General features: G+C 48.7%; 49 protein-coding genes. 7 read left to right on the top strand and 42 right to left on the bottom strand.

Annotated features, from left to right (window positions below; genetic code table 11):
* Positions 1-270: 270 nt before the first annotated feature.
* The 5 genes from AMS66_RS30455 to AMS66_RS30435 form a co-directional block, all read right to left on the bottom strand.
* Positions 271-1,488 carry an MFS transporter gene (locus AMS66_RS30455; RefSeq protein ID WP_053784332.1) on the bottom strand — a complete coding sequence of 406 codons (1,218 nt, stop codon included), beginning with the start codon at positions 1,486-1,488 and terminating at the stop codon, positions 271-273.
* A gap of 114 nt (positions 1,489-1,602) precedes the next feature.
* Positions 1,603-2,418 carry a carbohydrate ABC transporter permease gene (locus tag AMS66_RS30450; RefSeq protein ID WP_053784331.1) on the bottom strand — a complete coding sequence of 272 codons (816 nt, stop codon included), beginning with the start codon at positions 2,416-2,418 and terminating at the stop codon, positions 1,603-1,605.
* Positions 2,419-2,508: 90 nt separating this feature from the next.
* Positions 2,509-3,381, bottom strand: a complete 873-nt coding sequence (locus AMS66_RS30445) for a carbohydrate ABC transporter permease (RefSeq protein ID WP_181014184.1) — start codon at positions 3,379-3,381, stop codon at positions 2,509-2,511.
* Between the two features lie 3 nt (positions 3,382-3,384).
* The gene (locus tag AMS66_RS30440) at positions 3,385-4,659 is read right to left on the bottom strand and encodes an ABC transporter substrate-binding protein (RefSeq protein ID WP_053784330.1); all 1,275 of its coding nucleotides are present in this window, start codon (positions 4,657-4,659) and stop codon (positions 3,385-3,387) included.
* A 76-nt stretch (positions 4,660-4,735) separates the two neighbouring features.
* Positions 4,736-5,944, bottom strand: a complete 1,209-nt coding sequence (locus tag AMS66_RS30435) for an LLM class flavin-dependent oxidoreductase (RefSeq protein ID WP_053784329.1) — start codon at positions 5,942-5,944, stop codon at positions 4,736-4,738.
* A gap of 524 nt (positions 5,945-6,468) precedes the next feature.
* Between AMS66_RS30435 and AMS66_RS30430 the strand changes: the two genes are divergently transcribed.
* On the top strand, positions 6,469-7,341 hold the full coding sequence (locus AMS66_RS30430) for a helix-turn-helix transcriptional regulator (protein WP_053784328.1): 873 nt from the start codon (positions 6,469-6,471) through the stop codon (positions 7,339-7,341).
* A 121-nt stretch (positions 7,342-7,462) separates the two neighbouring features.
* Here AMS66_RS30430 and AMS66_RS30425 read toward each other — a convergent pair whose 3' ends face one another.
* The 6 genes from AMS66_RS30425 to AMS66_RS30400 all read right to left on the bottom strand — a co-directional run bounded on the left by AMS66_RS30425 (position 7,463) and on the right by AMS66_RS30400 (position 15,652).
* A complete protein-coding gene (locus AMS66_RS30425) occupies positions 7,463-8,197 on the bottom strand; it encodes a hypothetical protein (protein ID WP_236703693.1) in 735 nt (244 codons plus the stop codon).
* A 197-nt stretch (positions 8,198-8,394) separates the two neighbouring features.
* Positions 8,395-9,762: a nucleotide sugar dehydrogenase gene (locus tag AMS66_RS30420; protein WP_053784326.1), complete on the bottom strand. Its 1,368-nt coding sequence runs from the start codon at positions 9,760-9,762 to the stop codon at positions 8,395-8,397.
* Positions 9,763-9,896: 134 nt separating this feature from the next.
* Positions 9,897-10,700 (bottom strand): response regulator, encoded by an 804-nt coding sequence (locus AMS66_RS30415; protein ID WP_053784325.1) that lies wholly within the window; start codon positions 10,698-10,700, stop codon positions 9,897-9,899.
* Positions 10,701-10,768: 68 nt separating this feature from the next.
* Positions 10,769-12,166, bottom strand: a complete 1,398-nt coding sequence (locus AMS66_RS30410; protein ID WP_181014183.1) for a glycosyltransferase family 2 protein — start codon at positions 12,164-12,166, stop codon at positions 10,769-10,771.
* 22 nt (positions 12,167-12,188) lie between these two features.
* Entirely contained in the window at positions 12,189-13,400 is a 1,212-nt protein-coding gene (locus tag AMS66_RS30405) for a HEAT repeat domain-containing protein (protein WP_053784324.1), read from the bottom strand.
* Between the two features lie 26 nt (positions 13,401-13,426).
* A complete protein-coding gene (locus AMS66_RS30400; RefSeq protein WP_053784323.1) occupies positions 13,427-15,652 on the bottom strand; it encodes a hypothetical protein in 2,226 nt (741 codons plus the stop codon).
* Positions 15,653-16,510: 858 nt separating this feature from the next.
* Here AMS66_RS30400 and AMS66_RS30395 point away from each other — a divergent pair.
* Together AMS66_RS30395 and AMS66_RS30390 are read left to right on the top strand one after the other, a co-directional pair.
* The gene (locus AMS66_RS30395) at positions 16,511-17,755 is read left to right on the top strand and encodes a DNA polymerase IV (protein ID WP_053784322.1); all 1,245 of its coding nucleotides are present in this window, start codon (positions 16,511-16,513) and stop codon (positions 17,753-17,755) included.
* Positions 17,752-18,093 (top strand): YolD-like family protein, encoded by a 342-nt coding sequence (locus tag AMS66_RS30390; RefSeq protein WP_053784321.1) that lies wholly within the window; start codon positions 17,752-17,754, stop codon positions 18,091-18,093. The genes AMS66_RS30395 and AMS66_RS30390 overlap by 4 nt, the downstream gene beginning before the upstream one ends.
* Positions 18,094-18,288: 195 nt before the next feature.
* Here AMS66_RS30390 and glsA read toward each other — a convergent pair whose 3' ends face one another.
* The 5 genes from glsA to AMS66_RS30365 all read right to left on the bottom strand — a co-directional run bounded on the left by glsA (position 18,289) and on the right by AMS66_RS30365 (position 23,920).
* Positions 18,289-19,230 (bottom strand): glutaminase A, encoded by a 942-nt coding sequence (gene glsA / locus AMS66_RS30385; protein ID WP_053784320.1) that lies wholly within the window; start codon positions 19,228-19,230, stop codon positions 18,289-18,291.
* Positions 19,231-19,343: 113 nt separating this feature from the next.
* On the bottom strand, positions 19,344-19,826 hold the full coding sequence (locus tag AMS66_RS30380; RefSeq protein WP_053784319.1) for a GNAT family N-acetyltransferase: 483 nt from the start codon (positions 19,824-19,826) through the stop codon (positions 19,344-19,346).
* A gap of 208 nt (positions 19,827-20,034) precedes the next feature.
* Entirely contained in the window at positions 20,035-21,324 is a 1,290-nt protein-coding gene (locus AMS66_RS30375) for an L-lactate MFS transporter (RefSeq protein WP_181014182.1), read from the bottom strand.
* Between the two features lie 120 nt (positions 21,325-21,444).
* On the bottom strand, positions 21,445-22,257 hold the full coding sequence (locus AMS66_RS30370; protein ID WP_053784318.1) for a LytR/AlgR family response regulator transcription factor: 813 nt from the start codon (positions 22,255-22,257) through the stop codon (positions 21,445-21,447).
* A 10-nt stretch (positions 22,258-22,267) separates the two neighbouring features.
* Positions 22,268-23,920, bottom strand: coding sequence for a sensor histidine kinase (locus AMS66_RS30365; RefSeq protein WP_053784512.1), 1,653 nt, complete (start codon positions 23,918-23,920; stop codon positions 22,268-22,270).
* Positions 23,921-24,600: 680 nt separating this feature from the next.
* Between AMS66_RS30365 and AMS66_RS30360 the strand changes: the two genes are divergently transcribed.
* Positions 24,601-25,182: a hypothetical protein gene (locus tag AMS66_RS30360; RefSeq protein WP_053784317.1), complete on the top strand. Its 582-nt coding sequence runs from the start codon at positions 24,601-24,603 to the stop codon at positions 25,180-25,182.
* A 338-nt stretch (positions 25,183-25,520) separates the two neighbouring features.
* Here AMS66_RS30360 and AMS66_RS30355 read toward each other — a convergent pair whose 3' ends face one another.
* The 4 genes from AMS66_RS30355 to AMS66_RS30340 form a co-directional block, all read right to left on the bottom strand.
* Positions 25,521-25,808, bottom strand: a complete 288-nt coding sequence (locus AMS66_RS30355; RefSeq protein WP_053784316.1) for a stage VI sporulation protein F — start codon at positions 25,806-25,808, stop codon at positions 25,521-25,523.
* Between the two features lie 114 nt (positions 25,809-25,922).
* Entirely contained in the window at positions 25,923-27,968 is a 2,046-nt protein-coding gene (gene recG / locus AMS66_RS30350; RefSeq protein ID WP_053784315.1) for an ATP-dependent DNA helicase RecG, read from the bottom strand.
* Positions 27,969-27,978: 10 nt separating this feature from the next.
* Complete coding sequence (locus AMS66_RS30345; RefSeq protein WP_053784314.1) at positions 27,979-28,842, bottom strand: DegV family protein; 864 nt, start codon at positions 28,840-28,842, stop codon at positions 27,979-27,981.
* 79 nt (positions 28,843-28,921) lie between these two features.
* Positions 28,922-30,733 (bottom strand): DAK2 domain-containing protein, encoded by a 1,812-nt coding sequence (locus AMS66_RS30340; protein ID WP_053784313.1) that lies wholly within the window; start codon positions 30,731-30,733, stop codon positions 28,922-28,924.
* A gap of 641 nt (positions 30,734-31,374) precedes the next feature.
* Here AMS66_RS30340 and rpmB point away from each other — a divergent pair.
* Entirely contained in the window at positions 31,375-31,563 is a 189-nt protein-coding gene (gene rpmB / locus AMS66_RS30335; RefSeq protein WP_024631107.1) for a 50S ribosomal protein L28, read from the top strand.
* Here the strand turns inward: rpmB and AMS66_RS30330 are convergent, their stop codons facing one another.
* From AMS66_RS30330 to AMS66_RS30235, 20 genes are all read right to left on the bottom strand, one after another.
* Positions 31,564-31,758: a hypothetical protein gene (locus tag AMS66_RS30330; protein WP_053784312.1), complete on the bottom strand. Its 195-nt coding sequence runs from the start codon at positions 31,756-31,758 to the stop codon at positions 31,564-31,566.
* Between the two features lies 1 nt (position 31,759).
* The gene (gene spoVM, locus AMS66_RS30325) at positions 31,760-31,840 is read right to left on the bottom strand and encodes a stage V sporulation protein SpoVM (protein ID WP_019424875.1); all 81 of its coding nucleotides are present in this window, start codon (positions 31,838-31,840) and stop codon (positions 31,760-31,762) included.
* Positions 31,841-32,007: 167 nt separating this feature from the next.
* The gene (locus AMS66_RS30320; RefSeq protein ID WP_053784311.1) at positions 32,008-32,259 is read right to left on the bottom strand and encodes a hypothetical protein; all 252 of its coding nucleotides are present in this window, start codon (positions 32,257-32,259) and stop codon (positions 32,008-32,010) included.
* Between the two features lie 2 nt (positions 32,260-32,261).
* The gene (gene rpe, locus AMS66_RS30315; RefSeq protein WP_053784310.1) at positions 32,262-32,921 is read right to left on the bottom strand and encodes a ribulose-phosphate 3-epimerase; all 660 of its coding nucleotides are present in this window, start codon (positions 32,919-32,921) and stop codon (positions 32,262-32,264) included.
* Between the two features lies 1 nt (position 32,922).
* On the bottom strand, positions 32,923-33,840 hold the full coding sequence (gene rsgA / locus AMS66_RS30310) for a ribosome small subunit-dependent GTPase A (RefSeq protein WP_053784309.1): 918 nt from the start codon (positions 33,838-33,840) through the stop codon (positions 32,923-32,925).
* A 62-nt stretch (positions 33,841-33,902) separates the two neighbouring features.
* Positions 33,903-36,110 (bottom strand): Stk1 family PASTA domain-containing Ser/Thr kinase, encoded by a 2,208-nt coding sequence (gene pknB / locus AMS66_RS30305; protein WP_053784308.1) that lies wholly within the window; start codon positions 36,108-36,110, stop codon positions 33,903-33,905.
* Positions 36,107-36,883, bottom strand: coding sequence for a Stp1/IreP family PP2C-type Ser/Thr phosphatase (locus AMS66_RS30300; protein ID WP_024631113.1), 777 nt, complete (start codon positions 36,881-36,883; stop codon positions 36,107-36,109). Before AMS66_RS30300 ends, pknB begins: the two co-directional genes overlap by 4 nt.
* A gap of 7 nt (positions 36,884-36,890) precedes the next feature.
* Positions 36,891-37,931, bottom strand: a complete 1,041-nt coding sequence (gene rlmN, locus AMS66_RS30295; RefSeq protein WP_053784511.1) for a 23S rRNA (adenine(2503)-C(2))-methyltransferase RlmN — start codon at positions 37,929-37,931, stop codon at positions 36,891-36,893.
* Between the two features lie 254 nt (positions 37,932-38,185).
* A complete protein-coding gene (gene rsmB, locus AMS66_RS30290; RefSeq protein WP_053784307.1) occupies positions 38,186-39,712 on the bottom strand; it encodes a 16S rRNA (cytosine(967)-C(5))-methyltransferase RsmB in 1,527 nt (508 codons plus the stop codon).
* Complete coding sequence (gene fmt / locus AMS66_RS30285; RefSeq protein ID WP_053784306.1) at positions 39,709-40,662, bottom strand: methionyl-tRNA formyltransferase; 954 nt, start codon at positions 40,660-40,662, stop codon at positions 39,709-39,711. Before fmt ends, rsmB begins: the two co-directional genes overlap by 4 nt.
* 12 nt (positions 40,663-40,674) lie before the next feature.
* Positions 40,675-41,163: a peptide deformylase gene (gene def, locus AMS66_RS30280; RefSeq protein WP_024631117.1), complete on the bottom strand. Its 489-nt coding sequence runs from the start codon at positions 41,161-41,163 to the stop codon at positions 40,675-40,677.
* Between the two features lie 185 nt (positions 41,164-41,348).
* A complete protein-coding gene (gene priA / locus AMS66_RS30275) occupies positions 41,349-43,898 on the bottom strand; it encodes a primosomal protein N' (protein WP_053784305.1) in 2,550 nt (849 codons plus the stop codon).
* Between the two features lies 1 nt (position 43,899).
* Positions 43,900-45,135 carry a bifunctional phosphopantothenoylcysteine decarboxylase/phosphopantothenate--cysteine ligase CoaBC gene (gene coaBC, locus AMS66_RS30270; RefSeq protein WP_053784304.1) on the bottom strand — a complete coding sequence of 412 codons (1,236 nt, stop codon included), beginning with the start codon at positions 45,133-45,135 and terminating at the stop codon, positions 43,900-43,902.
* Positions 45,136-45,477: 342 nt separating this feature from the next.
* Positions 45,478-45,693: a DNA-directed RNA polymerase subunit omega gene (gene rpoZ / locus AMS66_RS30265; RefSeq protein ID WP_024631120.1), complete on the bottom strand. Its 216-nt coding sequence runs from the start codon at positions 45,691-45,693 to the stop codon at positions 45,478-45,480.
* Between the two features lie 157 nt (positions 45,694-45,850).
* Positions 45,851-46,423: a guanylate kinase gene (gene gmk, locus AMS66_RS30260; RefSeq protein ID WP_024631121.1), complete on the bottom strand. Its 573-nt coding sequence runs from the start codon at positions 46,421-46,423 to the stop codon at positions 45,851-45,853.
* A gap of 13 nt (positions 46,424-46,436) precedes the next feature.
* A complete protein-coding gene (gene remA / locus AMS66_RS30255) occupies positions 46,437-46,697 on the bottom strand; it encodes an extracellular matrix/biofilm regulator RemA (RefSeq protein ID WP_006209218.1) in 261 nt (86 codons plus the stop codon).
* 50 nt (positions 46,698-46,747) lie between these two features.
* Positions 46,748-47,647, bottom strand: coding sequence for a YicC/YloC family endoribonuclease (locus AMS66_RS30250; RefSeq protein WP_053784303.1), 900 nt, complete (start codon positions 47,645-47,647; stop codon positions 46,748-46,750).
* A gap of 19 nt (positions 47,648-47,666) precedes the next feature.
* Positions 47,667-49,556: a bifunctional homocysteine S-methyltransferase/methylenetetrahydrofolate reductase gene (locus tag AMS66_RS30245; RefSeq protein ID WP_053784302.1), complete on the bottom strand. Its 1,890-nt coding sequence runs from the start codon at positions 49,554-49,556 to the stop codon at positions 47,667-47,669.
* A gap of 176 nt (positions 49,557-49,732) precedes the next feature.
* Entirely contained in the window at positions 49,733-50,566 is an 834-nt protein-coding gene (gene dapF / locus AMS66_RS30240; RefSeq protein ID WP_053784301.1) for a diaminopimelate epimerase, read from the bottom strand.
* A gap of 187 nt (positions 50,567-50,753) precedes the next feature.
* The gene (locus tag AMS66_RS30235) at positions 50,754-53,630 is read right to left on the bottom strand and encodes a cation-translocating P-type ATPase (RefSeq protein WP_053784300.1); all 2,877 of its coding nucleotides are present in this window, start codon (positions 53,628-53,630) and stop codon (positions 50,754-50,756) included.
* Positions 53,631-53,942: 312 nt separating this feature from the next.
* On the opposite strand from AMS66_RS30235, the gene AMS66_RS30230 reads away from it, so the two are divergent.
* Positions 53,943-55,709, top strand: a complete 1,767-nt coding sequence (locus AMS66_RS30230) for an Rqc2 family fibronectin-binding protein (RefSeq protein ID WP_053784299.1) — start codon at positions 53,943-53,945, stop codon at positions 55,707-55,709.
* A gap of 144 nt (positions 55,710-55,853) precedes the next feature.
* A complete protein-coding gene (locus tag AMS66_RS30225) occupies positions 55,854-56,045 on the top strand; it encodes a GNAT family N-acetyltransferase (RefSeq protein ID WP_181014180.1) in 192 nt (63 codons plus the stop codon).
* A 19-nt stretch (positions 56,046-56,064) separates the two neighbouring features.
* Here AMS66_RS30225 and AMS66_RS30220 read toward each other — a convergent pair whose 3' ends face one another.
* Positions 56,065-56,925: a PHP domain-containing protein gene (locus AMS66_RS30220; protein ID WP_053784298.1), complete on the bottom strand. Its 861-nt coding sequence runs from the start codon at positions 56,923-56,925 to the stop codon at positions 56,065-56,067.
* Positions 56,926-56,989: 64 nt separating this feature from the next.
* Positions 56,990-57,671, bottom strand: a 682-nt coding sequence (locus tag AMS66_RS30215; RefSeq protein WP_236703692.1) for a LysR substrate-binding domain-containing protein, incomplete at its 5' end; no start/stop codon positions are given.

Raw genomic sequence — 57,671 nt, 5'->3', positions numbered from 1 at the left:
CCTCCACTTTTCTGAATCCAGATCCCACTTCTTCCCCCTGTATTCTCACGGTTGGACATCCCGAGTGTCATTATAGGATATAGAAAAAGTGACGTCTATCGGACCGATGGCGCAGGCGAAAACCCACTTCAAACATAGCAAAAAGAGGCATGAGCCCATGGTCACGCCATGGTCATGCCTCTTCTTGTATCAACCTTCTACCGCTTGTCCAGCCCATTATTTCCGTAGGCAGGTTGACCCGTACAAAAGTTGCGTTGTATTTATTGACATTTATTCGGCCAGTTCCAGACCCTTCGTTTCCCGGCCCAGGAACAGCACAGCGGCTGCGCCAATGAGGATGGTCACGAAGAAAATCGTGAATATCAGGCTGATTGCGACTTCACGCTGAACCAGCATACCAACCATTAATGGAGCAAGCACGCCCCCAATCCGACCTACCGATGTGGCAAGACCCACACCTGTTGAACGAACGGAAGTGGGGTACAATTCCGGACTATACGCGTACAGACCGCCCCATGCTCCCAGATTGAAGAAGGAAAGACAGATGCCTGCGGTCAGAATCGTCGCTTCCGTTGTTGCCAGTCCAAAAGCAATCGCACTTACTGCTGTCAATGTAAGATAAACGACAAGTACAAATTTGCGCCCAAACCGCTCAATGAAGTACGCCGCTGTGAAGTAACCTGGCAGCTGTGCGATCGTCATAATCAGCACGTACTGGAAGCTCTTTACAAGCGTAAAACCTTTAGCCATAACAACTGACGGCAACCACAGGAACATGCCATAATAGGAGAAAATGACGGTAAACCACAAGATCCAGAGCATCAACGTTGTGCGGCGATGCGGTGCCGACCAGACCGTGGCTACCTTTTCACGGAACGTGATTTTCTTAATCTTGGTGTTGTTCTTATAACGAGGCGGGTCCTGAATAGCACGGCGCAGATACAGCGCGTAGAACGCCGGAACCGCACCAATGGCAAAAGCAATTCTCCAGCCGTATTCCGGGATGACAAAATTGGCAATGAGTGCCGATACAATCCAGCCGCCTGCCCAGAAACTCTCCAGCAGTACAACTGCACGTCCGCGTTCTGCCGTAGGCATGGACTCCGATACCAATGTAGATGCTACGGGCAGCTCTCCGCCAAGGCCGATACCGGCAATCAGACGCAGTACACACAATACGGCGAATCCGGTGGCAAGGGCTGACAGACCACTCGCAATCGTAAAGATTAGTAATGTCCACATCAAAATGGCCTTTCGGCCGAATCGGTCCGCAAGTGCCCCCGCAAGCAATGCACCTACCGCCATACCAATCGAGTTGATACTTGTAAGCACCCCGACTTGTCCGGGACTGAGGCTCCATTCCTTGGCAAGTGCAGCCACGATGAAGGAAATCATGCCGACTTCCATTGCATCAAACAGCCAGCTCATGCCGGCACTGAACAGCAGCTTGCGCTGCTTGGGATTCCGCAATACTTCCAGTTTGCTCATGTCCTATAGCTCCCTTGATCTCTATGTAGTCATTCTGACACTAAACCATTATTATGCAGAATGATCCAGAAATCAATGTAAAATACGCATATCCGCTGATCTTCTTCCCATACCTTACCCCTTGAGTGAACCCGCTGTCAGACCTGCTACAAAATAACGTTGAAGCAGAATGAACAGCACGATCATCGGAATGGCTGTTACCAGCACACCCGTGAGCATCATTGGATAGTTGGTCACGTATTCCCCGCGGAACTGCATGAGAGCGAGAGGCAATGTGAGCTTGGACTTACTGCTCAGCATCAGCATCGGGATGAGCAGATCATTCCACACCATCACAAGCAGGAACGTAGCTGTAGCTGCCAAAGATGGCGCAGCCAGTGGTAACGCAATCCGTGTGTAGAGCCTCCACTCGCTTGCTCCATCCATGCTGCCCGCTTCCAGTATTTCCGCATTCAACATGCGCATGAAGCCCGTCAGCATAAATACGGAGACCGGCATCAGCATCGCAGCTGATACTACAATGAGTCCCGTCAGACTGTCCGACCACCCAAGCGTGCGCGTCAGGGAATAGATTGGCAGCATGCTCACCTGGGAAGGAACGATCAGTCCCGCAACGAACAGGGCAAACACAATTTTGCCCACGCTGCCGCCCCAGCGAACAATAGCATAGGCTATCATACTGCTGAGCAACAACTCAATCGCAACCGTACCCAGCGTCACGACCAGACTGTTTCCGAAATACTGCCACATCGGCTGGTTGCGGAACATGCCCGTGAGATTATCCCACGTAAACGGGTCCGGCCAGCTAAATGGACTGATGAAGAAGTTGCTGCTCGTTTTGAACGATGATACAAATACAAAGTACAGTGGCACGACAATCAGCAGCGCGTATACCAATAAGATCAGTCGATTGAACCATTTTAAAAACATATAAATTTCCTCCCTTCTTCCTTTGGTTGCTTGGACGTTGCCGGGCAAAATAAAATTAACAATTCGCGAACATATCAATCCGTCCAATCGTTAATAGCTTACCCGGTCGGCACGCAGCGCTTTGAACTGTAATAGTGTCAGCAGCGCCAGCAGAACCAGGAAGATCATCGAACCCGCTGAAGCGAGGCCAAATGAGTAGCTGCCAAAGGCGGTATGATAGATATATGTCGTCAAAATTTCAGTCGCGTAGTTCGGGCCTCCGTCCGTCATCGTGAAAATGAGGTCAAATGCCTTGAACGACTGAATGGTCGTATAGGCCACAACAATTGTTGCCGAAGGTGCCAGCAGCGGCCAGGTCACGGTACGGAATACCTGCCATTTGCTGCCGCCATCCATACGTGCTGCTTCATACAGCTCCGCTGGAATGCCTTGCAGACCTGCGATAAACACAATCATCATCTGCCCCGCATGTGCCCAGACCTGTACCGCAGCAATCGAGTAGATGGCGATCTTCGGATCACCAATCCAGTTGTGGGCAATGCTTCCCATACCTGCCTCGTTCAATCCATAGTTAATCAGCCCGATCGAAGGATCATACATAAATGCCCAGATCAGACCCACCGATACGGAGGACAGAATCGCAGGCAGAAAATAGAGCGCCCGGAGCGCGATGCGTATCTTTGTGTTACGTACCAGGAGCAGCGCCAGAACAAGTGAAATAAAGGTTTGCGCAATGACAACCGTTAACATGAACTCCACGTTGTTGCCAAAGGCTTTGCGAAATACGATGCTGCTGAGACTGTCCTTGTAATTATCCAGCCCTACAAATGCATACGACGGGGATACCCCATCCCAATCCGTAAAGGAGTAGAACAGCCCCGTCAATGTAGGAAATACGAACAGTGCAACGTACAGCAGCAACCCGGGTAACAGAAACAGGGATAGCTGAATACGGTTCTTCATTGTTTATTTCCCGATATGCTGATCAATGATCGCCTGTGCCTGCTGCGCTGCTTCTTCAGGAGAAGTGCCGCTCAGTACAGCCTGAATGGAGTTCGTTACTGCTTTCTGATTATCTCCGTTCAGGATGGTGAACCGTGGCTGGAACACGGTCTTCTTGCTCGCCCAATCTCCGGCAACCTGAAGTTCAGGTGTATCGTACTTCACATCATTCACCGTTACATTCTGTCCCGTCTGGTTCGCATATTCGCCAGCCACTTCTGGATTGCTCAGGAATTCGATGAACTTCTTCGCTTCTTCCGGATGTTTGGACTTGCTGTTCACCGCGAGCATAAATGTCGTAGTATGAACGCCTTCATACTTCGCCTGATCTGCACTTACGGTAATGGGTGCAAGCAGCTGTTGCTCCAGATTCGGATTTTGCAGCTTGTTCTGAGCTAACTGATAAGATCCGCTCGCCAGCATGGCTGCTTTCTCCTGGATGAAGAGCGCTCCCGCTGCCGGGTCTTTCGTTCCAAGTGCATCCTGCTGGAAGTAACCTTTGTCGTTCAGTTCTTTAAACTGAGTTAATGTTTTCACCCAAAACTCATCCGTCAGTTTCGCTTCTCCGGCTTCCACTTTGGTAAAAATGTCGTCACTCGGTGCATTGTTCATCGCCATCGTATTCATGAATTGGCCCGGACCAATGTCCGCTCCAGCAAATGCAATCGGAATAATGCCGTTGTCTTTCAGCGTCTGACAAAGCGCAAGGAAGCCATCCCAATCCGTTGGCGGGGTCAGTCCGTATTTTTCAAACAGTTTCACATTATAGATCGGATCGTTGTATACAAGCTGATAAGGAATTGCATATTGTTTGCCATCGTGCTGGCCTGCTTCAATTAGTTTTGGATTGTAAGCCGACAGAAACGACGAGCCGGTCAGATCCGTAAACAATCCGGCTTTGTTGAACGCTTCGAACTGTGCACCAGGGAAGGAAGCAAATACATCCCCAACAGAACCATCACTGATTTTGGATTGTACAGTGGATTGATATTGGTCCGAAGGAAGAGTTTGCATTTCCACATGGATGTTCGGGTTTTCCTTTTCAAACGCATCAATCGTCTTGTTCAGTGCTTCCACATCTTCTCCACGCCAGTGCATGAAGCTGATCGTTACTTTGCCCGAACCAGAGGAATCGTTCCCTCCTGATGTCGCATTATCCCCTCCACCGCAGGCAGACAGCAGGATGGACATCACCAGCATACTGACAAGGGGCAGGATATATTTTTGTTTTTTTCTCATGAAAGAAGACCTCCTGAAGGATGATTAATGTACGGTTCTGCTCTCTCCGTTAAAGTGTAAAAAAGGGTTAACTCACTTAATTGGTAGTAACTTGATGCTGCTTCTGTCTGGAGCTCCACTTCTCACGAATGATTGGCATAACCGTCCGTCCAAAAATCTCGGCTTCTTCCAGATGCGGATATCCTGACAATATAAATGTGGTCACGCCCAGATCGCCATATTCCATCAATCGTTCTGCGACCTGTTCTGCTGTACCGACAATGAGTATCGCTCCGCCGGATCGAACAACGGATAACCCTGTCCACAGGTTGGGACCTACGACGAATTGCTGCTTCTCGGACAGTTCCCGCAGCTCATTCTGTCTGCGTTGGTTGGTCGCATCCGTCTCCGCAAAAATTGCCTTAGCTTTCTCGATCGCTTCAGGTGGAACTTTGCTAATAATCTCCCAAGCCGCCGCCCAAGCTTCTTCTTCGGTATCCCGAATGAGTACCTGTGCCCGCATGCCGTAACGCAACTGGCGATCTTTTCCCGTTTCCTCTTTGATTTGTTCGCGAATGACTTCAATTTCTTCGATCTGCTCCTGAATCCAGTCATGCGGCTCGCCCCACATGAGGAATGTATCTGCGTGTTCAACAGCTACCCGTTTCGCAATCGGTGAACTTCCTCCGAGGTAGAATGGCGGATACGGCTTTTGCACCGTTTCAGGCATGCCTACCGGAGCTTTGAAATTGTAATATTTACCGTTAAACTCCTGATTGTCTTCGGATGCTTCCCGATTCGACTGAGCACCACTTCCAGCAAACTCGGTCAGATTGAGCCCGGTCGATTGGGTCCATGAACGCTTCATCACTTCCATGTACTCGCTCGCCCGTTCATAACGTTCATCATGGGCATGAGCCAGTGGATCTCCTAGTTCCTCCAGGTCCCGAACCGAACTGCCTGTCACCACATTGATCATGGCACGACCACCAGACAGTTGATCCAGTGCCGCTCCCATTCGTGCAGCCAATACAGGGGTGACCAGACCCGGGCGAATAGCCACAAGCGGACGCAGTGTTTTCGTGTGACTCATGACAGCCGAACCCACAACCCACGCATCCAGACAGGCTCCACCTGTCGGAATCAATACGAATTCAAATCCTGCCGTCTCCGCTGTCTGCGCCACTTGGATCATATAATCTAGACTCGGTTCCCGCTCCGGGGCAACCCCTACATATTTTCCGTCTCCTGCTGTAGGCAAAAACCATCCAAACTTCATTTCTTCCTGTTCGCTCACGCAAGTCATTCCCTTCTATGAATAAATAAAGTCTCATGTTAAAAATAAGGTCACTGCTCTGCAACTTAGCCGTTCCGGTTACGAATCGTTCTTTCGATCACTGTTATCCCCAGATTTTCTTTTATCCCTTTTTAAAGGGAAAAATCCGGTGGTAAAGGTGAGATAATGCTTACGAAGTGGCTTTCTTGCAGAAAGCTTTTAGCTTCGCTTCTTCAGAATCGATTTCGTACCCTCCACTACGTTCGCACTCGTTAAACCTTATTTTTAAAGTGCGCCTAATTTCTAATCATTTTATAAGTACGAATACTTCCAAATGCCGATTAATTAACTTGGTTTAATAGGTATGGACATCATAACAATTGATTTGTCTGTGATCAATGTCATTTCGCGGCCATTTTATTTTGTCATTTTGTGGTGAATTCACAGGAATAGGTCTTCCTCATCTTGAATATTTACAAAACCCACCTGTATAATAGGTTATAAGAGAAACTTTCGAGATTACAAACTATACTTATATTAAAGAGGTGTTCCTGATGATCGAGAGCATGAAGGAGGACCACCACGAGTTTTTGGATATTATTTTTTTTACTCCGTCTGAATTCGAGAAAGCCGGTGGAGCTTGGCCGATTCGAATTGGCCGTAATATAGCCAAGAGCAACTATCATATTGGCCCGCGAACGACGCCTTTTCATTATTTGATTTTTGTTCTGGAAGGCGAGGGAACATTCATACAGAACGGACATCGTTATTCCCTGCGTGCCCGCGATGCATTCTGCCTGTACCCACAGGTTACCCATGAGTACTGGTCTGACCCGAAGGAGTCTCTTCATAAAATTTTCATAGCCTTTGATGGAAAACATGCAGCCGAACTTTTGGCACGAATCGGGCTTACTCCGGACGCGCCGCATCGTTCAGGTGTACTCACCCCGGAGACAGCAAGTGGCATGCGTGCCTTTTTGGAGGAGGTTCGCAAACCTCAGGGAGGCGCAAGCGACCTGGGACGACTTACCCGTTTTCTCGGATTGTTTGATCGAATTGCCAAATCGCCCGCTACCCGAGTGCTTCAACCAGACTCTGCCACACCATGGCTGCAAAAGGGCAAAGAGTACATGGATATTCACTTTGCTGGCGGCATTACCGTGGAAGGTGTATCTGCACACGCTGGTGTGGATCGGACCCATTTTGCCAAACAGTTCCGCAAAGCCTATGGTCTGTCTCCTGTCCAGTATATTCAACGTCTCAAAATGAACCAAGCCAAACGCCTGCTTGTGCAGACCCCGTTAACGTTAACTGAAGTAGCACACTCGGTAGGTTACCCTGACCTGTTTTCCTTCTCTAAGGCATTCAAAAAGCAGGTCGGTCTGCCTCCCAATCGTTATCGAACAGCCGAAAACAACAAAAGCTGATTTGTCGCCAACCGCACGCTGCTGAAAGCTACCAAAAGCAAAAAGGCAAGCCTCCTTGACGGAGACTTGCCTTTTCCCGTTTACAATTCACAACGATCTTTCTGTTAGCCACCTGCACCTGCTACTTCTTCTCCTCGCTCTTTCGAGCCAGTGGAATGCCGTTTTCCTTCGCATACCATGCTTCATAATGATGCACCGCCACACCTGCAAAAGAAGAATGAGAAGCGCCGAGATCAAACACTTTCTTCATTTCTTCGTCCATATTGGTGATGGATTTGCTGAAAAAGGTTAGATGATCGCCTTCATGCGTGTCCGCCAGCTCGGCTCCAACCCATACCTTCTTGCCAAGCTCATCGGCTTCGTCCAGCTCTTCCTTGGACAGATCATACATTTGTTGACCACTATCCCGATAAGCCATAATGGCCACTGCATCAAAATGGTCAATCACCCAGCGGCTGAATGTACCTCCGCCTTCTGCCGACTCGCGTGCATCCAGCCAGAAAGGGATCGCGGCGCTCATGTATAGTCCGGCGTCAGATCCGGCTTTGGTCCAAGCCTTCATGTTGTCGCTCCACTCCGCAATCACGCTGTTCTGCTCGTTCTCCCAGCGTTTTAGCTGATAAGGCTCCACATCCAGCTGAATGCCCTCAAAGCGTTCATTTTTGGCCGAAGCTGCATTATAGGCTCGTACTTTTTCAATAAACGCAAGTCCCTCTTCCCGCTTCTCCGTATAGGCCCAGTCTGCATGACCATTCAGGGCATGCACTTCGATCTCAGCCTGCCGCGCAGCCACAATGAATTTGCGGTATGTCGCATCGGGTACCTCATCCTGAATTTGCAGGAAAATGGTATCCACGCCCTGTGCTTTGGAGAAGGAGATAATCTCGGGTGTCTGCTCTGCAATAATGGAAGCGTCCCACAGCCAGGTCGCTTTGTGTTCCTCATGTGAGAACCATTTGAGTAGCCAGGGCAGAAGCAGCAGGCAGAACAGCAGGGCCAGAATGGCCCATTTTGCCTTCGCCGACAGTTTGCCCCACTTGTTCGTTATATTCCTCAGACGAGCAACGCTTCACTTGGCTCAAGCACAGGGTGCTGTACCGAATGACCAATCTTGTAAATGTGCGGATGTGTGTACGTTTTGAACGCATTACGTGTATCCAGAATCGGCACACCCATCTCGGCAATATCAAAGTAAGGCAAATCGCTGTGGTTGGTGATCAGCACGATGCAATCGTACTTCTTGAACTGCTCCAGGTTGAGCACTTCGCTATATACCGTCTCTCCATGCTTGTCCAGGAACGATTCAGCATGTGGATCATAATAGCTGACATTAGCTCCACCTTCCTTGAACAGTTCATAGACTTCCAATCCTGGAGATTCACGCAAATCGGCAATATTCGGCTTGTACGACATACCGAGCAACAGAATGTTGGATTTACGTACGGATTTCGCGTACTCATTCAGGATCGTTGATGTTTTGTTCAGTACATAATATGGCATGTTGTCATTGGTGGATTGCGCCAGCTCGATGAATTTGCTGTAGAAACGGAATCCTTTCGCCTTCCAGGACAGGTACATCGGATCAAGCGGAATGCAGTGACCGCCGATGCCAGGGCCCGGATAGAATGGCATGAAGCCAAACGGCTTCGTCGCAGCCGCATCGATAACTTCCCAGATATCGATGCCCATACGGTCGCACATCATCGCCATTTCATTAACAAAGGCAATGTTTACGCTGCGGAACGTATTTTCCAGCAGTTTGGACATTTCAGCCACTTTTGGCGAAGAAACGGGTACAACCGTTTCAACGTACTTGCTGTACAATGCTGTTCCCAACTTGAGGCAAGCTTCCGTTGTTCCACCGATTACTTTCGGTGTATTAAAGGTAGTGAATCGTCCGTTGGACGGGTCCACACGTTCAGGCGAGAAGCACAGGAAGTAATCTTTGCCTGCTTCTTGTCCGATCTTGTCCAGCTCATCCTGAATCAGTTCTTCGGTTGTACCTGGATAAGTAGTACTCTCCAGCGTAATCAGCATGCCTGGTTTCATGTGCAGTTTGATCTGATCCACAACCGTCTCGATATAGGACGTATCCGGGTCCTGATTTTCACTAAGCGGTGTAGGTACGCAGATGCTCAGTGCGTCGATCACGCGCAGCATGCTGTAGTCCGTTGTTGGCTGAAAGCGGCCGCTTTGCATAACTGTTTTCAATTCTTCGGACGAAATGTCGTGAATATAGGAATCTCCTTGATAGATGCTCTCCACTTTGGATGCATCCAGATCAATTCCGATTACCGTGAAACCCTGATTGACCATTTCCACCGCAAGTGGTAATCCTACGTAACCGAGCCCGACCACGCCGAGCACCGCTTCTTTATTTTCAATCGCATTTAGTAATGTGTGGAATTGTTGATTCTCCATGATATTCCCTCCAACAGTGTATTTGTTTGGTTGATTGACGAATCCATTTGATAGATGTTTGTCTGTAGATATACTTGTTTGTCTGATCGAGATTAATAGGCTACTGTTTCTCCTCGTTTTGGTTGTGGTTACGTCTAATGCAGGCAACGCCTGATTCGGGCATCCAGCTCCACAGGTGAGAACGGTTTGGTCATATAATCATCGACCCCGCTGCGAAAGCATTGGCTGATCGTCTGTTCTACACGCTGCTCCGTCAAAACGACGATTTTGGGCGGCTGCTCCATATCAAGGTTCTGGATATGTTGAATGAACGGCAGGCCATCAATGCCATACAGATTCAATTCGGTCAGCACCAGATCGGGCGTGATTTTCTCAATCAGCTCCAATGCAGCCAGCCCATCCACCGCTTCATAGGTTTCGTATCCTTGCATCTTCAGTCGCAATTGCAGAAACTCGCGTACCGTCGGATCGTTGTCCACAATCAAAATTCGTTCCGGCTCGTCTGCCGTGATGTCCAGCGTGTAGATATGAATTTCCGACGGGTCTACCAGCTTCGCGGACTCAGCCATATGTTGAATGGTTGCCTTGGAAGGACGTTCACCTGCCGGGAAACTTGCCAGCGTGATTTGCGGATCGGCACCAGGTACCGTCTCCTGCAGTTCATGCTTGATGCGAAGCCCCTCATAATGAACCTCATCCAGTGTCAGCCCTGGCAGCAGGACAGCAATGGCCTGTGTGGCTCCATCCATCCACACCTGGAACGCAGACTCACCGGTCTGCTCCAGATGTGTCCTGACCTGCTGCTCCGGCTGAGAATGCCCTGCGCAATGGATGAACATTAAGCCGCATGTTTCGGCACCCGTTTCTTTCAATCCCTGTTCTACACTGCGGTACACATTAACGGCAGCCTCACGCTGCAATGTCGCCGTATTTGGCATGTTCTTTTCCACCCTTCTCCCTCGGTTATCTATATTGTTTCTGCTGTATTACTTGGATTACGCTGTGCTTAAGCAGCCTCGCTTGTCTTCTCTTCCTCGGACCAGCTCTGGCGTGTCATGGTTCCCCATGAATTGTTTTTTTGCATGAACTGAATGTGCCCCTGCAATCTCCACAGCACGCCGAGCTGATGATAGCCGACGAATTTCAGAGCGGAATAGACCAGCATTTTGACCAGATCGGACAGTTTGTTATACCGCTTGAATGCAATTTCCTCGAGCACCAGTGCTCCCACACTCAGCAGATAACCACTCACCACGTTGAGCAATCCAAACAGCAAAAGTATCGGCCACTGGGTCATATCTATAAGCACATATCCAGTGAGAGCGAGAAGTCCTGTAATTCGGAAATACGGGTTCAGCGCTTCAAAAAGGATGTTATATGGCATGGTCAGCATGCCCATGACTTTATATTTAGGGTTGAACAACATGCCGCGGTTCTCGAGCATGTTCTTCAGGTTTCCACGTCCCCAGCGCTTGCGTTGACTGGACAAGATCCGGTAGGAATCCGGCGCCTGTGTCCAGCACACGGCTTCAGGGCAGAAGGCTACACGATATTTCAATTTGTTCTCCAGCATATAACGGTGAAGCTTGATGATAATATTCATGTCTTCACCCGGATAACCGTCCCGGTATCCCCCAACGGCGATAACCGCATCCTTGCGGAACATACCGAAGGCACCCGAGACAATAATCAGACCATTCATGTGACTCCAACCGATCCGTCCGCCCAGAAATGCTTTGAGGTACTCGATGGACTGGAACATCGGCCAAATCTTGCGAGGCAGTGAAACGTCCTGCACTGCCCCATTCTCGATTTTGCAGCCGTTGGCTATCCGTACATCCCCGCCAATAGCAACCGTCTCTTCCGGATTCTCCATATACATGCGAGCCATACGAATCAGGGCATCCTTCTCCAGCAAAGAGTCGGCATCGATGGAAGAGATCAACGGATAATGGGACAGGTTGATTCCTGCATTGAGGGAATCGGCCTTTCCGCCGTTTTCCTTGTCAATGACATACAGGTCCGGGAATTCCGGATTGTGGTAGATCCCGCGAATTTTCTGACAAGAAATCTTGCCCCGGATCTTCGTGTTCGGTACCGGCTTCAGACGATATTCTTCCAACAGCACCTTTAGGGTGGTATCGCTGGAGCCATCATTCACCACGATGACTTCATATGTTGGATAATTCAGCGTCATCAGGCAGTTCACATTTTCAATAATGGTCAGTTCCTCGTTGTATGCTGGCACCAGCAAGGAAACCGATGGCACGAGCTCCGAGCCTGACAACGTATTGTATTTGGAATAGTGCGAACGCCTGAAAATCGTCCAAATGTTACGGAATGATAAGGCCAGAATGGAAAAATAGAGCGTATTTACAGCAACGACATAGTAGATTGCGACCATGCCATAGATTAATAGTAGATCTCTAAGCAGTGTAATCCCCTCCTACCGCAGCCACACCTGTACGTTTCTTGCTTGTTGTCCGGTTCCCACGTACAGGACCGAAGTACCGATCATACAGCAGCCTTTTTTTGTTATGTGCAATCATCTGGTCAACGGCTTTGTGGTCTGTTCCTGAGTGCTGCATCGTGCTCTCAATCTGTTGCATTGCAATCTCTCTTTCAGCACCTGTACCTTGCACGGCGGCCTGACACAAGGCTTCAAATCCCGGTTCGCCCAACTTGCTCAGGCTCTCCGCACTGTTATAGCGTACACCCCAGTCTTCGTCACGCAGCGCTTTGCGCAGCAGTGGAATGCTGCCTGCCGCATGTTTCGAACCGAGCGCCAGAACTACTTCGGCACGTACCTCCGGCTCCGAATCCTGCATGAGCTTCAGGATGGTCTCGTCCTGAAGTGCCGGACTTGCGCTGAGATACAGCTTCACCGCTTCTGCCCGTACATCCTGATGTTCTGCGCCAACGAGTCTGTCGAGTGCAGGCATCACTTCCGGTACAGCCTGTCCCCACATCGCAACCAGTCCCACTTTGACAAAGTCAGGATTACGGTCTTCCAGCAATTCAATGAGAATTCGGCTTGTATCCAAACTGGTTTCGAGCAAAATATCTGCTGCCAGATGATGAATCGATTTTCCTTTGGTTAACAGCAGCGCGAGCATGTCTTTCAGTTCACCCTGACGTGTGGTACATCTTGCGATCGAACGACCAATCATAATCGCCATCGGGCCAGGCTTCTCATCCTTAAGCAATTCCATCAAACCTGGAACGGCCTCTGGACAACGCATGCCGCCCAATCGATAAGCCGCATCAATCTGGCGTCCGTAGCTAATGCGGCTCAGTTCCTTCAGATCATGCTCTACAAATCCGGCTTCACGGCAGAGTACAATCAATTTGTTGCGATACTCTCCCTTGAACTGATCAATCCATTCAATAAGCTTGCTCTGGATGACCCGACGCTCGAGTCGAGCCAGCTTCCCAGGTGGTAATCGCAGGGGACTGTCCTCTGTCAGCGCCGTCTGCAGATACGTAAAGTAATCACGCTGCTTTAATTTATAAAATTCAATCTTGCGCCGTTTGCCGTTGTGGGACATTTTCATGGCAAACAGCAGGATCACCCCCACAACGACGAGCGCTGTACAGATGTATAGAAATAGATAAGCCAAAGCCAAATTCGGAAACATGTGAAAAGGTCCTCCTTTATACTCATTTATTCGGTCTGAAAACTTGGAATTTGTTCATACCGTTTCTGCATTTCCTCGTAGCTCAGTTTCAGTCGCTCACTGTACTGTACTTGCTCCCATGGCTGCCAACTGTACACAGGCAACGTCTTCACATCCAGTGTCTTCTGTTCACCACCAGGCCAAGAGATGTTGCCCGTTGCACGATCCATTAGCCAGGGAATCAGGGTTACGCCCTTGACTGCGACCGTTTCGAATTCCCGTCCACCTTTCAGCGCTCCATACTTGATTGCTTGCAGTGAACTTGGGTCACCAAATCCAAGCAGCATCCAGGGAATACGCATCTCGACCTGATTACCGTTATATTGCCAGGCAGTTAATGAATCGGTATCAGACTGATCTGGAACTGTCGTTCCCCGCTTCAATGTACCGACCTTTTCATTCATGAACGGTTGGGCGGACCGGGTATCCGGTGGGGTCATTCTCAGGCTGACCGCCAGATTCCATGGATGGAATGGATCTGCCGCATTTTCTTGCTCTTCCGGCAGCATTCCGTAACCGTCCTTGCCATAGAGTCGCTTGTTAAAGTCATAGTCTTTGGCGATCTCTACTTGCGATTCAGCATCCTGTCCCAGCGTGATCACCGTTTCGAGACCATCACTGAATGTTCGATCCGGAAGCCTCGTGCCTGGCTGATTACCACCATCCAGCGTATTCGTTCCGATGCGCAGCAAGGTCTGATCCGGGTCAAAAGGCTGATCCAGCGTCATGCCAATGTACAGGTAGGCTTCATCATGGGTCATCTTCATTTCCTTGATGCCATCGACCTTGCCTTGCCAGACGGTGACCTCTTCCTTCTTCAATGCATTCCAGTCGTCCAGTTTCCCGTCTATGTTCAGCTGTTCCTGTTTACCAGGGTCCATGGCGAGCAGACCGAACATCTTCTCATTCGTCAGCACATTCAGCCAGTAGGCCCGCCGATCAGCCGGAATTTCCAGCGGCATCGTGTTCCAGGTTTTCTTGAACCACTCATCCTGCCACATGAACAAAATCGCTCCCGCATACCCTTCATCATAAATATCCTGAGTCAGCGATGCGTCGATCTCGCCCTGCTCCACCTCGTTATGTCCGCCCTGATCCCGACCTCCCATTCCCAGATGGGAAATCCCAAGCGAAGACGGTACACCGTACTCTGTAATCATTACAGGCATATCGGAAAACTCGGCTTTGAGCTTGCGTAGGTAACTTTTGTACGTGTTGTACTCACCGTTCTCATCCTTAATCGTCTGGAGTGTCTTGTCCGTATGGAACAAGTCCGGGTAATAGGGGTACACATGGTATGCTGCAAAATATCCGCCCTGCCACTCTTCCGGCTGAATATGGCGCGCATCCACACTGACCAGATCCTCTTCGAATAGCGGCTCGCCCGGATGATCCAACACGTCAGTTGTTACCCAATTGGTGAAGGTCATCGGATGTTCCCATCCGTATTTCTTCTCCAATACGGCGGTATAGTCCAGCAGCTCCGCCAGCCAATTTTCAAACGGTGATGCATCCTGCGTCCCGGAAAAATGAACGCCCTTGTACTGCGGCACATCGGGATGACTCTCATTGGTGTTGTTCACCATCGAAGGGTTCCACTCGGTACCCACATGCCAAGCCATCAGGTATTTCCCGGCATTTGTCTTGTATTTGCCGCTGGATTCTCCCGGTTTATCGGGAATGTCCGCATCTCCATATACAGCGGATACCGCCTTTTCAATCTCCTGCTTAAACGTCTGCTCAATATGGTCAGCATAGGCATCCTGCTTCTCGATCAGTTCTTCTTCCGGCGACCATATGCCCTGTATAAAATATAACGGTTGCTCCCTGCCGCGATTATAATCAACCAATGCTGTGTAAAAAATCGGCTCATGCACCGTATACACCCGGATCACATTGGCTCCAAGATCCTCAATCTGCTGGAACCACCTCAAGTAATCCTCTTTGATCAACGGAAATTCGCCCGGGTAATGTCCTGGTGATGTGGCGCCCAGGTTCACCCCTTTGACGAACATCTCCCGCCATGTGCCATCGGGTCCATATTCCATGAACCGGTCTCCATCGGTTCTGAATTTCATCTCCGTACCGTTCTCCGCTGTGTACGTAACGAGCTGGGGTTGCATGTAGTGCCAGCCGGCAAATATTCCGCCCGTCACTACAGCCGCTCCGGTCAACATCGTCAACAACCAGCGCTTCCGTCTTCGTCTGCTCATGGTTCTTAATTGCTCACCTCTCTAGTATGCATCCTGCTTCAGTTCGCATCTTGAATGACATGAAGGTCTGCGGAGAATCCCGCTTCGGATGTCCGCTTTGGGTAGAGATGTCAGCGGTGTGTTCTCACTATAGCTCTAAGTCTCTGCATTTGTAACTAGGCTGATGGAAGCAAACGTAAACTGCAACATTCTGCCCATAATTCGTAAAAAGCGCCATCAACTAGCATCCAGGAGACCTTCTGCCCTTACCCTCCAGAAACACGAATATAGGCTACTTTAACCGTCCGTTTGATGTTCTTCCAGCCTTGCACATCTCTACCCGTTATTGTTATATGCAACGCGGATTGTGAGATCTGTTTCCGCTCGAACGCTTACCCTATTAAACGCTAGGGATATTTTAAAGTTGCGGACATTTTTACAGTATTAACCATAAAGATTACAAAATTGATACTATAGTCCGATAACGTATCCTTGAAAACCCGCGTCCTATCAAGGTTTTCTGAAAAGTGCAGAAAATGAAAAAAGGACATCAGTCCCCCCCTATAGGACTGTGCCCATTTATAAACCTTTTACATAAAGCTGAATGAACACCCGGTCATCACCCGGAAGTCACGGATCTCTTACATGAAATGTAAAAAAACACATCTTATTTCCTAAATTTTGACTCTATTAGGTCCATCCAATATTTGTGTCCAATTTGCAAAATAATTCCGGTTGCCGCATCTGACATTGTCAGATATGCTTATAAAACAAGAACACTTGTTCCATACTGTAAGTAAACTGTAAAATAACGTTGGCTGAATGAATCTCATCGTTGTACAGAAGCAGCCAAATTATGAATAAAAGGAGAGAAGTACTATGCCCCGCAAAGACGGACGTGTCATTATGCTGGCCGATTGCCAGTCGTTTTATGCCAGTGTAGAGAAGTCTGCACATCCCGAATACAGAGACCGTCCGCTTGTTGTTGCGGGAGACCCTGCACGCCGTTCGGGCATTATTCTGGCAGCCTGTCCACTCGCCAAGTCTTATGGAATTACTACAGCAGAACGGCTGGGTGAGGCTCTCGCCAAATGCCCCGATGTTGTCGTCATTCGTCCTCGGATGGCCGAATATATTCGTGTTTCCCTACACATTACCCGTATACTTCAGTCCTATACCGATCTGGTTGAACCGTATAGTATTGACGAGCAATTTCTCGATGTCACCGGAAGTTTGGACCTGTTCGGCAGTCCTGAAACCATTGCCCGCAGCATTCAGGACAGGGTCATGGAAGAGACTGGCGTCTATATCCGCGTCGGCATCAGCGACACCAAGGTTGTCAGCAAGATGGCCTGTGACCTGTATGCCAAAAAAGTCCCAGGAGGCATCTATACGCTGCCCCGCAAGGACATGCAGAAAACGTTGTGGGATAAACCTGTTCGAGACATGTTTATGGTCGGCTCCCGGATGGGGCAGCATCTTTATAAAATGGGGATTCATACGATCGGTGATCTGGCGCAGACTCCGTTGTCCCGGCTGAGAGAGCGTTGGGGTGTAAACGGTGAGGTATTGTGGCGTATTGCCCGCGGGATCGATGATTCTCCGGTAAAACCCGGGACTTATGCTCACCAGCAGCAGGGCATTGGACATCAGATGACATTGCCTCGGGACTATGAATCGTGGGCAGACATCAAGGTGGTGCTGCTTGAACTGGCAGAGCTGGTCAGCAGGCGTTCCCGGGACAAATCACTCATGGGTAATGTCGTTTCTGTGGGATGTCGGGGACAGGATTACGATCGTCCAACCGGCTTCTCCCGCCAGATGAAGGTGAATGAACCTACTAACATCACCGATGAAGTATACGATGCGGCAGCAGCTCTGTTTCTGCGCCATTGGGACGGATTACCCATTCGCCGCATCAGCGTGTCATTGACCGGACTCGTGCCCGATTCCGAAGTACAGCTGTCCTGGTTCGATGACCGTGAACGCAAAAGAGAACTGGAACGTGCCACGGATGACATCAAGCGCAAGTTCGGAGATACCGCGATCATGCGGGCCTCCTCGCTCTGCTCGTCCGCACAGGCACAGGACCGTTCTCATAAAATTGGAGGTCACTATAAATGAGTAAAAAATTACAGCAAAACGGGATTTTTGAGTCGTCGCGCATGATGCTTCCAGAACACCGGGAAGCCTACATCATTCATCAGGAACAACTTGCTCCCCGTACCCGTCCATCCCTGGATGCCCAGGCAGCGGAAGAAATGTCCCGTTTGCTTAGTAACTCCATGCTGCTTGGGGATGCAGTCACCATCACCCTGTTCCATGAACATGATGATATCCGCTTTACCGGACAGGTGCTCCGACTGGACTCTCATGCCCGTACCCTTAAGCTGCTGATGGAGAGTGGGACCCGGGACATTCAGATGAATCTTATTACGGATGTGGTACTCGCGAATGAATGATGCGGGCTGGCATTGCGGGTATACCGGTATAGATGCAGCATGGCCGTTGCCATGCAGGACCGTTTTCCTACACATTCTGTTGCAGGACTGAAGTAGCCGACAAGCTACATTCATATCGGACCATTTCGTTCCAAAGAAGCAAAAGGACCGATTAGTGATTCATCGGCTATTCAAGAGGGTAATGATATGACTTCATTAGAATAAACTCCAGTCAAATTCCTTGGAAAGACGCTCAAGCAGATGCACGCCTGCAATGCTGTTTCCTTTCCGATTCAGAGCCGGACCTACGAGACCAATGCCAAACTGGCCTGGAACCAGGGTCAGAATTCCACCCGATACTCCACTCTTGGCAGGAAGCCCGACCTGAATCGCAAATTCCCCGGATGCATTATACATACCGCAGGTGGTCATGAACGTTTTGGCGATCTGTACATACCGACGAGGAATAAGCTCATTTCCGGTAATGGGATCTGTCCCGTCATAAGCAAGCACCAGTGCCATACGAGCCAGGTCCGCACAAGTCACCTCTATGGAGCAATGGCGGAAATAGACGGCAAGCACATCTTCGACATCATCTTTGAGCACACCATTGTGCTTCAGAAAATAACCAAGCGAGCGGTTCAGATGGCCTGTTTCCGATTCGGACTGATATACCGCTTCGTTATAGTCCAGCCGATCATTATTCGCCAGCTTGCGGAAAAATTCCAAAATGCGCCGGGATTTCTCCTCTTTGCAGTCCCCGCCAATCAGGGACGATACCGTAATCGCACCCGCATTGATCAATGGATTAAAAGGAATGCCCGGTTCCACCAGTTCGAGCTTGATCATGGAGTCATAATCATCCCCGGTAGGTTCTTTTCCTACATTAAAGAAGACCGCTTCCTCCCCATGATCCATCAGGGCCAGAATGAGTGTAAATACCTTGGAGATACTTTGCATCGTAAACGGGATACCACAATCTCCGGCTGACACATGATTGCCTTCGGCGTTCATGATATGTATACCCAGTTCGTCCTGCGAAGCCTTGAACAACTCGGGAATATAAGAAGCAACTTTCCCCTGCCCGGTGTGCAGACGGCTGGTCTCCAGCCATTCTGGCAGCAATAAATTCAATTGTTCCATTGCAGCATTGCTCATCTCGATCTCCTCCAAATCTCTGTATGAGCATTTCGCATACATTCGAAGACGAGTTTCCATCGAAGTGATGCAAAATGCCCGGGATATTATGTATTACCCGCAAGCCTGATCCCTTAGCGCTTTACCTGAAGATTCAACTCCAGAATCTCGCCAGGTAACCCCTCATAATCCCCCACCCATGTGGATACAAAGTTCTGTCTGAGCAATATTTGACGGGATGCCGCATTGGACGGATCAATAACCGCATAGAGTACAGCAATCCCCGCCGCCTGTGCCTGAATAATCAGCCGAGCTGCGATGGAAGTCCCGTGTCCTTTCCCCCAATACTCCGGCAGAATCATGTAACCCATTTCTGCCCGGGACGGATCAGATTCATCCGGGATCAGTTTGGCGTAGGCCATTCCTACCCCATCTTCACCAGATATCCGATAATAGCCACAATTGTTGCCGAGATTATAATTCAGCATGGATTCATATTCCGATGTAGCTTCATGCTCAGGCAGAGCACGTTCGGTAATCTGTTGCATGACTTCAATATTGGACACAAGAGCATAATAATCAGCAAAATCAGATGGTGCATATTTCAAGAAATTCATAACGCGCATACCTCCTCCAAATGGCTAACAAGGACTTGCTCTTTTTATTTCACCTAGAGTATACCAGAAGCAAAGTATGCATTGCACACAACCGCTTCATGTACAAGGAATCCCATTCCCCTCCGGTCGAGCTGGTACCAAAAAAGCGGTCTCCGCAGAGACCGCCCAACTTGCTTTTTATAAAATAGAACTTCGTGCCTGGCTACACTCAGCTTGCCCGGGATGATGGATTAAGATTCATCTGCTGTTCACGTTGACGTGTACGACGTCCTTGACCCGGAGGCGTAATAATTAACGCGAGCAGGAGCGAGACGGCACACAGTACAGCGATCACAATAAAGGTAAGATGGAATCCGCCCAGCAGGGCGCTGATAAACGATCCAGCCAAGGCACCAAATCCAAATCCCTGATAGATGACGCCGTAGTTTTTGCTCTGATTTTTCAGTCCAAAGTAATCAGCCACAATCGCAGGGAAGACCGTAATATTGCCACCAAAGCAGAACGCGATAGCAGCCACACAGGCGAAGAAGATGCCAAAGCTCAGAGGTACCAGACTAAGCGTCATTACGGCAACAGCCGTAACCAGCAGTGCTCCGGCAATAACTTTCATCCGTCCCACTTTATCCGACAGCGCCCCCAGAATGATACGTCCAGCGGTGTTAAAGATCGCAACCATTGCCACTGCATTGGCAGCTGTAGCGACGTTAAGACCTGCCAACTGCACGCCGATATCTTTGACAATACCAATTAGATACAGTCCGCTCATACATGCCGTGAAGAAAATAACGAACAGCATATAAGCTTCTTTCGTACGCAGCATTTCTTTGACCGTATAATCATGAGGTGCTTCTTGTTTCTTCACACCTTCAGTGCTGCTTGCTGGAGCCTGTTCACGAACAACCGCTTCACGGATCAGGAACGAGCCGCCCACAATCAATACCAATACAATAATACCCCAGTACATAAAGGCTTGAGCAGGACCAACAGCACCGATTAATGCCGAGTTCACGTATTTGAACAACAGGCTGCCCGTACCAAAGGCCCCGACCGAAATACCTGAGATCAAACCTTTTCGCTCAGGGAACCACTTGATCAAGTTGGACAGGGAAGTAATATACGCCGTACCATCCGCGAATCCAACCACAAATCCAGCCAGAATGTAGAGCAGTGTCAACGAACTCACTTGAGAACTGAGCACGAGTCCCAGACCAAGCACCACACCGGCTACCCGAATCAGGCGACGAAGCCCCCATCGTTCTTGTAGTCGGCCTGCAAACAGTGTGGCAAATGCCAAAGCAAAGCTGGTAATCGAAAAAGTTATCGCGACCGAGCTGACGTCCCATCCGAAACGATCAGACAACGGTTGATTAAATAAACTCCAGGTGTAGATGGTTCCGAGACCCATTTGTACAATAATGGTGCCCAGTACAATAAGCCAGCGGTTCATTTTCATAGAAGTAGATGCTGAATTAGGTGTGGATGAAATAGCTGCTTTCATCGTGATCTCCCCTTTGCCGATGTCATATATATGAATGCGTTCACAAGCTAATCATACATGAAAGGGGATTCATTACACCGTTTTGAGCATGAGTTGCATCAGATGCGGAATGAAATGCCTCTAGATGCGCATGAGTTGCCTGAATTCCTTAACCTTGCCCCGGCTAACAGGCACTTCAGCCTCCAGATCGCGCAAACGAAGCAGGTACGTATTGTTGAACCAGGGCACAATTTCACGGATTTGGGACAAATTCACCACGTAAGAACGATGGCAGCGGAAAAAGGCTTCCTGGGGCAATCGGCCATGAAAATCCGAAATGCTGACCGGCATCGTAAACTCACCGTTTTTGGTATACACCTTCGTTACTTTCTCTTGTGCTTCCGCATAATAAATATCGGCGGTGTCTGTCACAATAATGTTGTCATTGCGCAGCAGATTGATTCGTCTCTCGTTCTGGGCATTAGATTCCCGCACCTGCATATTTAATGCAGACCATTCATCGTTTGCTTGAGTCGTATTGTGAGCCTGTCCATCGTCAATGCCACGTTCACGTTCCTCCTGCTCATGATCCCGTCTGAACGCCGTTTCGAGTTTATTCAGCATCGCGGCAATTCGTTTCTCATCATAGGGCTTCAGAATATAGTCAAACGCCTCCAGCTCAAACGCTTCAGCGGCATGTTCCTTGTACGCCGTTGTAAATACGATATATGGCTTGCTCGCAAACTTCCCAATATGGTGTGCCAGCATCATGCCATCCAGCGAAGGGATATTTATATCGAGAAAAATAACGTCGACTTCCTGCTCCTGCAGAAACTTCAGCACATCCAGTCCATCTTCCAGACAATCTACCACTTCAATTTGGCTATGTTCCTGTATCAAGTAATTCAGTTCCTCACTTGCCGGAATTTCATCTTCAACAATAAGGGCTCTCATTGACCGTTCATCACCTTGTCACTACATCTCCTTTGGGTACATCAAATAAAATATCGGTTCCTTGCTCCAGCCTCGTAATTGTTAGCCCCTGTCCATAAATGAGCTTCACCCGCCGATGTACGTTATACAATCCGATCTGGTTGGCAGGCATCCGGTCATGGTATACACGCTCGATAATGTCGGCTCCAATACCTGCTCCTGTGTCACTGACCCCAATTCGCACAAACTCAGGATAATCCTGTACCCGAATCCGTACGGTCCCGGGTCCTTTTACCTTGAGAATGCCGTGGATGATGGCATTTTCCACAAGCGGCTGGATGACCAGACTTGGAATATGCACAGCCACCTCATCAATATCATAGATGACGTTGAGCCTGCTACCGAAGCGTGCCTTCTCGATTTCCACATAATTGCGGACCTGCTCCAACTCCTTATGAATATCAATAAGCTCATCCGACAGCTCCAGGTTATATCGCATATATCCGGACAGATTCACAATCAGCTCGCGCGCCCGATCCGGCTTGGTGCGAATGGATGAAGCAATCGCGTTCAGCGCATTGAATAGAAAATGAGGATGGATCGTGGTCTGTAATGCACGCAGCTCCGCCTTATTGGCCGCAGCCTTGATCTCCTCCACACGAGATACTTCCATCTGGGTGGAAATAATTTGCGACAAGCCCACAGCCATCGTTTGCAAAGGATACGTAATCTTGTACGCTTTGCGGTAATAGATTTTCAGGGCACCCGTCACTTCGCCCCGCTCTTTGAGCGGAATGATGAGGAGGGAGTGGATATCCGGCGTCTTTTCGTCAATTACATCATTGCTGATCGTAATCTCTCCGCTGGAGATCGTTTTCTTCGTCATCTCACTAATAATTTCATTGCCGATATGATATCGTTCCTCACCAAATCCCACATAAGCCAGTACATTTCGGGTATCCGTAATCGCAACCGCATCCGCCTGAATATCCTCCTGAATAATCCGGCAAATCTTCCGCAGGGAGTCTTCATCAATGGAGCGGAAGTATGGCAAGGTTTTGTTGGCAATCTCCAGCGCCAGCTTGGCCTGACGAGCCGCAATCATTTCCTTTTCCCCTTCCACACTCTGCACCAGCAGTACGATCAGCCCAATGTTCATCTCACCCAATATCATCGGCAGCGCAATCTTTGAGACAATATCCGCCCCCAGTGGATCCGGATAGGAATACAGCAGGATAAGCAGCATCGTAAGCCCCTCACAGATCATTCCGGCCGCAATGCCGATGATCCAGCGCTTCGACTTAGGCGTATACTTATGTATATACCCGGACACCAGACCTGCAAGGATACTCGTAATCAGGCAAGGGATCGCCGTGACCCCATCCATATCAATCAAGTACCGATGTACCCCCGAAACAATCCCCGTAATGATGCCCACAGGCGCCCCGAACAGAATACCACCAGACATGATCGCAATAATACGCACATTCACCAGCGAGCCTTCCACATTAATACCGGTATAGGTACCAAAGATGGCAAACGCACAGAATAACAACGTAACCGCAATGTACTCCTGCCATCTCAATTTTCCCTTTTGCAAAATCTGTCTAAACCGCGGTATCCTCGACAGAAAGAATAAAAATATAATCAGCAGTGCCGCCCGTTCAAACAACCCCAGCAGCATCGTAAACATCTCCGTCAACCTGACTTCCTCCAATCCGTCAAAAATAAACGCCCCTCAGCGCAGCAGCGCTTCTCTCACCTTAAAATCCATGTATGCTCGTATGCAACAGTTTACTGCTCCCTCAGGAGGAAAGCAAAGTCAATCCTGTGAAAAGGAGAGGCAAAGGCCCTACCAACAAAACTCCACTTACCTACACATAAAACTCCACTTCCAAGAATCTACCTGTGTTATAATTAATTGGAACATTCTGCTAATTAGTTCAAAGTAATTTATTTAAGAAAGGTGTATTTAAATGTTTATAATGCTACTGATAGGCTCACTCCTGCTTTTTAGTGGTTTGTGGTACATCATCTACTTTATCTCAAAGCGTACTAAAAACCCTAATCGCTCGTCTGCTCATGTGCTGAGAATGATCTTAAGCATTTCGACCCTCGTACTAATAGCTGAAAACTACATATATAAAACAGTCCCTTCTAACAACATTTTAATTTTAGTATTTATTGCATCTTTGTTAGCTACCAGCTCTTTTTTTGTTAAGAATAAAGAATGATGAAATGGCACAAATTTTTTCTCAAGCTATACTTGCGAAATCATAAAGAACTTATCTAGAGTTCTCCTTTTAAAATTGCCTTATAATCAACATGCTTCGTTTATCTCGCATTCCAGGAGGAATTTACTTAATGAAAAACCTCTCTTGTGGTATTTTATCTCTATGTCTAATTGGAGCTTTACTTCTTTCAGCATGCGGAAAATCAGACGAAAATAACAGCCTTAACAATAGCCAAAAACCTAACAGCACAACAAGCAAAGCCCCTTCAACCAACATTACATCAACAAACATTGAAAGTCTGATTGGGCCAGCAGAGATTGAAGCAATTAAGGACATCACAGCGGCCGATTTTAAGAAGGGTGTCTATATTAATTTCGACAAATATAAAAGCAGCTTCTTTGACGAAAAGATTATCTCCAAGTTAAGTAACAATCTCGAATCGGTTGTAGAGAACAACGAAAAGAATTTTAAACAGAATCTGAATAAAAAGTCTTTAGAATCCATCAGAGAAGGGTTTTATTACAAAAACACAGCCGACCAATTCATGTTTTATGAGTTAGATCTTTTAGAAAAACTCGATCATCCAGGACAAATTAGAGCAGGCGTGCGCTTTGCAAGAAAATCCTCGGACGGGAGTATTGAGAATCAAGGTATTACTTACTTCTTTACTAAAAACGAAAAAGGGGTATGGGGTATTGAAAATATAGATTAATTCCCACTACAGTGTTCAGTATCAAGCTGCTAAAAAATCAAAAAAAGGGGGGTCCATAAGTCATCTTCCTGACTTATGGACCCCCCTTCCACTAAATTACTTCATACATATTCGATGTAATTTGGTTTTATAAATTGAACTCCCAGGTACACAGTAACGGAGAGTGCAGAACCAATCTGAAGAAGCGAAGCGCTCGCCTTTATCCCCGGATTTTACCCTTTTGAAATTCTAATATAAAAATCCGGGGATAACAGCGATCGGAAGATGGTACTGCACTCGGAGTGGCCACGAGTAACACCCTATGGTTCATTTTATACCACCCAACATTACATCGAATCCTACCTAAACATGCCCCACAGCTTAATCAAATGAAACGTATTGTTCGGATCGATCTTCTGGGCGAGAACAAAAGCAACAAATTGTTCCTCCTGAGTCGTAGAAAAATTCTCATTCAAAATGACCGCTGACGACTTGACCAGCCTTCTCACCTTGGCCTTATCCTGCAAATCAGACTTGGTGACCCCATCTATCAACTTTTTGATACGCTCTTTGACAGCGGGATTTTTCATCTTTGTTTTGATCCGCTCCACCAGCTGCGGACTGATTCCATATTGTTGGTAACCCAAAACGTACAGCACCTCCTGAATAATGAACTCACTTCTTATTCATATGACAGGAGGGCTTGTACACTTGACATATTCCCACGGAAAATGTGGAAAACCACACCTCCGTAGCTCCAATCAATCGATCAGATCACCCTGGAATACTTGCTGCTGCTGTAAAAAGTCACGTAAAGGAGCGTAGTCAACAGACGTCCAGAAGCTCGCATCCGCAATAAGGCTAGACACATCATCTCGCGCCTGCTCCAATACGGCAAAATCTGCAACCATGTCGGCAAGACGGAACTCGGGTAAGCCACTTTGCTTGGTGCCAAAGAAATCACCCGGTCCCCGCAGATCCAGATCTCGACGGGATACTTCGAATCCATCTTCCGTTTCTGTCATGACCTTCATACGCTCCTGCCCTACCTCCGTCTTGGGGTCAGCAATGAGCACACAATAGGATGCATGAGCGCCCCGACCGACCCGGCCACGAAGCTGATGCAACTGCGACAGACCGAAACGGTCCGCATCCATAATGACCATCAGCGTTGCGTTGGGCACATCGACCCCTACCTCCACAACCGTTGTTGAGACGAGAAGCTGAATGTCGTTGCTGTAAAAGTCACGCATCATCTCTTCCTTCTCGCCAGCCGTCATCCGTCCATGCAGCAGACCTACACGGTACTTCGGAAAGTTCTGCTGCATCTGGATATGCAGGTCAATCGCGTTCTGTACATCCAGCTTCTCCGACTCTTCAATGAGCGGACAGATCAGATAGGCCTGGCGTCCCTGGTCCACTTCTCGCGAAATAAATCCAAGTACCCGGTCCATCATGTCATGCTTGACCCAGTACGTCGAGATTGGAATCCGTCCCTTTGGACGTTCCGAGATGGTCGATACCTCAATATCACCAAAAGCTGTAATGGCCAGTGTGCGCGGTATCGGCGTAGCCGTCATCGTTAACACATCCGGGTTATACCCTTTACGCCGCAAAATACTGCGTTGATTCACACCGAAGCGATGCTGTTCATCCGTAACGACAAGACCCAGGTCGCGGAAAAATACATCCTCCTGTATCAGAGCGTGTGTACCCACAACGATATCGATCATACCCATCTGCAATGATGCAATCAGATCTTTGCGCTTCCGTCCATTCACACTGCCCGTTAACAGCCCCACAGTTACGCCAAAAGGTTCAAACAGCTTTTGCAGTGAACGCATATGCTGTTCTGCCAGAATCTCCGTAGGGACCATCAGAGCCCCCTGAAAACCGGAACGAACTGTCGTATACAGGGCTATTGCCGCAATAACCGTTTTACCTGAGCCTACATCGCCCTGCAGCAGACGATTCATCGAATACGGCGAACGCATATCATGCAGAATTTCAAGCTCTACCTTCTTCTGTGCATCCGTCAGTTCAAATGGCAGACTGCGGACAAATTCGCGAATCGTCGTATTATCCGTTGTATGCACTACGCCATCCATGCGGTCCCGGTTCAATGCACGATAAGCCTGCATTTTGAGTTGAAACAAAAACAGTTCCTCATACACCATCCGCTGTCTGGCCTGCTGACCTTCCCGGTTATCCTGTGGGCGATGAATTCCGGCAATCGCCTGTTTGCGGGGCATGAATCCATATTTCTTCATGAGTGATTGAGGCAGAATTTCGGGGATCATGTCCCCGAATTGGACTAACCCCTGATTGATCGTTTTGCGCATCCAGGACTGCGTAAGCTTGCCAGTTACCGAATACACAGGCTGCAGCGTGCCCGATCGCCCTTCCCCTTTATCCGGGAATTCCGAATCTGTTACGGTCATCTGCATACGTTTCTGTTCCCATTTCCCAGTAATAACAATCTCCCGGTCGGGTGTAAGCTGCTCCTTCAGAAAATGCCGATTAAACCAAGTGGCTGAAATCATCCACTCTTCCGTCATCACCTTACAGGTAAGGCGTGACTTTTTACCATAACGCTGCAACACCGGGATGCCCATCACTTTGCCCTGTACCGTAATTTTGTCCCCGTCCTTCACTTCGCTGAGCGAACGTAGGCGATAATCCTCATAACGGAACGGATAATATTCAAGCAGGTCTTTTACAGTAGAGATGCCAAAGGCGTGAAGCTCTCCCTCTTTGAGAGCACTCACGCCGCTAATTTGTTTAACCGATATTTCTTCCCATTTCATGTCTAATCCCTCATTCCGGAACAGGCCACATAAATATGGCAATTACGCCTGGCCCAACATGGCTGCCAACGACGGCCCCAATATTGGTATATACCACTTCATTCAGTGTAAAATGTCCACGCAACTGCTCTGCACAAGCGATCGCTGATCCGGGGTCCGCGGTATGACCTACCGCCAGATTAACACGTTGACCCGCCAGATCCTGCTGAAACAGCTCAATAATGCGTGCCATGGCTTTTTTGTGACCTCTGACTTTCTCCACTGCGTAAATAACGCCTTCCTCATCAATGGACAAGATCGGCTTAATATTCAGCAGTGTTCCCAAAATGGCCGCAGCCTTGCCAATCCGACCGCCTTTCTGCAAATACTCCAATGTATCTACGAGAAAGAACAGCTTGCGGCTCTGCTGCATGGCTGCTACAGCCGTAGCGATCTCCGCAGCGGATTTGCCTTGTTCGGCAAGCTCGGCAGCCTGTACGACCAATAAACCATATCCATAGGATGCAGACTTCGAATCCAGTACCGTTATATCGCCTTCACGTTCCAGCAACGACTTACCGAGCAGTGCCGATTGATAGGTTCCACTCATGCCCGAAGACAAATGAATCGATACAATGGACTGTTCCGGGTCTTCATCCAACAGTGTGTTATAGATATTCATAAAATCGGTGGGGGAAGGCTGTGAGGTCGTAGGCAGCACAGATGCCTTCTCCAACTTTGCATAGAACTGTTCTGAAGTCAGATCAACACCGTCTGCAAAAGCTTCTTCCCCGAACAGAACACGCAGCGGAACAACATGAATCCCGTATTTACGCACCAATTCTTCAGGTATATCCGCGGTACTGTCGGTTACAATTGCAACCTTGTGGCTCATAAGATCCCTCCTCTTTGCTTAAGTGCTATTAGTGCATGTTCAAAAAGTGATCCATTGAGAACTTTTTGAACAACCTCTATTAGGACTCTACAGAGAACAAATAATAATAAACCGGCTGTCCTCCAAGATGCACCTCTACCTCAGCATCAGGATATTGTTCTTCGATCCAAGCTACAAGCGCATCAGTAATCTCAGGGGTCGCCTCGTCCCCTTCAAGAATGGTAATCACTTCATCTCCGCTCTCCATCATCTGTTGCAGCAAGCCTTCACATGCGTGCAGCATGCTTTCGTCTGTTGCCACGATCTTGGAATTGTGGATACCGATGTAGTGTCCCGCTTTGATATCAAGCTCATCATATTGCGTATCTCTGACCGCATGAGTCACTTGACCGGACTGTACCCGGCTAATTGCCTCAAGCATATGGTCACGGTTGGTTTCAGCAGACTCATCCTCCTGGAAAGCAAAAGCCGCTGCCATGCCCTGAGGAATCGTCTTGCTCGGAATCACAGTAATTCGGCGCTCATCTTCAAGCAACTCCCGAGCCTGCTGCGCAGCAAGTACAATATTGGAGTTGTTCGGCAAAATAAATACCTGTTCCGCTGCAATTGAACGCACAGCTTTCACAAAATCTTCAGTGCTCGGATTCATCGTCTGTCCACCAGACAGAACAACATCCACGCCGAGACTCTTGAAAATCTCTGCAATGCCGTCACCGGAAGATACCGCGATAAAGCCATATGGCGCCATCTCATCTGCTGGTGGCTCGGCTTGCTCCAGAATACGCGTTGCTTCAGGCGGAATCTCTGCGAACAATTCAGGCGAAGGCGCTATGTCCATGCCAGCAGTCAGCAGATCACGATGCTGCTCACGCATATTGAGAATGTGAATTTGTGTGATTTCTCCATAACGAAGAGCCAGGTTTAATACCTCCCCAGGTGTCTTGGAATGCACGTGAACCTTAATCACTTCATCGTCAGCAATAATAATGATGGAATCTCCGTTAACTGACAACGCTTTCCGGAAACCCTCGTCATCGAATGCAACGCCTGCGTTCTCTCCCAGCTCGCGATTAATAAAGAACTCCATGTCATACAGGAACTCAATATCTTCCGTTTCCAGTCTCGCCTGGGCAGACATTGGCATCTCCGGCACGATCACCTGCTGTGCAGGCTTCGCAGAAACCACTTCTGGCGGTGCAGGCAGTTTCAATGCAGATGCCGCTACGGTTGGCTGTACGCTCTTCTGGAAGGATGTGCGACTAGCCGCCCCGTCCGTTTGCAACAGAACGTCCATAAAGCCCTCGTAAATATATACAAGCCCCTGACCGCCTGAATCCACAACGCCGACCTGTTTTAATACAGGCAGCAATTCCGGAGTCATTGCCAGTGCTTCTTTTGCTTTTAACAAAACTTCATTCATTAATTCAGTTATATCATTCGTCCGTCTTGCGTAGTAGCTGGCATGTTTCGCCGCTTCCTTGGCTACGGTAAGAATGGTCCCTTCAACGGGTTTCACTACAGCTTTGTAAGCTGCATCCACACCGTTCTGCAGGGCTGCGGCGAACTGGAGTGTATTCAGTTCCTCGTAAGGAGCAGCTGAACGACTGAATCCACGGAACAATTGAGATAAAATTACTCCAGAATTCCCCCGTGCGCCCATAAGCAGGCCTTTCGATAAAATACCGGCAGCTTCTCCAATGGAGGCAGAACTCTTGCGTTTAATCTCTGCGACTCCTGCACTCATTGTCAAATTCATGTTCGTTCCCGTGTCGCCATCCGGCACAGGGAAAACATTCAGGGAATTGACGTGCTCTGCATGCTGTCCAAGTTGTTCCGCTCCGGCAAGTATCATTGCGGTGAAATCTGTTCCATTTAAAGAACGTATACTCAAGTGAGAATTCCCCTTCCTAGCTTGATACACGAACATCTTGCACCAAGATGTTATCTGGTCTGTTCATGCGCAAACGCTTATCGCGTTATTCTTCGTCCATACCTTGTCCGGCACAGGCATACAATACATAATGTCAGCCGGATTAACGGTCTGGGCGGCCGGGCAACCGATATCCTGCAATTGCTCTGTAACCCCTAATTCGGGGCATACGGATATGCACCGGTATCAAGAGCCGGCATGAATGCCGCATGGAGACTGGTGCCAATGATGGAATGCCGCAGCTCACAGCGTTGCCAAAAAAGCAGACCACCGACCTCTAAGGCCGATTTTTCTCCGGCTTCCCCGCGGCAACAGCCTGTTCACCACTGTATTATGGACTATTCAACATTGTACTATATTAGACAGGAGAAATAAATAAAGTTTTTGGATCAGTTGACGAAGCTTTTTTCAATATGATATTATATTCAAGTATTGTTTTATGCAGGTTTAGTAATGGAAATGATCCGGCTATGCCGGCTTGAACACACCATTAGCTACTGGAACCTGACCATTGCGGTCAGGAAGAACAATTTTAGTCCGTATGGAATGACATTCGTGTCTCCGGAGGGCAACTGGTTATTTTAGGATAGGAGGTGTAATCTATGTCTCGCAAATGTTATGTGACAGGTAAGAAACCGGGCACCGGTAACCACGTATCCCACGCTAACAACCGTAACCGTCGTTCTTGGGGCGTAAACGTTCAGAAGGTCCGTATTCTCGTGAACGGTAAACCAAAACGTGTATACGTAAGCACCCGTGCACTGAAAGCCGGTAAAGTGACTCGCGTATAATCACGCACAGCTACTATAAATCGGGTAAGCAAAAAGCACCTTGTTCCTTGCAGGTGCTTTTTTGGTATTCAGAAATAAAATCATGAATACACACATCAGCATGTGAATGGCCGCCGCATGGCGCTTCGCAGGTCCGAATTCCAGATGATCCTGAAGCCAAAGCGGCGGTATTCGCCAATGGAACCATTTAATCATGTCAGTTCTTTTGAAACGTATTAAGAATTGCCTTTACAAACCCTCCCAAAAACTTCGGCAGTTTGAATGTGTAAAATTTCATACTTCACCCTCCCCATCATGCTCATGCATCCGCCGTATCCTATGCTCCAGGCCTTCTTTACGTTAAACACGACAAAAAAGGCTACATGAGAAACCTGCTCATGTAACCATATTTATGCGGAACCCTCTGTCCCTATTCCACAATGACGAGCCTGGTTATCAGGTCATTTAGGTTTGGGTAGGGATATATTGATAGACAGCAATCATGAACACACTCAATAAGTAATACAGTATGCTGAATATCACAAAAGTAACCCGAAGTCCTGTACGGTCAAATTTGCGGAAGTACATAATGACAACACCAACCCCGATCAATGACGTAATCGCATTGTATGGGGATTGAATAACCGCAAACAAAGCAAGCACCAGTCCCGTAACGAGACTCGCAGCCATTGTCCACAGCGTTTCCTTGAGGCTCATGCTCAGCCTCCGTAACTACTGCGAATTTCGGCAATCGCGGCAGCGCGATCTTCACGTCCAAATACAGCACTTCCCGCAACGAGCACATCCGCTCCAGCTTCAACCACAAGCGGAGCCGTGTCGGCAGCAATACCGCCATCCACTTCAATATGCACGTCATGACGTCCTTTTTCGTTCAACCAGCTACGAATTTGCTTGATTTTGTTCATCGTGCCAGAGATGAAAGCCTGTCCACCAAAACCGGGATTTACGGTCATGACAAGCACCATATCCACATCGTCCAGCACTTCCTGAATAGCACTCGCGGGAGTTCCCGGATTAAGAGCAACCCCTGCCTTAACTCCCTGTTCCTTGATCAGATGAATAACCCGGTGCAGATGCACACAAGCCTCGGCATGAACCGTAATAACAGCCGCGCCAGCTTTCGCAAATTCCTCCACATAACGTTCTGGGTTCTCAATCATCAAATGCACATCAAGTGGCAAGCTTGTATGTGGAGCGATCGCTTTTACAATCGCAGGTCCAAGCGTAATATTAGGGACGAAATGACCGTCCATGACATCAACATGAATCCAGTCTCCGCCAGCAGCTTGGGCTTCCGCCACTTCCGCGCCGAGACGGGCAAAATCCGCAGATAAAATAGATGGGGCAATTTTAATCATATTAATACCTCCGCTTTTTGTCTTTCATTTCTGTAAGGAATTGTTCGTAATGCTTATAACGGCTTTCGGAGATCATTCCCTCCGCCTTGGCTGCAAGCACCCGGCAACCTGGTTCGTGCGTATGGGTACAGCCTCGGAACTTACACTGATCTGCATATTGAGCGAACTCCCGGAAACAAGTGGATAGTTCCTCCACACCAATCTCCAGAAAGTCCAGTTGGCTGAATCCCGGCGTATCGGCGACAAAGCCACCATTATCCAGCGGTATGAGCTCCACGTGCCTGGTGGTGTGTTTCCCTCGGCCAAGGCGCATGCTGATTGCACTAGTCTCCAGGGTCAGACCTGGCATCAAGGCATTCAGCATCGAAGATTTACCCACACCGGATTGCCCGGAGAATACGCTAATCTTGCCGGCAAGACGCTCCTTGAGCAGTTCATTACCTTCACCAGTTCGTGAACTGGTAGAGATAACTTCATATCCAATTTGCTCGTACAAAGCCTTTACTTCAGCCACTGTATCCCGGGCATCGTTTTCTGGATCAGCCAGGTCCTGTTTCGTGAGCACAATCAGTGCATCCAGTCCGGCTTGTTCGATATGTACCAGGAATTTGTCTAACAGATTGAGATTCATGTCCGGTTCCTTAACGGAAAATAACAGAACAGCCAGACTTACATTGGCAACAGGTGGACGAATTAACTCCGTCTCACGTTTTCGAATCTCATCTACTGTTCCTTCCCCGTTCTCTGTCAGCATATAGCCGACTCGGTCACCCACAAGCGGTGAGGTACCCCGTTTTCTGAAGATGCCTCTGGCCCGGCATTGAACGGCGGAGCCTTCAACCGAAGGCACCCCGCTGTCTTCCAGTGGCATGACATAATAGTAACCGCTTAGCGCTTTAACGATGATACCTTCTGGCATAGCTCCGTCGCCCTCCTTTAATTTACAGTACATTTACCTTGAACGTCGGCAATAAGCCGCCCTTATGGACGGCTTGATGCGTTTACGACTTCCTTTTTCTTATCTTTTCCCTTGGCGAGACCATTTCCGTTCTTCATCGCAGAAGTATCTGCCTCGCCATTTTCCCCTTCACCCTCAACAGGTGTATCCGGTTCACCTTCCTGTTGTGTATCCACGGTGCCTTCATCACCACCACCGCCTTGTTCAGGCTCCTCCGTTGTTGGAGGCGGCTCTGCACCCTTCTCGGGCTCAATGGTAGGCACAACTACCGTTCCATTTTTGGCATCACTGTAGGACACCAGATACGTATCCAGGAATTGTCCATCCCGGTAAACAGAGACAACACCATCGACGTTTGGAGCCAGAATAAGCGGAATCGTCAGCATTTGGGCAGACTTGATTGTCCGGGTTCCCCATTCCTGACTTTTGCCACGAGCATCCTCGAAAGTAATTCGAATTTTGCTGCTCTTTCCTTCTTCTTTTGGCGAAACGTTAATGTTATAGGCGTAGTTCAATGCCTCTGGCGGATATCCTGTACTAATGAAAATGGTGATTTTATCACCCGGATTCACCTCTGCACCAGCCTCCACAGGCCATTGCTGTGTCACTTTGCCTTTATCTATGGTGTAGCTGAACTCTTCCTGAACCTGAGCAAGGATTAACCCGGCGGATTGGAGCTTTTTCTCCGCCTCGCTTCGCGTGAGATTTTTCAAGTCAGGCATTTTTATCGTTTTGGAGCCTTGGCTCACAGTCAGAACAATCTGAACCTCTGCCGGATCGTATTCTACATTCACCCCAGGAGTTTGGGATAGAACCGTCCCCGCAGATTTATCATTTGAAAATTCATCCTTACGCTGAATCTGATCCTCCTTAATGCCTAGTTCGGTGAGTTGTTTGACCGCCTCATCATAAGATTGGTCTTTGAGATCAATCATCTTGGACAATGCTTTTTCCGCCCCGACACTCAGCTGGACCTCAGATCCTTCTTTGACGATATCGCCTTCATCCCTGCTCTGATCGAATACAATACCCGGATCAATGCCTTCCTTGTATTCCCGGATGACATTATCACTGACAACAAGCCCGTTGTCCTGCAACATTTGACGTGCCTTTTCTTCGGTCTGACTCACAACATTGGGCACCTTCACATCAGGCACAACAAGCATGCCTTTCACGTACCACACAACTCCAACCATCGCGATAAGAATAAGGACAGTTAACGAGATCAACAGCGCTGGTTTCTTCCAGTTCTTTGTTTTGGGTTTTCCCTTATTGTTATCTTCGTCAGACTCCATCACGGGCACAGCACCTGTAGATGTAACTCCACGCGGCTCCGGCTTGATCGCTGGCATGACACGGGTCTGATCGATATCATCCTCATCCGGAAAATCAATCTTCGTTTCATTACGTCTTTCCGGCATCAGGCAGGTTTCCAGATCCGTCTGCATTTCTTTCGCAGATTGGTAACGCTCCTGCGGATTTTTGCGCATGGATTTCAGAATAACGTTCTCCACGCTTTGTGGAATCAGCGGATTGAATTTGCGCGGTTCATCAAAGTCTTCCTGTAAATGCTTCAAAGCAACGCTGATCGGACTTTCTCCCAGGAACGGAAGCTGCCCAGTTAGCATTTGATAGAGTACAATACCAAGAGAATATAAGTCCGACTTCTCGCCAGTCACGATACCTTTGGCATGCTCAGGTGAGAAATAATGTACGGAACCGACCACTGAGCCGGTCTGAGTAATTGTTGTGGACGTAACCGCACGGGCAATCCCGAAATCCGTTACTTTCACACGGCCATTACGACCAATCAATATATTATGGGGTTTGATATCCCGATGAATGATCTGATTATGATGTGCATGATCGAGAGCATCTGCAATTTGGGAAGCGATCCGTACCGCTTCGTCCACCTGCAAAGGCGCCCGTTCTTTAATAATTTCATTCAGGTTTTTGCCTTCGACATACTCCATGACAATATAATGAACTTCATCTTCCTGTCCCACATCGTAGATACTGACCACGTTAGGATGGGACAACGATGCTGCAGACTGTGCTTCCCTGCGGAAACGGCGAATAAATTCTTCGTCATGCACAAATTGCTGCCTTAACACTTTGATGGCAACATTTCGGTTGAGCAACAGATCCTGGGCCTTATACACAAGAGCCATGCCGCCACCGCCGACACGCTCAATCACTTCATAGCGTCCGCCTAGCTGGTGCCCAATCATGACTCACACCCCGTTTCCGATATCACGGAACCTTCCTTTTGCAGTTCAAACAATGCTATCGTGATATTGTCATCTCCACCCGCAAGCAAAGCCAACTGAAGTAAACGATCAGCTCGATCTTCCAACGCTAGTTCCAGATTACCTGCGACCTGAATGATCTGCTCATTGCTGACCAGATTACTAAGCCCGTCGCTGCACAGGAGAAGAACTTCGCCTTCTTCCAGCTTGACGGTATCCAGATCCACCTTCACTTCAGCATCTGTCCCAAGTGCACGTGTGAGTACGTTGCGACGCGGATGATGAGAGACATCTTCTTTGCTGATCTGACCATTTTTGAACAATTCATTCACCAGTGTATGGTCCTCAGTCAACTGGATCACATGTTTGTTTGCAATTTTGTATGCCCTGCTGTCACCGATGTGACCAATAACACCTTCCGTATCATTCAACAATGCCGCAACCACGGTGGTCCCCATGTTATGGTAATTATCATCGGTAGATGCGGTGCGGAAGATCACTTCGTTGGCATGCAAAATAGCATCGCTCAATGCGGCTGACAAAGACGCATGTGAAAGACCTGGCTCAAGTGTCCCCAGATCTTGCACCAACGTCTCTACCGCCAGGCGGCTGGCCGTATCTCCTGCAAGATGACCGCCCATACCATCGGCAACAATACCCAGAATATAACCTGTATCGAGATTTCGAATCCAGGCTGAATCTTCATTCACCGAACGCACCCGTCCGATATGGCTCACATGAACTGTTTTGATCAAAACGTTCTCACCTCAACTCCATATGCTTTGCACGAAGCTGACCGCAAGCGGCAGCAATATCATGTCCCTGTTCACGACGAATGGTTACATTAACACCCTGCTCCGAGAGAATCTTCTGAAAATTGAAAATATCGCTTCTGGATGTTCTTACGTACTTGCGCTCAGGTACATGGTTGACCGGAATCAGGTTTACGTGACACAGCATGTTCTTAAGCACGCCTGCCAATTCTGCCGCATGTTCCGGCTGATCATTCACACCGCCGATAAGTGCGTACTCAAACGTAATTCTGCGACCCGTTTTGGCCAAATAATAACGCAACGACTCCATTACATCCTCAAAAGGAAAACGGCGGTTTACCGGCATCAATTTGGAACGCAATGTATCATTTGGCGCATGGATGGAGATCGCTAGGTTAATCTGCGTATCTTCATCTGCAAACTTGTAGATGTTTGGTACGATTCCGCTTGTGGACACTGTGATATGGCGCTGACCGATATTCAGCCCTTTTTCGTGAATCATGATACGCAGGAACGTCATCGTTGCTTCATAGTTCTCAAAAGGCTCACCTGAACCCATGATCACGATGCTGCTGACCCGTTCACCGCGTTCATCCAGAATTTTCTGGGCTTGCACAACCTGAGCGACAATTTCGCCAGCTGTAAGGTTACGCTTGAGTCCGCCCAGCGTGGATGCACAGAACGTACAGCCAATCCGGCATCCAACCTGTGTCGTTACACAGATGCTGTTACCATAGTTGTGCTTCATAATAACTGTTTCGATCGCATGATCATCATGCAGACCAAACAGGAATTTCACTGTTCCATCCTTGGATTCAAACTTCGTAATTTCAGTAAGTGTAACAAATTCAAATTGTTCAGTCAGCTTTTCACGCAACGCTTTGGACAGGTTCGTCATTTCACTGAAATCATTCACACGTTTCACATAAATCCAGTCGAAAATCTGGCCACCGCGAAAAGCCGGTTCCCCGTTCTCAATAGCCCACTGTTGCAGCTCCTCCAGGGAATAATCATATATAAAAGGTTTCATTTTGTTGTCAACACCTATTCCTTCTTTTCTTTTCGTTTGGCTTCCTTTTTTTCGTTCCATTCGTCCTATTCTATCACAAAGACCACTTTACATCCATGTATACCCTTGATGCCTTTACTTCATGCATTATAACACCTCAATGCCTACATCGCACCCTATCATCACTTTTCACTGATGATTATCCGTCTGTCTTATCACAAAGAAATCCGCCGAAGTTCCCCTCGGCGGCTATCCTTCAGTGCTCTATTAAACTGTTAATCCGCTATCCTTGTCAACCTGGCAATGAAAAAACCGTCACTGTGAGCGTACTGTGGCAGGATCTGCACACCACCGTTCACAACCTTACACTCGGCAGTTTCCAGACCGGACCAGACAGACACAGACTCTTCAGCCGCCTTGTATTCCGGATGCCGATCCAAAAAGTCAGCGACCATATGCTCGTTCTCCGCAGGCTCGATTGTACACGTGCTATACACCAGAATACCACCTGGCTTTAATAGCGGTGCAACCCGATCCAGCAGTTCACGTTGCAGATTGGAGATATCCTGGATGTCTTCCGGAGTTTTGGTCCATTTGACATCCGGCTTGCGGCGAATAACCCCCAGACCGGAACACGGCGCATCCAGCAGGATGCGGTCAAACGATGCCTCTGGATAACGCTCATCCAAATCAAGGGCATCACCTGTCACAGCATTGATGCAGCTGAGTCCCAGACGATCTGCCTGATCCATAATCAACTGACGTTTATGGGCATGTACATCATTGGCCACAATCCGTCCACGGTCCTGCATTTTCTCCGCCATATGGGCTGTCTTTCCGCCTGGGGCTGCACAGCAGTCCAGTACGGTTTGACCTTCTTCAGGTCCAACGGCATCGGCTACAAGCATGGAACTTTCATCTTGAACGGACAGCAGGCCATCCCGATACCAGGACGTAAGTGCCATATTGCCACCACTTCGAACGAGAATACCGTCCGGACTAAGCCGGGAAGGTTCTACGATCGCCCCAGTACTCTCCATCTCTTGTATCAGTTTCTCACGTGTAGTCATTGTCGTGTTAACACGAACACTAACCGCAGGCGGTTCATTATTTGTACGACAGATCGCTTCCGCTGTCTCTTCACCATATTGGCTGATCCAGCGTTCGACCATCCATAGCGGGTGAGAATGCTCCAGTGAGATACGTGCAGCAGCAGGTAGATGTTCGGGAATGTTCAGCTCATCACGATTGCGAATCATGTTCCGCAGAACGCCATTCACCATACCGGAGATGCCCTGATGTCCCAATTTCTTAGCCAAATTGACAGCTTCACTCACCACCGCGTGTTCCGGAATACGATCCAGATATAACATCTGGTACACGCTGATGCGCAGCAGGTTGCGCACCCACGGTTGCAGCTTGGATACACCTTTGGCCACATAACGTTCCAGGAAATAATCAAGGGTATTCCGTCGCGCGATCGTACCATAGACCAACTCTGTAGCCAGTCCAGCATCTGCCGAACTAAGCTCAGCTTCCTTCAAACGCCGGTTCAGCTCAAGGTTGCTGTAAGCCCCCTCTTGCTCGACGGCGCTGAGCACCTTTACAGCGAGTGCACGAGCTGATGTTTTGGGCCGTTGGGAGCGTGATGCATTATTAGCGGCAGACTGGGATACAGATCTATTCCCTGTACCACCAGATTTCCCGGAGTTCGGACGACCCTGGCTTCCTCCGCGCCCGGACGCATTTCCTGCGACTTTATGACCATTTCCTGACGGGCGGCCCGGTGTATTTCCGCTCATTGCAGCACCATTCCCGGTTTCAGGGTTCCGCCACGGGCGAAATCAGCGGCTTGCATTACTTTTTTGCCCGCGGGTTGGACCTCAGTAAGCCACAGAGAACCGTCACCCGTGCGAACTTCAATGCCGTTCTTGCCCAATTGCAATACCGTTCCCGGCTCGGCTTGTCCAGCATCCGAAGACGCGAGTACATCCGCCTGCTCCGGATTTGCTGCTGCCCAGACCTTGAAGACTTGATCATCCCACATCGTAAATGCACCCGAGAACGGCACAAGACCGCGAATATGATTGAACAACTCACGCGACGTTCGATTCCAATCCATCTTCTCGTCATCCCGAGTCAAATTGCGAGCATACGAAGCCTCGGCTTCATCCTGAGGGACAGCCGTCGTTTCGCCTGCAACCAACCGCGGCATTTCTTCCTGAAGCAATTTAGAGCCTGCTTCACTGAGCTTTACAAACATGGACCCTGATGTATCTTCATCCGTAATCGCCACTTCCACACGTGAGATCATATCCCCTGTATCCAAGCCCTCCGCCATGAACATCAGAGTAACTCCCGTCACCGATTCTCCATTAATAATGGAACGTTGAATCGGGGCACCACCGCGATATTTGGGCAAAAGAGAACCATGCACGTTCACACAACCACGAACGGGCATATCCAGCACAGCTTTGGGCAGAATCTGCCCAAAAGCCGCAGTCACAATCAGATCCGGTTTCCATTCAGCCAATCGGGCCACAGCTTCTGGAGCACGCAGTTTCACTGGTTGAAATACAGGCAGACCGTGGCGTTCTGCCGCAGCCTTGACTGGTGTTGGCGTAAGCACCTTTTTGCGGCCCTGTGGTTTATCTGGCTGTGTCACTACACCAACCACGTTATATCCCTCGGCGATAAGCATGTCGAGAGACGGAACTGCAAATTCAGGCGTTCCCATAAAAACAATATTCAAATCAATCACTCCTTAGTTACGACGCGGCCCGGTTTGATCGGCTGCAATTTCGTACACCTTTTCAGCAATATCCGTAAAGAGTACGCCATCCAAATGGTCAATTTCATGCTGGAAAGCACGAGACAACAAGCCACTTCCCGTAATAATCAGTTCTTTGCCTTCACGGTCCAGTCCCTTTACGGTAACCGTCTCAAAACGACGCACATCACCGTTAATGCCAGGGATACTCAAGCAGCCTTCGGGTCCAAATTGCTCTCCCTCGCTCGAAATGATTTCCGGATTGATCATCTTGATCAGGCCCTGCTCGTCTCCGCAATCAATCACAATGAGGCGCTTCAAAATACCAACCTGTGGTGCAGCAAGACCTACGCCTTCTGCGTCATACATTGTATCTGCCATATCATCCAGCAGTTTCTGTACATTCGGTGTAACTTTGGTTACTTCTTTAGCTCTTTTGTGAAGCACCTCATCCGGTTCTTTCACGATAATACGAATCGACATGTTGTAAGCACCTTCCTAATCCTCATCATAATTTCAGGACATCAGGCTCATGTTTCAAAAATAAGTACTGATTTTCTGCTATGTAGCAGGTATCAAAAACTGATTTTAAAATCGAGCCATCATTCATGTTGTTTTTAATCTATGTTTATACCGCTTGTTTGCATCCGCATTTTACTACAAAATGCTTACATTAACATTTGCGGGTCTACATCCAGACTAATTTGCAGCTTCTGCGCCTGAACATCGTCGTCCATGCGCCGGGCCGTCGCGAGCGCCAGTCCAATGGCGTCGACATCCCCCCGCCATTTTATCATACATTGGAATCGGTATCTATTCTTGATCCGAGGAATGGGCGATGCTACCGGACCAAGCACGTCAAAGGCGTCATTGCTGAAACGATCCAGACTTCCCAACCAGCCAGCCGCATTCGCCTGTTCTTTCAATATTCGTGTGTAGTTCTCAGCCAGCCGGATCAGTACCGGAAGCTGCTCATGCGAGAACGTCACCAGAATCAGACGACAGTATGGCGGGTACTGCAAATTGCGCCGATGCAATAATTCCTCACGGACAAACGAAACATAGTCATGCTGGCTTGCATGCCCAATCGAATAGTGCTCTGGTGTATAGGACTGGACAAACACCTCGCCCGGCAGTTGATGTCGACCTGCACGGCCCGCCACTTGAGTGAGCAGCTGAAATGTTTTTTCGGCAGCCCGGAAATCGGGCAAATTGAGTGCCGAGTCTGCTGTTATTACACCAACCAGGGTGACATCAGGAAAATCAAGTCCTTTGGCAACCATCTGGGTACCCAGCAATACATCTGCCTTTTTCTCGCGAAACTGCTTCAATAGCTTCTCATGGGACCCTTTTTCGCTCGTTGTATCCACGTCCATCCGAATGACGCGAATACCGGGGAACAGCTTGGCCAACTCTTCCTCTACCCGCTGTGTACCCGTACCGAAATATCGAATATGCTCACTACCACAATCAGGGCACACTTCCGGTGCTGCTTCCGCATATCCACAATAGTGACAACGAAGATTGTTGGAGCGCTGATGATAGGTTAGTGAAATATCACACTCGGGACAGCCTGCTACGTATCCACAACTGCGACACATCACAAAGGTGGAATATCCGCGTCGATTCAGCAGAAGCACTGTCTGTTCCCCGCGTTCCAGCCGTTCCTCCAACCCTTTATGCAATGCACGGCTGAACATCGAGCGATTTCCATCCTTCAGCTCTTCGCGCATATCAACAATCCGCACCTCTGGCAGCTTATTCCCCAGTGCGCGGGTAGGCATCTCCAGTAAAAGTGGTGCAAATTCATCATTACTCTGTGAACGTGCAGCATAGTAACTTTCCAGCGATGGTGTCGCCGAACCAAGGACAACGACCGCCTGGTGCTGCTGTGCTCTTTTTACCGCAACATCACGGGCATGATATTTCGGGGTTTCTTCCTGTTTATATGAAGTCTCATGCTCCTCGTCCATAATGATCAGGCCAAGACGACTGAACGGAGCAAAAACGGCTGACCGGGCGCCAATGGCGACCTTCACTTGACCTTCCCGGATTTTCCGCCACTCATCATAACGCTCTCCACCAGACAGACGACTATGCATCACAGCAACCTGATCGCCAAAGCGTCCCTTGAAACGCTCAACCATCTGCGGTGTCAGTGCAATTTCAGGTACAAGCACAATCGCCTGTCGATCCTGTTCAATACAGCGTTGAATGGTCTGAAGGTATACTTCCGTCTTGCCGCTGCCTGTTACACCATGAAGCAAAAAGACGCCGTGGCGTCTCTCCTGCAATCGACCATTGATATTGTTATACACATGCTGCTGCTCATCGGTCAGATTCAGTGGCTCGGTCGCACGGAACTTACGGCCCTGATAGGGATCACGAAAGACTTCGACGTCCTCCGTTACAACCAGCCCTTTCTCCTCCAGTCCTTTGACTGTAGCCGCTGATACCTGCAGTGTGGACAGTAGTTCTTTCATCGCCATGGGCAACAGTTCTTTCATCTCCAGCAAAAAAGCAAGAACTTCCTTCTGCCGTTGCGCCTTTGCAGGAAACGAAGTTAATGCCTCTTCCGCAGCTGCCACATCCACAGCCAGATCAATGGACTTCATCGTTTTTTTATTCAGCTTGTCCTTGATCGCCTGGCTTTCCAGCAGGACACCGCCGAGCAACAACTTCTTGATCAGTGCAGCATGATTGGGATACTTGCGACTCAGTTGTTGTAAGGGAACCTGCCCACGACTCTTCACAAAACGAATAATATCTTGCTGTACTTTCTCTGATGTCGATTCCTCTCCCCAAACAAAAAGGACTTCTTCACCAGAGTCCGAAGCAGCCTTTTGTCCGTCAAGGGCATCTCCAAGCGAAATATACCGTTCCGCTTTGCCTTTCAGCGCGGTCGGCACCATCACCTGCAAAGACATAATCCGGTTGCTGGCATAACGCTCACTCATCCATTCGGCCAATTCCACCAAATCTTCAGACAACGGGGGAACGATATCCAACAGCTCCTGAATCGGTTTGAGCTTGAAAGACTCCGTACCCGTGCGAGGTACCAGATCAATGACAAACCCCTGCACCGTCCGATGACCAAAAGGCACACCTACCCTGCTGCCGATCTCAATCCATTCACGCATGGATTCCGGCACCAGATAATCAAAAGGACGGTCTGTCTGCTTCACAGGAACATCGACAATAACTTTGGCGATCTCCATATTAATTCCTCCCGGCAATGCGCTCCGCCGCAATCGAAAGCAACCGGCGAGCGACCTCTTCCTTGGCCACCACCTGAAGCTCTTCCACCAAACCTTCACGGTCATAGATGTGCACCGCGTTGGTATCTGTTCCAAATCCGACACCCGCCTGGGTGACATCATTGGCTACGATCAGATCACAGTTTTTCCGTTCCAGTTTCTCACGTGCATACATTTCCATCGAATTCGTCTCGGCAGCAAAACCAATCAAAAACTGATGGCTCTTCTGCTTGCCCAATGTTTCAAGAATATCTATATTTTTAACAAGTTCAAGCGATAATGTATCGCCTTTCTTCTTGATTTTCTCCGTGTACACTTCCTTGGGGCGATAATCCGCAACAGCTGCGGCCTTAACAACGATATCTGCATCATCCCATTGACCTGCTACCGCATCATACATATCCTGCGCTGACTTTACCGGAATCACATGTACATTGGCCGGTGGCTGAACTTGAGTATTTCCCATAACCAAGGTCACATCCGCTCCCAGATCACGCGCTGCCGCTGCAATGGCAAAACCCATTTTCCCAGAAGAATCATTGGTAATATATCTAACTGGATCGATGCGTTCAATGGTACCTCCTGCAGTGACCACAACCTTCTTGCCACTCAACAAAGAAAGCTGTTCATTACGTTCCCTTTTTCCAGACTCCTGCTGTTCAAAAAAACGTTCAACCACATCGACAATCGTTTCCGGCTCTTCCAAACGCCCTTTACCCACATACCCACACGCCAGTTGTCCTTCACCCGGTTCAATCATCATGGTTCCGCGCTCGGTTAACAGGCACATATTATGCTGTACAGCCGGATGATCATACATATGTACATTCATCGCTGGCGCAATCATCACCGGAGCAGTGGTCGCGAGCAGGGTTGTTGAGAGCATATCATCTGCCATGCCATGTGCCATTTTGGCAATCACATTGGCTGTTGCCGGAGCAACTAACACAAGATCGGCCATATCGGCCAGATGGATATGCGAGACCACTGAAGGCTCCCGCTCATCAAATGTATCACTATATACTACATTTCGGGTCAAGGTTTGCAGCGTTAATTCGGTAATAAACTGTTTGGCGGAATTCGTCATAATGACATGAACGTCCGCTCCTTTTTGCACCAGCCTGCTGCATAATGTAGCCGCCTTGTATGCGGCTATACCGCCAGTCACACCAAGCACGATTTTTTTACCGTTCAACATGGTTATCCCCCCGATATATACGACGTTTATAGAGGTTGTTCAAAAAGTCCGCTTTTGATTACGAATCATGCCTAGCGGCATCATCAGCATCGAATATGAAATTCAGCCGAATTAAGTATATGCTTTCGAAGTATGTTTCCTTCGGAAACATTGTAGTTGCTCACGTAGTTTTCCCTACGCTCCGCTACTCCATTTCTAGCTTCATTCCATCTTCTCGGTTCTGAAAAACAGACTTTTTGAACACGCAATTATAAGGATGAATAGAGAAAAAAATAACAACCTCGCGGTTGTCAAATAAATCCGGCTTGCGCCGTATGCAGTTGAAGAGCAGCCGCAGGCGGCTTACTCTTCTTCCTCTTCGTCCTGTCCTTTGATGACAACGAGCAGATCACCATAAATTTCTTCAAGGGCAACGCCAACCTGTTTATGGGATCTGGCATTTCTCAAATCCGTTTTCTCACCTTCACGAAGCTGTCTTGCCCGGCGGGAAGCGGCAACAACAAGAGAATACTTGCTGTCGACTTTGTTCATCATTTCATCAATAGAAGGATACAGCATATTTACAAAACACCTCTTTGCATTAGTATAATCACAATTACCCGCCTGACGGAATCATCGTGCACCGCTGATCACGCTAACCAGACTGGAGCTGCTCTACCTATATATCCTATGACAGCAGCTCCACTGATTATCGCATTTTGCGGCGGGAAATGGATTATTTATTGATCTTACAATGTTCGGCGATAATGATGCTTTCTATTCGTTTACACGCCAAATCAATTTCATCATTAACGACAGCGTAATCGTACTGCTCCAGCAGACTGATCTCATCTACCGCGACGGACATCCGATGATCAATCGTCGCCTGACTTTCCGTACCCCGGCCCTGAATGCGATCTTTAAGCTCGTCCAATGAAGGAGGCAACAGAAATACAAAGATCCCTTCCGGGAACTTTTCTTTCACTTTTAACGCGCCTTGAACTTCAATCTCAAGAATGATGTCCCGGCCTTCATTAATCGTTTTCTCCACAAAATCACGCGGTGTTCCGTAATAGTTCCCTACATATTCTGCGTGTTCCAACAATTGATCCTCAGCAATCATGTTCAGGAATTCTTCATGGCTTCTGAAGAAATAATTGACGCCATGTTCCTCACCCAGACGAGGCTGACGAGTCGTTGCCGATACAGAATAAATCAATTCCGGCACCCGTTTGCGCAAAGCGCTGCATACTGTACCCTTCCCGACCCCAGATGGGCCGGACAACACTACCAGTAATCCCTTAGACATATTACACTCCATTTTATTCGTCGTTGTCATCATCTTTCGAAGAAAGACGATGGGCGACCGTTTCTGGCTGAACCGCAGACAGAATGACATGATCGCTATCCGTAATAATAACGGCACGAGTACGTCTTCCGTACGTTGCGTCTATCAGCATATGACGGTCTCTTGCCTCTTGTATAATTCTCTTGATCGGCGCCGATTCCGGACTCACGATGGATATAATCCGGTTCGCCGATACGATGTTACCGAATCCAATGTTAATGAGTTTGATTGCCATAATCAGGTTCTTCCCCCTATACATGCGACTCTTTGCCGAAATATGACCGTTCATTCGATATTCGCCGCTTGCTCACGAATTTTCTCCAGTTCCGCCTTCATCTCGACAACACGGTTCACCAGAGCCAAATGGTTGGCTTTTGATCCAATCGTATTGACTTCCCTATTCATCTCCTGAATAAGAAAGTCCAACTTGCGGCCTACTGGCTCATCACTTTTCAGCAGTTCCCTGCTCTGTCCAAAGTGACTCAGTAGACGCGTAAGCTCTTCCTCTATGTTAGAACGATCGGCAAACATAGCAATTTCCATACCCAATTTATGCTCGTCAAAAGGGAAAGAGCCTTCTTCCTGCATTTCCGTAAGCCTTTGTCTTAACTTGTTGCGATGATCACTCACCACAGTTGGCGCAAGATCAAGCATCTCGGTATGCAGTAATTCCAGACGACTGATTCGTCGTTCCAGATCACTGGCCAGATGAAGACCCTCGCGGGCGCGCATCTGTTCCAGACCGGACAAAGCCTCTTCCAACCCCTGCTGCAGGACACGCTCCCATTCGTCCTTCTGCTCTTCCGGAAGCGAACTCGTCCCCTCCGAATGAACCATGACCTCTGGAAGTGCCAGCATATCCATAATGCTCGGTTTGCCCTGCATACCATAGCGGCTCTCCAATTGCTCTGCGGCCTGAAGATAGGCCCTGACCGCCTGCTCATTCAGAACAGCGGGAAGAGCCTGGTCTTCATCTTTTTCTTTCATTACATAAACATCAATCCGCCCACGTTTTAATCGGCTCTGTACCTTTTTCCTCAATCCATCTTCATAACACGTCCACTCTCTCGGGAGACGCATCATCACTTCGCAATAACGATGATTGACAGACTTGATTTCCAATTGTACCTTATAGCCTCCAAAATGAAAGGCGGATTGACCGTATCCGGTCATACTGAATGACATCGGCATCACATCCGTTATACTATTGTAATTGATTATTAGGGTTGAAACAAGTAGGACATTGATGCTCCGACTTCTCCCAGACATATTGGGTCAGTTCGGCCGTCATACTATAGAACATAAATGGAGTCATGAGATAGATTCCTTTGAAGTGTGCTGTCGCTACATCCAGAAGCTCCTTCGCTATCTTCACACCCATGGCCCGACCTTCTTCGCCTTCGAGACCAGCCATCCGGGAGCGCACTTCATCCGACAGCTGAATACCCGGAACCTCATTATGCAGATATTCTGCATTTCGGCCACTGGCTAGCGGCATCACCCCTACAAAGATCGGCACATCCAGGTGCTTGGTCGCTTCATGCATGGCTACGATTAGTTCGGGATCGTATATCGGCTGCGTCATAATATAATCGGCTCCGGAAGCAATCTTTTTCTCAAGCCGCTGTACGGCCTTATCCAGATGTTTCACATTCGGGTTAAATGCGGCACCAATTACAAAGCCTGCCTTCTGCTTAAGTGGTTTACCGGAGAAGGACACGCCGTCGTTCAACTGCTTGATCATACGTATAATTTCAAAAGAAGTCAGATCGTATACCGAGCTTGATCCGGGTAAGTCACCAAATCGTGCAGGGTCACCTGTTACAGCGAGTACATGATTAATGCCAAGCGCATCAAACCCCATCATGTGCGACTGAGTCCCGATCAGATTCCGGTCACGACATGCAATATGCACCAGTGGGCGCAATCCTGTGCGATCCTGAACTAGATGGCCTAGAGCCATATTACTCATCCGGGTAACCGCCAGGGAATTATCCGCCAATGTTAACGCATCTGCACCAGCCGCTTTCAGTGTCTCGGCACCTTTCATAAACTTCGCAATATCGAGATCACGCGGCGGGTCAAGTTCGACGATGACCGTATGGCGTTGTTTGACCAGATCCACAATCGTAGGCTGCCCACCCCGTCCAGACCGTTCATCTACATTCTCATGCAGGATAATACGCGGTTTCGACTCGGATGGATCAGGTTCCAGTATCGGTACAGGTGTATATTCAACAAGAGCCTGGGCAATTGCTGCGATATGATCAGGTGTCGTACCACAGCAGCCTCCGATGATACGCGCACCCAGATCAGCGAATTGCACTGCAGTCTGTCCGAAGTATTCCGGGGACGCTCCATAACGGAACTGGCCATCAACGTAGTCCGCTGCACCCGCATTCGGGTATACAGACATTGGGATGCCGATACGGCCTGACACTGTTTCCATCGCCCGCATAATTCCGTTTGGACCGGAACGGCAGTTGAAACCAATGACGTCAGCCCCTTGCTCACGCATGATACGGAAAGCTTCAGGCATCGTATATCCATCCAGTGTGTGCCCTACATCCTCAACAGCGAACTGTCCAATTACCGGCAGATCACTCAGCTTGCGCGCCTGCAGAAGGGCGATATCCATCTCCTCGATATCATAGAAGGTTTCGAGCAGAATGCCGTCCACTCCTTCATCGAGCAGTGCAAAAATCTGTTGCTGATAGAAACGCTTCAATTCGCTTGTTGATACGTTCGTCCGCTTTCCTCCACGAATGGAACCAACCGCACCCAGAACATAACCGTTCGGACCAGCTACTTCTTTGGCAATGCGCACACCGGCACGGTTAACATCCTCCACCTTGGACTCCAGACCAAACTTGGACAACTTATCGTAATTGGCAGAGTACGTATTCGTTTCGTGAATTTCCGTACCCGCATCGCGATAACGACGATGCACATCTGCCACTACTTCAGGTGAAATCAAGTTCAATTCTTCATAAGAAATCCCTACCGGGAATCCCATCTGATACAGGAATGTTCCCATCGCCCCATCCCCAATGAGGACCCGTTCCTGCATTACACTGCGCAAATCCGCCTTCATCCCTTTTCCCCCCGCCTGACTGATCATTTCATACTAATGTAACACAAAAAACATCTGAAAACGAAGAAAAACACAGGTTTTTCGTGAAATTCAATCTCTATAACCATCTGGACAAGTAGGAATTCATATGACTGCAAAAAAAAGAGGCCCTCAGGCCTCCTCATTTAAACGTCTCTTTACGAAGTGACTCCTTTAAAAACAACTTCAGCAGGACCAGTCATGTACACGTGATTGTCTGCTTCGCTCCACTCAATATGAAGATCGCCGCCCTTGAGGCTGATCACTGCTGTTCGATCTGTATGTCCGTTCAGAACGGATGATACCAGGGTTGCGCAGGCTCCGGTTCCACAGGCGAGTGTCGGTCCAGCACCACGTTCCCACACGCGCATGTCCACATATCCGCGATCACGAACCGTTGCGAACTCCACATTGATTTTTTTTGGGAACATGGGATGAACCTCAAGAAGTGGTCCCCATGTTGAGAGATCAAAATTCACGGCGTCATCTACATAGATGACCGCATGAGGATTGCCCATGGATACGGCTGTGAATTTGAACTCTTGTCCGTTTGCTTCAATGGAATGATCGAGCACCGGATTGGCATCGACGGTTGTTGGAACCTGAAGTCCATTCAGGATGGGCTCTCCCATATCCACACGAACGGTTTCCACTTTACCATCGCGAATGTTCAGGCTGACTGGTTGTACACCCGCGCCGATGGTTTCAATCGTAATCTGTTCTTGTGTCACATGACCGTGATCATATACATATTTGGATACACAACGTATGGCATTGCCACATTGCTCTGCTTCCGAACCGTCCGAGTTCATGATGCGCATCTGAAAATCCGCCTTTTCTGAAGGCAGTATATAAACCAGGCCATCCGCACCGATGCCGAAGAAACGGTTGCACCATTTCACAGCCAATTCTGCTGCATCAGCCGGAAGCTGTTTTTCTCCAAACACAACAATAAAATCGTTGCCAAGTCCATGCATTTTCGTAAATTCCATAATCTTGCTCACTCCTTTTGGCAGTCTGCTGCCAAAGCGTTATTCTTGCTCCTCTACAGGATACCCCAGGAAAATTCATATCCAACATTCCCCAATAGAAAAAACTATCCTGCAAAATGCCGAGGATTCTCGCCTCGAATCATTTTGAGGATAGCATAACGAAAACGATAAGCAATTGCTATTGATTTTATGCCGAAAACTTTGTACTTTTCGGTACGAAGCGCCCAGGGCCTATCCGGCGACGGTTGCGACGACCTCCCCACACGCTGCCCACTCCCATGAGGAAGGTTGGGATACCTGCAGCAACGATGGAAATGGCCCATTCGCGCATACCCAGTGGTACTGTTTTGAAGATAGGTTGCAACGGCTCTACATACATGACCGCCAGCATCAGCACAATGGATGAAATGACTGCAAACACCAGGTACTTGTTCTGCAGTGGATTCCGGTGGAAAATGGAGCGGGAACTCCGGCAATCAAATACATGAATGAGCTGTGCCAAAACGAGAGTAGCAAAGGCCACAGATTGAGCTTTAATGAGCTGACCTGGTTGATCCGGTGCGGCTTGTAGGGTGAGCCAGAACGCCCCGAGTGTACAAAGTCCGATTAATACCCCCCGACTGACGATTTTCCAGCCCAGTCGTCTGGCAAAAATATTTTCCTTGGAGCCACGCGGCTTATGTTCCATCAGATCTTTTTCCGGCTGATCCACACCGAGCGCCATCGCTGGCAATCCATCCGTCACCAGGTTGACCCATAGAATCTGAATCGGCACGAGTGGCAGAGGCAAGCCCATCATCATGGCGAAAAACATCGTTAAAATCTCACCCACATTCGATGCCAGCAAATACCGGATAAACTTGCGGATGTTCTCATAAATATTACGTCCTTCTTCGATTGCAGCTACTATAGTAGAAAAATTATCGTCACTCAGGATTAATGCCGATGCTTCCTTCGTCACATCCGTGCCTGTAATCCCCATCGCAATACCGATATCTGCCGCTTTGATGGCCGGTGCATCGTTCACACCATCTCCGGTCATCGCTACGACATGCCCTTTGCGCTGCAATGATTTTACAATCCGCAGCTTGTGCTCAGGCGATACTCGTGAGAATACGTAGATGCCCTCCACCTGTTTATCCAGTTGCTCGTCCGTCATGCCCGCCAGTTGCTGGCCGTTAAGGGAAGCCCCACCCCGTGGAAGGATACCCAACTGCTGGGCAATAGCCTCTGCCGTCGTGCCATGATCGCCGGTAATCATGACGGTACGTATGCCTGCTCTGCGACAAGTCGCAATTGCATCCCGTGCCTCACGCCGTGGTGGATCAATCATGCCTGCAAGCCCGACAAAGACGAGTTGGTTCTCGGCAGCATGTTCATTCTCCACTTTTTCGCCCGGCCGTACATCGCGATAAGCCATCCCGAGAACCCGTAGCGCAGCCCCAGCCATACTCTCATTCGCCGCCATGACTTTCTGCCGCAGCGTTCCCGTGAATGGTACAACATTGCCTTCCCACAAAATGTAGCTGCATTGCCCAATCAGCACATCCGGTGCACCTTTAGTGTAGATCACGCGCCCACCCTGATGATGAACCAGAACAGACATCCGCTTCCGATCAGAGTCGAACGGAAATTCCTGCTCACGTGCATATAACTCTTTGAGCCCAGCAGGGGTAAGACCCATTTTGGAGGCCAGTGTTACAAGCGCTCCTTCCGTAGGGTCGCCTTTCAGCTCCCAAACTACCCTTTCTTCCTTGACCGTTTCATTAACATGATCTTTCTTTGTTTCTTTCTTTGTTTCTTTCTTTGCTTCTTTCTTGCTATCCTTTTTGGTCTCTTTGCCTTTCTTTTTATTCGCCGTGTCATCCGCAACACTTTCAATAATACTGGCATTATTGCATAGCGCACTGATCTGGAGCATTCTACGCAATGTCTGATCACTCTTCAGCTCCAAGGTACGACCATTCTCCAGCATCTGCCCGTCCGGTGCATAACCATCCCCGGTTACCTTGATACTGCGCCCCTCCAGCCACACGTCCGTAACCGTCATCTTGTTCTGGGTCAACGTACCCGTTTTATCCGAACAAATGACCGAGGCACACCCAAGGGTTTCGACGGAGGGAAGCTTGCGCACAATCGCTTTGCGCTTGATCATACGCTGTACGCCCAGGGCTAGTGCAATCGTTACAATCGCTGGCAATCCCTCTGGTATGGCGGCAACTGCGAGACTGACCCCCGCCAGAAACATGCCTACTGCCGGTTGTCCGTGCAGAATACCCGCAACAACAACCATGACGGTTAATCCGAGCGCGACAAAAATCAAAATTTTACCCAGCTGTTCCAGCCTGTGTTGCAGCGGTGTTTCCTGTTCCTCCGTATTCTGGATCAGATCGGCGATTTTGCCCATCTCGGTATCCATGCCCGTCCGAATCACAACGCCCTTAGCCGTACCACGAGTAACCATCGTCCCCATGAATCCAATGTTCTTCTGATCTCCGAGCGGTACGTCATCCGCTGCTATGGGAAGGCAATGTTTGCTTACAGGAACCGATTCGCCAGTAAGTGCAGATTCCTCCACATCCAGGCTGTTCGTGGCCAACCAGCGCACATCGGCAGGTATGCGATCGCCGCTCTCCACCAGCACAATATCCCCTGGTACCAAAAGCTTTGCTGCAAGATGTACTTCCTGACCCGACCTGAGCACTTTGGCTAGTGGTGCCGACAATTGTTTCAGTGCACGAAGGGAGCGCTCCGCCCGGAATTCCTGTACAAAACCAAGAATGGCATTAAGTACGATAATGGCAACAATCGTTACAGCATCCAAGTATTCTCCAAGCAATCCGGACACCAGTGTGGCCCCCATCAACACCAGAACCATGAAATCCTTAAATTGATTAAGCAATAATGTAATTGGAGATATGCGCTTTCCTTCACTCAGCTCATTCGAACCGGCGGCCATCCTCTTCTCTGTTGCAGTCTCTTCGGTTAGCCCTTCCTCAAGACTGACGCCAAGAGTGTTGCGAAGCTCTTCAACGCTTAGTTGGTGCCACTTGGTATGTTCCATGCTTCAAAATTCCCTCCCAGTCTGTATTTCCTCTGTAAAACGTCACTCTTACTTCACCGGCTATGCTAATCAACAGGTTGTACGCAATGCCGGACAAACTACCTGCTCTATATGTATTCCGACAGGACCCTAATTAGCACCCGAAGGCGAATCCTTTCCCTGATGGACAGAATAAGCTAAAATAAAGGTCTGCGGTCATACGCAGTGGCAATCCGAGTTTTTGCTATGTAAACGAATACGAATCTGCAACGGGTTCTTTTTTACATATCCCGGTGTTCATTTCAGTTATAGATAGAGAGGACGTTGAAAAAAATGGCATTGGACGGCATCGTAACACGAGCCATCGTACATGAACTGCAAGTCTGCAAGGGCGGACGCATCAGCAAAATACATCAGCCTAACGGCCATGATGTTGTTCTGACCCTCCGTGCTCAGCGTGGAAATAGCAAATTGCTAATTTCGGCCAGCCCAACATATCCCCGTGTGCACTTTACAGAAAAAACGTTTGTTAATCCTACTGAAGCTCCGATGTTCTGCATGCTGCTGCGCAAGCACTGTGAGGGAGCGATCATTGAGGAGATTCGTCAGGTTGGTATGGAGCGGATTATTCATATCGACGTGCGTCAGCGCGATGAACTGGGTGATGTTTCGGTTAAACGGATCATCATTGAATTGATGGGACGTCACAGTAATATTGTTTTGGTCGATCCGATAACGGGAACGATTCTGGATGGTATTCACCACGTAACTCCGTCCATCAGTAGTTACCGGGTCATTATGCCTGGCTTTTCGTACACTGAACCACCAGAGCAGCATAAGAGCAATCCGCTGAAAGTGAACAGCACTGAATTCGAAAATAGCTATACTGCTGCTGAAGAAGAGGCCTCACGTTGGCTGGTAAATTCATTCAGCGGTGTTAGCCCGCTAATCGCCGGAGAGATTACCTCACGGGGATCTGCCGCTCAAGGAAACGATCAAGCTGCAAGCGAAGGTGATGCTCGAATCGAAGCCGACGTGCTTTGGAATGCTTTTGAATCCGTTATGGGGCCAGTAAGAGATAACAGTTTCACTCCTGTGACAGGGCTGAATGCCAAAGGCAAAATGATTTTCTCTGCCGTTCAGCTTCAGAGCATTCAGGACGCGGAGAAAACATATGACACGATGAGCAAGTGCATGGAGGATTATTACGGAGACAAGGCCGAGCGCGATACTGTAAAGCAAAGAGTGAGCGATCTGCTGCGTTTTCTGCAAAATGAGCGAAGCAAAAACATCAAAAAGTTGGACAACCTGAACAAGGATCTGCTGGAAGCCGATGATGCGGACAAATTCAGATTATGGGGTGAGCTGCTGTTTGCCTCACTGCATCAGGTTAGTAAAGGGGACAAAAGTGTAGAGCTTGTGAACTTCTATGATGAAGATCAAGCCAACATTATCATTCAGCTTGACCCATTGCTTACACCGTCTGACAACGCACAGCGTTATTTCAAGCGATATAACAAATATAAGAACAGTCTGGCTGTCATTCATGAGCAACTTGGAAAAACGAAAGACGAGATTGACTATCTCGACAATCTGCTCCAGCAACTGTCTATCGCATCCATGAACGACATTGAGGAAATTCGCGAGGAGCTTGTGCAACAGGGTTATCTTCGTGACCGCAACAAAAAAGGCAAAAAGAAAAAGAAAAACGACCGCCCTACAGTGCATCAGTTTACTTCTTCGGAGGGAATTGAACTTCTTGTAGGCAAAAACAATCTGCAAAATGAGTATGTCACCAACCGTCTAGCTTCTTCCAATGACACCTGGTTGCACACCAAAGACATCCCGGGTTCACATGTCGTCATTCGCAGTACAGACTTTGGCGAAGCTACCCTGGAGGAAGCTGCTCAACTCGCGGCGTACTTCAGTCAGGCCAAAGAATCCAGCAGCGTTCCCGTGGATTACACCTATATCCGACATGTACGCAAGCCAAGTGGCTCCAAACCAGGCTTTGTCATTTATGACCACCAGAAGACCTTGTTTGTGACGCCGAACGAAGAACTGGTTAAGAGTTTGCCATCCACCATTAAAAATGGATAGGATGTCTGCTTTCAATCCTGTTAGACAATGTAAAATCCCCCGGAACAAAGGACTGTTCGGGGGATTTTCTTTGTTTTTTAAATAAACATAAATTTACATATCAGACAAACTCAGCCTAATGATTTGCTGCTGTTGAGTGCATTAATGCACGAGTATGACGTCGGGTTTTACAACAACCCCTGGCCCGGTGATCAGGCAATCGAGCTTTTGATCAAAAACCTGCTTAATCAGCAGATGGGTGTTCAATTCGTTGCAGAGCAGGACGGCAAACTTATCGGGTTCGCTACACTCTACTTTACCTATAGCACGATGAAGGCAAAGCCCAGCGTCACATAACATATGAAAAGTTTCGAAATCAAGACTTTCCGGCTGCAGCCCGGAGTTTAACGAGCACGTCAATGGTTACAGTTTTGCTACCCAGATCCCCGTGGAAAACTACTCCTTGTCTTACACCATGGTAATCCGAACCACCTGTTTGAATGAGCCCAAATTCCCGTGCCAACTCCGCATATCTGCGCTCTTCTTCCGGTCCATGATCCGAATGAACCACTTCAATCCCGTCAGGATGAGCGTCCACCAGAATGCTACGAACCAATTCATCGTCTCCGTATAAACCAGGATGGGCAATAACAGCAGCACCACCCGCATCTTTAATCCACTGGCATGCATCTTCCGGTGCAACTCGGGGAACCGACACAAAGCCCGGTTGGCCTTCAGCCAGATAACGATTGAACGCATCCCTCATATCAGCGGCATATCCTTTCCGTACCAACACATCGGCCATATGAGGTCTACCGATGCTTTCATCCGGTTTCAGCGGTCGGCCAAGGCCATCAATGACCTCCTGCCAGCTGATTTCAAGTCCAAGCTCCTGCAGCTTGGCAATGATCAGATGATTGCGTTCTTCCCTCGCTTCCCGAAGCCCGCGCAGTCGCTCCAGAAATTGCTCATCTTCAGTATTCACATAATACCCCAGCACATGAATATCCTTGCCGCCCGCGCGAGTACTGATCTCTACTCCTGAAACAACGTCAATCCCATACTCACGGCCAGCCCGCTGTGCCTCAGATACACCGGCTACTGTATCGTGATCCGTCAGCGCAACCGCAGACAGTCCTCTTTGTTTGGCTAGCTTCACATTCTCGGCAGGTGGCTGCATTCCGTCCGAAGCTTGGCTATGGGTATGAAGATCACAACGTCCGTTCAATTGTTGCATGAACAACAGCTCCTTTTTTATATCGAGTGATTAGCGAAACAGATTTAAAATGAACCTGATCTTCTTATTCCGCCTGTCCTTCTGATGTTGTCTGCTCATGCTGACGCAAATAATTCAGGAAAGCTACTGCTGACAGGGGAAGCAATGAAGATTTCAGATGTATAGCGTAGAACTGTCTTTTAAACTCAAGCCCACGAATATCCACGATATGAACCAAGCCAAGGGCCAGTTCGTGCTGAACCGATGACGGAGATAACATCGTGATACCCACACCCGCTTCCACGGCAGATTTCACTGCACCTGTACTGCCAAGTTCCATCACCACATTCATGTCCTGTGGATCTATATTTCTCTTTTGTAACTGATCTTCCATCACCTGACGGGTGCCCGAGCCTTTTTCCCGCAGCACAAATGCGTAGTTCAGCACATCTTCCAGCTCTACTGCCCCACGATCTGCTAATGCATGCCCTGCCGGAACAACCAGCTTCAATTCATCCTGCATGATCGGCTCAACAATCATATCCGGGTGGTGAACTGGCGCTTCAATCAGTCCAAAGTTAAGCTGATGTTTCAAAATATCGTCCATAATCTGCGTCGTATTCATCACTTTCATGACAATCGAGATATCCGGGTATTGGCGGGCAAATGGACCCAGCATCCGCGGCAACACATACTCACCAATCGTCAAACTTGCCCCGAGCTGCAATCTCCCTTGCAGCATCTGTGTAAACGCAGACATCGCCTCA

This window comes from Paenibacillus xylanivorans (assembly GCF_001280595.1).
GTDB lineage: Bacteria > Bacillota > Bacilli > Paenibacillales > Paenibacillaceae > Paenibacillus > Paenibacillus xylanivorans.
The sequence above is the reverse complement of the archived record's forward strand: the minus strand, read 5'-3'. Positions and strand labels throughout refer to the sequence as shown.

Bases quoted from the DNA above. Each gene is read 5' to 3' on its own strand.
- rsmB (WP_053784307.1), bottom strand. From the start codon at position 39,712: ATGAGCGGAAATACACCGGGCCGCCCGTCAGGAAATGGTCATAAAGTC.
- AMS66_RS30360 (WP_053784317.1), top strand. From the start codon at position 24,601: ATGAAAAACCTCTCTTGTGGTATTTTATCTCTATGTCTAATTGGAGCT.
- AMS66_RS30220 (WP_053784298.1), bottom strand. From the start codon at position 56,925: ATGCAACAATTGAACGGACGTTGTGATCTTCATACCCATAGCCAAGCT.
- AMS66_RS30405 (WP_053784324.1), bottom strand. From the start codon at position 13,400: ATGTTTCCGAATTTGGCTTTGGCTTATCTATTTCTATACATCTGTACA.
- AMS66_RS30320 (WP_053784311.1), bottom strand. From the start codon at position 32,259: ATGAGCCTCAAGGAAACGCTGTGGACAATGGCTGCGAGTCTCGTTACG.
- AMS66_RS30440 (WP_053784330.1), bottom strand. From the start codon at position 4,659: ATGAGAAAAAAACAAAAATATATCCTGCCCCTTGTCAGTATGCTGGTG.
- pknB (WP_053784308.1), bottom strand. From the start codon at position 36,110: ATGATTGGGCACCAGCTAGGCGGACGCTATGAAGTGATTGAGCGTGTC.
- AMS66_RS30250 (WP_053784303.1), bottom strand. From the start codon at position 47,647: ATGTCATTCAGTATGACCGGATACGGTCAATCCGCCTTTCATTTTGGA.
- AMS66_RS30400 (WP_053784323.1), bottom strand. From the start codon at position 15,652: ATGAGCAGACGAAGACGGAAGCGCTGGTTGTTGACGATGTTGACCGGA.
- rsgA (WP_053784309.1), bottom strand. From the start codon at position 33,840: ATGCCAGAAGGTATCATCGTTAAAGCGCTAAGCGGTTACTATTATGTC.
- AMS66_RS30365 (WP_053784512.1), bottom strand. From the start codon at position 23,920: ATGCTGCTGGGGTTGTTTGAACGGGCGGCACTGCTGATTATATTTTTA.
- coaBC (WP_053784304.1), bottom strand. From the start codon at position 45,135: ATGTTGAACGGTAAAAAAATCGTGCTTGGTGTGACTGGCGGTATAGCC.
- AMS66_RS30410 (WP_181014183.1), bottom strand. From the start codon at position 12,166: ATGGTCGCAATCTACTATGTCGTTGCTGTAAATACGCTCTATTTTTCC.
- gmk (WP_024631121.1), bottom strand. From the start codon at position 46,423: ATGTCTAAGGGATTACTGGTAGTGTTGTCCGGCCCATCTGGGGTCGGG.
- AMS66_RS30245 (WP_053784302.1), bottom strand. From the start codon at position 49,556: ATGAAGGCGGATTTGCGCAGTGTAATGCAGGAACGGGTCCTCATTGGG.
- glsA (WP_053784320.1), bottom strand. From the start codon at position 19,230: ATGAGCAATGCTGCAATGGAACAATTGAATTTATTGCTGCCAGAATGG.
- AMS66_RS30455 (WP_053784332.1), bottom strand. From the start codon at position 1,488: ATGAGCAAACTGGAAGTATTGCGGAATCCCAAGCAGCGCAAGCTGCTG.
- priA (WP_053784305.1), bottom strand. From the start codon at position 43,898: ATGGAGATCGCCAAAGTTATTGTCGATGTTCCTGTGAAGCAGACAGAC.
- def (WP_024631117.1), bottom strand. From the start codon at position 41,163: ATGTCGATTCGTATTATCGTGAAAGAACCGGATGAGGTGCTTCACAAA.
- rpmB (WP_024631107.1), top strand. From the start codon at position 31,375: ATGTCTCGCAAATGTTATGTGACAGGTAAGAAACCGGGCACCGGTAAC.
- AMS66_RS30235 (WP_053784300.1), bottom strand. From the start codon at position 53,630: ATGGAACATACCAAGTGGCACCAACTAAGCGTTGAAGAGCTTCGCAAC.
- AMS66_RS30375 (WP_181014182.1), bottom strand. From the start codon at position 21,324: ATGAAAGCAGCTATTTCATCCACACCTAATTCAGCATCTACTTCTATG.
- AMS66_RS30345 (WP_053784314.1), bottom strand. From the start codon at position 28,842: ATGAGCCACAAGGTTGCAATTGTAACCGACAGTACCGCGGATATACCT.
- remA (WP_006209218.1), bottom strand. From the start codon at position 46,697: ATGGCAATCAAACTCATTAACATTGGATTCGGTAACATCGTATCGGCG.
- AMS66_RS30330 (WP_053784312.1), bottom strand. From the start codon at position 31,758: ATGATTAAATGGTTCCATTGGCGAATACCGCCGCTTTGGCTTCAGGAT.
- AMS66_RS30390 (WP_053784321.1), top strand. From the start codon at position 17,752: ATGAGTAAAAAATTACAGCAAAACGGGATTTTTGAGTCGTCGCGCATG.
- AMS66_RS30435 (WP_053784329.1), bottom strand. From the start codon at position 5,944: ATGACTTGCGTGAGCGAACAGGAAGAAATGAAGTTTGGATGGTTTTTG.
- AMS66_RS30370 (WP_053784318.1), bottom strand. From the start codon at position 22,257: ATGAGAGCCCTTATTGTTGAAGATGAAATTCCGGCAAGTGAGGAACTG.
- rpe (WP_053784310.1), bottom strand. From the start codon at position 32,921: ATGATTAAAATTGCCCCATCTATTTTATCTGCGGATTTTGCCCGTCTC.
- AMS66_RS30395 (WP_053784322.1), top strand. From the start codon at position 16,511: ATGCCCCGCAAAGACGGACGTGTCATTATGCTGGCCGATTGCCAGTCG.
- AMS66_RS30230 (WP_053784299.1), top strand. From the start codon at position 53,943: ATGGCATTGGACGGCATCGTAACACGAGCCATCGTACATGAACTGCAA.
- AMS66_RS30415 (WP_053784325.1), bottom strand. From the start codon at position 10,700: ATGCCAAATACGGCGACATTGCAGCGTGAGGCTGCCGTTAATGTGTAC.
- recG (WP_053784315.1), bottom strand. From the start codon at position 27,968: ATGAAATGGGAAGAAATATCGGTTAAACAAATTAGCGGCGTGAGTGCT.
- rpoZ (WP_024631120.1), bottom strand. From the start codon at position 45,693: ATGCTGTATCCTTCTATTGATGAAATGATGAACAAAGTCGACAGCAAG.
- AMS66_RS30430 (WP_053784328.1), top strand. From the start codon at position 6,469: ATGATCGAGAGCATGAAGGAGGACCACCACGAGTTTTTGGATATTATT.
- AMS66_RS30450 (WP_053784331.1), bottom strand. From the start codon at position 2,418: ATGTTTTTAAAATGGTTCAATCGACTGATCTTATTGGTATACGCGCTG.
- dapF (WP_053784301.1), bottom strand. From the start codon at position 50,566: ATGGAATTTACGAAAATGCATGGACTTGGCAACGATTTTATTGTTGTG.
- spoVM (WP_019424875.1), bottom strand. From the start codon at position 31,840: ATGAAATTTTACACATTCAAACTGCCGAAGTTTTTGGGAGGGTTTGTA.
- AMS66_RS30420 (WP_053784326.1), bottom strand. From the start codon at position 9,762: ATGGAGAATCAACAATTCCACACATTACTAAATGCGATTGAAAATAAA.
- rlmN (WP_053784511.1), bottom strand. From the start codon at position 37,931: ATGAAACCTTTTATATATGATTATTCCCTGGAGGAGCTGCAACAGTGG.
- AMS66_RS30380 (WP_053784319.1), bottom strand. From the start codon at position 19,826: ATGAATTTCTTGAAATATGCACCATCTGATTTTGCTGATTATTATGCT.
- AMS66_RS30225 (WP_181014180.1), top strand. From the start codon at position 55,854: ATGCACGAGTATGACGTCGGGTTTTACAACAACCCCTGGCCCGGTGAT.
- AMS66_RS30445 (WP_181014184.1), bottom strand. From the start codon at position 3,381: ATGAAGAACCGTATTCAGCTATCCCTGTTTCTGTTACCCGGGTTGCTG.